This window comes from Bacteroides acidifaciens, from assembly GCF_903181435.1.
Taxonomy (GTDB): Bacteria; Bacteroidota; Bacteroidia; order Bacteroidales; family Bacteroidaceae; genus Bacteroides.
In genome coordinates, this window is sequence record NZ_CAEUHO010000001.1 from 2306862 (window position 1) to 2364532 (window position 57671).

Here is a 57671-nt window from a genome sequence, read left to right on the forward strand (position 1 = left end):
GTATTGTGTTGTTGCTGCTCAGTATTATTTTTCAAGGGTATTCCGCTATCTCCGTTTCGGAAGATAAGGGAAAGGTAAATCCTATTTTTCTGAATGCCGTGCAGATGTTCTTCGGCGGTCTACTTATATATATGATAGGGCTGGGCACGGAAGGTTATCATTCTTTTATCGGAAAACCAGGCGGTTTCTATATCAGTCTCGGTATTTTGGTGTTTATTTCTGTCTTTGCCTTTAGCTTTTGGTTTATTGCTTTGCAAAGCAAGGGTGCAAAGGTCAGCGATATAAATATGTGCCGATTGATTAATCCGATTCTTGGCGCAGTATTGAGTTGGATCATGCTTCCGGACGAGCATCCGACATTCAGCACGGTGGCTGGAATGATTATTATCGTCAGCTCCCTGATTATTTATTTCAAAGGAGCTGAGATAAAACAATGGTTTAAGAAGAAAACAGCTAAAGCAAACTAAATTATTGCGGAACCCGAGTTATAGCAGACCGAAATTGAATTATAGCAGACATTGAATGGACTGCAAGGTCAGCATTTCTTTAGGCACTGCTGCTTTTATTTCTTCTTTCAATACGCAGAGCAGGCTGTGACGCACGAAATCCCTGCTCGTAGTCAGTACAACCTGGCGCGTTGGACGTGGGATGGCAAATGGACGTACCAGTTTCCGTTGTTCTTCTGTCAACTGGGATACTGCCAGTTCGGGAATAAAAGTTATTCCCTTCCCGCTTTCTACCATGCGCATAAAGGTCTCCATGCTTCCCAGACGATACGCCATCTGACTCATTTTTACTGCTTCCATCTGACAGAAGCGGACAAGTTGGTCACGGAAGCAATGTCCCTCGTCCAGCAACCAAAGGCGTTCGCCGGTTATATCGGAAGTACGGATAACATCATGTTTGAAAGAGGGTTCTTTCTTAGACACGTAGGCGTAAAATTGTTCGTAGAACAGTGTTTCTTCCGTAAGGAAAGTATCTTCCAGTTTGCTGGCTATAATCCCTGCATCCAAATCTCCACTATGCAATGCTTGCTGAATATCCTGAGTTTTCATTTCCGTTACACGAATATCCAGTTCGGGATATTTCTCCATCAGTTGCGGAAAGAAGCGGGGAAGCAGATAAGGAGCAATGGTCGGTAATACCCCTAAACGGAATATACCGGATAGTGATTGCTTTTCTTCACTGATGATTTCTTTTACCTGGGCTGCTCGTGCTAGAATCACACGAGCCTGGTCTATCACTTTCTGTCCGATAGCTGTCGGACAAACAGGCTGTACAGTCCGGTCAAACAGTTTCACTCCTAGTTCATCTTCCAATTTCTGAATCATGGCACTCAATGTGGGTTGTGTCACCCGGCAATACTCGGCTGCACGGGCGAAGTGCCGGAACTGGTCAACAGCCAATATATATTCTAATTGTTGTATAGTCATCTATCAAATTGTTTGATGTTATAGATTGTCTCTATGCAAAGATAGAGATTTTCAGTTTGACAGCAAGCACTTTTCATCATCTATCAGCTATCTGATTGGCGAAAAACGCAAGGTTCTGTCTATCGCTTCACAAGCTGGAGACGAAGTGACTGTTTCGATGATGAGTGATTATCTGAAAGAACAAGACTGAATTAAAAACACTCTTCAAAAAGTTTCTGCATTTGAGGATATTTATCATCAGTATCTTCAGCCTCCATACGCAATTTTATCATCTCCTTTTTCATTTGTTTAATGATAGGAGCATATTCCTTCTCATCATACACATTACGATCCTCTTTCGGATCTTTCTGTAAATCATAAAAGTCCCACACGGGTGCAGTAGGAGTCTCCTGTCCATCCGTCATATCCAATGGTTCGCCATAATAGAAAATAAGTTTATAACGTTCATTACGAATTCCCATATGAGCAGGACGAATTGTATGATGTGTCCAATAACGATAATAAAAACTACGCCGCCAATCAGTGGGCGTTTCTCCGCAAAGATTGTCAACAAAACTGCGTCCTTGCATCTCCTTAGTAATCTTAACACCTGCAAATTGCGCTAAAGTCGGAGCAAAATCAACATTCAGTATCAAGTCTTTCACTCGTTTTCCCGCAGGGATTTTTCCCGGGTAACTAATTACAAATGGCATACGGGCTGCCTCTTCATAAAACATACGTTTATCAAAAAAACCATGTTCACCAAGAAAATATCCTTGATCAGAGACATATATGACAATCGTGTTGTCGGCTATTCCCATGTCATCCAATGCTTTCAAGAGCTTCCCTATATTATCATCAACTGTTGCACCGCAACGTAAATAGTCTTTAATATATTTTTGATATATCATTTTACGGGCTACTGTACGTTGCATTCCTTTCGTAGAAAACGGCAGCCCCGGATAACGGCACCACCATCTATCCGGATCGGCAGAAGCTTCTTCCCAACGTCTTCCGATTTCTTCCAAGTTCTGCCCGACAAACCCTCTCCCATTAGTTTCAGGTCCCCAGTCCATCAGATTTTCCGGTTCAGGGAAAACCACTCCATCATACAAATGTTCCATTCTGATTGGATAATCATACGGTTCATGGGTAGCTTTAAAATGACAACACATCAGAAATGGTTGTTTTCCCTCCCTGTTTTTCATCCAATCAATTGCCTTTTGCGTCACAATATCAGTCGAGAATCCCTGAATACATTCACCAAAATTACGATTACCGGGCCAAGGGTCAGAACTATTAATAAAGAGAGGATCACGATATACACCTTGATCATGAAAAATAGAATAATAATCAAATCCTTGTGGCTGAGACTTTAAATGCCATTTACCGACCAAGGCTGTCTGATATCCCTCCTGTTGCAATATTGTAGCAAATGTAGGTAACGAAGTATCCAACGAATCAGCTAGTGTATATACCCCATTCTTATGACTATATGCTCCTGTAAGAATGGAAGCGCGACTGGGAGATGAAATAGAATTGGTACAGAAACAATTATCCAACACTACTCCTTCGGAAGCCAAACGCCGAATATTCGGATTATAAACATAGTCAGATAATATACCACCATAAATTCCCCATGCTTGTGATGTATGGTCATCACTTAAGATAAAAAGAATATTAGGACGTTCATTACCTGTTATCTCTATATTCTTTTGTGCACACATTTTTTCATTTGAATAAGTAGCTAATATTCCAAACAAAGCTACTGAGAACATTCTGCTCATAGTATCATTCTAATAAATATTACTCTCGCTACAAAATGTCTGTAGCGAGAGTAAATCTTAAATAACCTTTATACCTTAGACAACCTTTTTACTGTATACCCAATCTGAAATCTCCCACTTGCAATGCACTGTTTGGATTCAATACCCATCCGGTAAATTCTACCTTCACGTATCGGTATTCAGATTCTTTAACAGGCAATAATTGTGCTGTTTCAATATTAGTGTGATCAAGGACAATTTTCTCTTCGATTACCTTATAATCAACATTGTCATTACTTCCCAACACACGGATATAACGTAAATGCACCCCAGTCACACCTGTATTTCCAAAGCGATTTTTCCATTCAATTACATTAAACGACTTCGGGTCTTTCATATCTACTACAAAATAAAGCAGATGATCTGTAGGAGTAGCACAGTCACCATAATCCTTACCCGGCTTTATCAGTGACAAGAAAGTCTCTCCTTTACCGTCAAGAATATCCTCCGGTTTTCCTGTTTCACCATCCGGAGCATAGTTAGTTCCTACTGTTTCGTAGAAAATTGAAGTATCTACCGTCCAACTATCCCGACAGTACCAAGGTACAGTTGTTATATTAAGTTCAGCTTTAACTCCGCTATTATCATTGGCAGCTATCTCGATAACTGCTGTGCCTTGAGCCAAGACCTTGAGTATACCCTCCTCTAACGAAACAACATCTTCTCCATCTTTTATACTATATGACAAGGTTTTATCAGTTGCTCCTTCCGGAAGTACGGAAACATTAGCATTCAGGTCATAAACAGCCCCCAATTCTAAAGTTAACCCATCGGTATCACCGGGAATCACAATATCAGTAACCTTAGCGGTTACAAAAATGTTACACGTTTTCTGCAACTGTATTACATTATACTTATCTACCATCCAAATGCTAAGTTCAGCTTCGCCACTGGCTACGCTAGTGATTACACCATCCATGTCTACAGTAAAAATCCTCTCGTTGCCAGAACGGAATCTGAAAGAGAACTCTTCTATATCACCTGCATTTTCAGGAATCCCATTAAATTGTAAAGTCGTAGAAGCACCGATTTCATCAAACACAATCACTCCCTCTTCATTCATTAATTCACAGTTGACAGTGAAATCTGTAAACGGATTTTCGGTAATATCCGTGTAAACTGTCTCTTCATCGTCACCACAAGCAACACATAAAGCCACAGTAGCAAATATGAAATATAATAATAGTTTCTTCATACTTTATTATTTTAGTTACATAGTTAATAACTATCTATTATTCAGGACAACGTACTCCCTCAATCCAATTGAACGACATATTAATATCCCATCCGTTACCCGTCCAGTCTTTAATAACTTTACCTCCACCTTCATTAAATTTCCAGTAAGCTACCATATCCGGATAGTTATCAGGAGAAACATAACACATATTATTCTGAAGTTCGTTCTGTGACAGCGCTTTCTTCCATACACGAGCTTCACTGATATATCCGTTCAACAGACGACTGTTCAACGACCCACCGATACAGAATCTGCGTTTATCGGAGTTTCCACACAGATTGATAGGGCCACGCGGAGCATCTACTTGACCGTCCAATTCACCATTTACATACAACTTAATTGTAGAGCCATCGTACACTACAGCAACATGATACCACTTGTTGGTTTCAAACTCCGTCTTACCTGTCACAGGATATCCGCCACCAGCCAATTGTATCTGGTTCGGCTTAATATTCACATCACCAAAGCGTAACAAGAAGTTTTCTTCCAAACCCATCACAGTACTGATATACGGGTCTCTTTCTGCAAACTTAGTAACCATCACACGCGCTTCCATGGTAACTTGTGGTACATTTTCCAATGAGGGTTCATTCACAAAACCAATAGGCATATTTTTACTCTGTGCTGCGCTGACAACCATCACTTGGTTTAGTACAAGGTAAATGGTACGTGATGATTCCAGTACGGGCATTCCCCCGGATACATCAGTAATAGTCAGAGGTACACAATATGTGGTTCCCGGCTCCAAATTAGATACTCTCAGCAAAGAAAAAATCAACTGTTCCGAGATATTCTCTCCCAATTTCAAGACCACCTTATCTGTAGAGAGCATAAAATCCTTTTCCGGAACTATTTTATATTCTTTCCCATACTGTTTGTTGTAGGCTTCCAATTTTTCCGGAGCAACTTTGATTCTAATGACCTGCTCCTCCATCACTTGGCATGATGCAGAAACGGTTAAACCAATTTCTGCAGGACCGTCTATCGTATACTTAAAAGTTGGTGAATTTTCCGTACCGGTAAAGTATAACGCATCTTCTAATGATTCAGCATTGGTGCATGCACCCAGTATGCTTATTAAAAATATTGCAAATAATAAATATTTCGTCTTCATATTTCTTACAGTTTAGACATTAGTTCTTTGCGGGATTCATTATCTGAATAGCCTCACGAAGATATTTGTATTCAACATCGGTATGATTATACTCAAATTCCATATGATAAGTCCCCACACCACCTTTGCGGCGCACTTCTCCATCTCGGGTGGGCTGCCAGCGAGCCATACCAAGCAAAGAAGGAATAGTTCCCAATTCAGGATCAGAATAATTAATACCTCCTGTAGACCAATAGCTTTCAAAATTTTCCGTAACAATAAATTTCTCAGGAGCAAGTGCCGGATTAACCTCATTAAATCTAGTTTGCAAAGATGAAGGTGCCCCTGTAGCATACGCCTGTGCAATAGCATAGTCGGCATACTGCCAGCCCTCTTCTGTGATATATTTCACGTGTCCGTCCACACAAATCAGTTTATCCTCTCCCAGGTTCTTGCGCATTTCTCTCAACAAAGCAGTCATATTATCTTTATTGTAGAACAAGTCACCTCCACTACATTCATGGTCAAAATCAACTCCATCATATCCATACTTAAAGATACTGTCAGCCACAGCCTTTGCCACAGCGGGAATATTTTCAGCCTTATTCTCAAAATTGCCAGGGAAGTTACTCATGTTATGTGAGAAAATAGTAAATGTCACACGAGTACCATACACTTCTTGCACATAGCGCAAATCATCAATTTGCTCTGGTGTCAAACTGTGCCATGTCCCCCAAATGGAAACCATATCCACACTATCAGGAATATTACGCAAATATTTAGATGGAGAAGTTCCGCTTGCTTTCCAGCCTCCAAACCAGCCAAAAGCCAGTTGATGGTCACTCTTCTTATAAGCTCTCAGATTTTCATAGTACTGATTATCCTTTTCTACAGGTACCTGAATAGGAATGTTTTCTATCTCTGTATCACAAGCTATAACAACCGTTGCCAATACGAAAAGGCCAAAGATTCTGTTTATTATTTTATTCATAATAATCAATTTAAATACTTGATGAATTATTTTTTATCCCACCATAATTTCACTTTTCCGTAGTCAGTACCATTCAGATATTCTGATACAGCTTTTTCCACTTCTACTGTATTAGTATCATATTCTGTTGACGGATACGGAATACGACGAGGTCCCGAAGCATCGACCTGTCCGCTACTCTTATTAAAATAAATAGTAAACCGCTTAGGATAACCGGTACGGCGGCACTCGCTCCAGGCTTCCTGTCCTTCAGGATACATAGCAAGCCACTTCTGGGTGATGATACGTTCAAGCTTTATTTCCGTATTGTCACTTTCATTCCAAGCGACAGTAATGGTTGACACAGGATTCATCACAGTACCTATTGTACCAGATGGCGCGGTAAATTTAACAGGTTTAAAATCGTCTCCCCTCGTCAAATAATCACTCATGGCAACTCCCCACTGTTCAAATGATTTTGCGATACCTGCCTCATACAATTCCTTCACCTCACCACCCATATTCCATCCACGAAGTTTTCCTTCCGCACGCAAGAAGTAGACTTCCGCTGCACACATCCATTGAACAGGTGACTCTGCTAAAATATTCGGAGCAGACAGTTTTGCATAATTGTCTTTATTTGATGCTATTTGGGGAGCCGATAAACGAGCACCATGATACTTGTCACCATTTACCTCATATTCTGATTCCTGAAAATATTTAGAAAGACGAGGATCGTTATAGCCTTTCAAAAATGATTCAATATCCGCTCCCATACGTACGTCACTATAATTACTCCAGCAAACTTTCAACGGATGAAATACAGAAAGACCGTTTGCTGATTGCAGCTGGGCATTGTCCGCATTCTCAAGAATCACACCAGCCGCAACAGCTTCTTCTGCTAAATGCTGGGCAGTCTTTCCATTTACCTCAAAGCCTTCTACATAACAGGTACGCATAGCCAGACGCAATTTCAGAGAATTAGCAAACTTCAGCCATTTGACAAAATCACCTCCGTATACCAAATCGTATTTAGCTAACGGTTTACTGCCTGGATAATTGGTTGTATACTGTTGAAGTTCTACGATAGCCTCGTCCAAATCTATGAAAAAGGATTTATAAATATCTTCCTGCGAATCATATGGAGTTTCCAAACCGCCATGTCCAAACTGTAAGTATGGCAAAGGACCGTATATATCTGTCACACGATGCATGGCTGTTACTTTCAGAATTTGTGCTACAGCATATGCTTCAGGAAACTTTTCCTGTCCATTGTCACGAATCTGTTTCCAAGCAGGCGTCACTTTAGTGAATGCTACATCAAAAGCCACATCATTCCATTTATCATAGCGTAAGTTATAACTACAAGCTGAAGAATTGCCCCATGTGCCAATAGGAGTCATATAATCGGAATGCATATCTCCGCAAAGATTTTGCGCACGTTGATACTCATTAGCATCCACATCACTGGTAGGTATCACATCCAACTGCATAGTAGGGAAAAAATTACCGATTTTCATCAGTCCTGTCAACATCTCTTCAGGAACTTCAGAAGGATTGGTATTCCATTCTTTATAATTATCAGTACATGAAACGCTAAATGTAACGATTCCCAATGCACATACAATATTTTTAATTTTACTTAGTTTTTTCATTGTATCATTCCTTTAGTTGATTAATATTGGAATTTTACACTAAATCCAATGCTGCGCACACTTGGTTGCATAAAATAGTCGAATCCTTGGTAATATGTACCAGTAGAAGCGGATAATTCCGGATCGAACGGTGCTTTGTTATGGAACATAAACAAGTTCTTTCCGATGAGAGACACAGTAAGGTTCTGTATTTGGTTATTAAACCATTTTGTAGGAAACGTATACCCTAAAGTTGCTTCCCTCAATCGTACATTAGTCATACTGTACACATAATTTGCCAGAACTCCAGTCATACCATTACCTACTACATTATAATAGTCTTGAGCCAGAAGACGACCGTTATTAATGTTTACTCCGCCATTATCACGTGCAATAGCCGAAGCCTTGGATGTTCCATAATAATCCATTTTTGCCTGTGTGGCAGAAACACCAACACCACCGATACGTGCGTCAATCAAGAATCCAAGATTAAGTCCTTTCCAACTAAAACTGTTGTTCCATCCCCAGTTAAAGCGAGGTGCCGTGCTACCAGCCTTCATCCAAGTATTCGGATCAGCTTCAATAGCTCCCGTAGTAGCATTTACTTTAATATTACCTTTATGGTCCGTTTTTAATCCAGTTACATAAATATCACCTAATGTACCTCCCTCTTTTACAATCATTTTATAGCTACCTTGCGGATTGAAAGGTTCAATTTCCGTAATATATATAGGTTCTCCAGTCAAAGGGTTTGTTGCACCGTCAGGAAGCAAATAATCCACTGTGTTACGGTTCATTGTAAAAGTCAAATTAGAGTTCCATTTCACCGGTCCCAAATCTGCGTTAATGCCTAAACGGGCCTCAATACCCCAGTTATTTACCTTACCACCATTCAGCGTGTAGTAACTGTAACCACTACTAGGCGGCATAGTATAATTAAAAAATTGATTAAACGTATTACTGTTATAGTAAGTCAAATCAAAATTGAGCAAATTACCAAACATACGCATATTCATACCGACTTCGAAAGATTTGGTTCGCTCCGGCTTCAGATCCGGATTGAGCAGACGGGCAGATGTACTCACTTTACCACCCTCTATTGAATAAGTAGGCATAGTAATGTGACGCATCGGCGGATTACCTACTTCACTGTAAGAAACTCTCATTTTCAAAAAAGAGATTCTTGCTTTTGATAAGTCAAATATTTCACTTACTACAGCAGAAAGACCTATCGAAGGATAGAAAAAACCAGTTTTTTCACTCTTTGTATTCGCCAATGAGGAATACCAGTCATTACGTCCCGTAATATCCAGATAAGCCATACTATTATATCCTAACTGGAAAGTGGCAAATACAGCTTGGTTGTCATCAATATATCCATTCTGAGTGGCTTTTGTATTAGAGCCGCTTTGAATAATGTTACCAAATGTAAAAAGGTTGGGCACAGAAGAAAGATGACCTTCATAACCTGTCAGTTCTTGAATCATATGATTGAAACTACCACCCACATTGGCAGTGATGTTCCATTTTTCCCAACACTTGTTTATTTGAGCCATAATGTCACCATACGTATTTTTGTAGGAAGTTTTCATATTCAGGTAGTTACCATATTCTGAAGCAAAAAGTTGGTCAGAAGACGCTGATATTTTACGTTCATATGTGTCGAAGCTATTATCCACACGCATACGCCCCACGATATTTAGCCAATCCAACACCTTATAGTTCAAGTTAGCGCTGAACATATAACGTGATTTATGATTACCCATATTTTCACGGTTAACAATCCAATAGGGATTCTGCATTGCCATTCCCTGATTACCATAAGGCCAATATTGCACATCATAATACTTCTCACTATTATAACGTTCGTACACCTTATACTTATTCATATCATCTCCGCGTGGAAACAGATACAATGGTACAAGAGGATTATGATACTGTCCTTGGGACATCATATTGTTGTCATTAGTAATAATATAAGAAGCACTCATGTCAAGCGTCAATTTATCCTCGATCAACTCCGTTGTATTACGTAAGGTAAAATTGTAGCGATTGTATGTATTATTAGGAATAATACCACGAGCATTGGTAGACGCTGCTGAGAAATATGTTTGATTACGGTTATTTCCGGCAGAGAGCGCTAAAGAGTTAGTTTCCGTAAATCCGGTCTGAAAGAAATCCTTAGGTTCCCATGATGTTGCTTTCGCAGCCCCCCAACTTGAGAATTCTCCTTCAGCAGAACCATAGGTATTTTGGAACTCAGGCATAACAAAGGGAGTCATGAATTGTGTATCATTAGAATAACTCACCCGTAATTTACCTTCCTCACCTTTTTTGGTAGTTATCAGCACTACACCATTCGCACCGGACGAACCATAAAGAGCCGCTGCAGCCGCACCAGTCAATACAGACATTGATTCAATATCATCCGGATTTATACTAGAAATTCCATCACTATCACCACCATCTGCATTTTCGTAGAAACTTTTATCCTGATTAGAACGCATGGATGCCATAGGAATACCATCAATTACGTATAAGGCATTGTTATCATTTGTTATAGATTTCAAACCACGCATAACAACACGGGTAGAACCACCAATACCGGATGCACTCTGATTTATAGTCACGCCGGCAATTTTACCAGCCAGGCTGTTCATGAAACTAGCATCCTTTACAGTAGTAAGATCTGCCGCTTTCATTTCCTGCACATTATAAGTAAGTGATTTTGTTTCACGTTTGATACCCAACGCTGTGACAACTACTTCATCAAGCACTGCATTATCTTCTTGAAGTATAATGTTCAACACTTCGTTTCCAGTCACCTTCACATTTTGAACAGTATACCCTACATACGATATTTCAAGCACATCGCCTTTCTTGGTCTGAAGAGAGAAATTTCCGTCAAAATCAGTAATCGTACCTACGGTGGCACCTTTCACTTTTACATTCACTCCGATAAGCGGTTCACCATTTGCATCCTTTACCGTACCTTTTACTTGCACAGTATTGTCATCCTTTACGGTTGCACTTACCGACTTTGTAGCAAGTATTATTTGTTTGTCCACTATCGAATAAGAGATATTTGTGCCTTGGAATATTTCATCCAGAATCTCCAAAATCTTACCGGATGTATTATGCACGGACACCATACGGTCTTTTTGAATCGCTTTGTTGTTATAGAGAAAAACATAATCCGAATTTTCCTCTATTTTGTTCAATACCTGTTCTACAGATACATTATTCATCGAAATAGCCGCCCGTATTCGCTGGGCATAGCCATTTTCGGCTGAGAGTTGCAATATCACTGCAAAAAGTAATGTTAGACTAATCCTCATAACTAAAGGAAGTTTTAGATTTAAAGCATATTTAAAGCATAATGCAATAAATGAATGATTTTTTTTCATACATTTGTAGCTGACTAAAGTTTATTACTAAAATGAACTATGGTTTGATTCCGGTTAGCGTTTGCGAGACCCTATGCCGTGAATCTAGAAATTGGGGGAAGACAGTCGTTGGTAGCGGCTCTCTTCCTTTTTTTGATTATCAGTATGTGTTATATCATAGGCTATTGGTGTTTTTCAAGTTATTACTAATATAAATCTACTATTATTTTCGTCTTCGTAAATGTATCGTCTTCCCGCTGTTCGGGAGTCAGGATTTTCCATTTCAAGTTTGCCGACTTAGCCAGATAATCCAATATCTGTGTCAGTGTTTCATTTCTGAAAGTGGCGCGATAAGTATACTCTTTACCCGCATTGTTATTAAATTCAATATCCACATTGAAATGACGTTCCAAACGCTTGATAATTTCCTCCAGCGAAGCATTCCGGAATATCAGTTTCCCGTCTTTCCAAGCAACTTTTCCATAAACGTCGACTTGATTTTTCACTGTTTGGCAGGTCTGTTTGTCATAAAGCAACTGTTCACCGGGAAGCAATGTGATTGTTTCCTGTCCTCCGGGAGTCACCACATTGACTTTGCCTTTCTCCAATACTGTTTCTATATAGCTATCATTGTCATAAGCTGCCACATTAAATTGTGTGCCATATACATATACACTCAACCCATTCGGCGTATTCACATAAAACGGACGTTCCGTATCTGCTTCTACCTGAAAATAAGCTTCGCCAGTCAACTCCACATTACGGTTGTTTTTTTTGAAAACAGTGGGATAACGTAACTTACTGCCCGAATTGAGCCAGACAACAGAATGATCCGGAAGTTCATATCGTACCACCGTCCCCATGGCAGATGTAACCTCTGCGTATTTCACCTCCGCTTCCGGTTCATTAAAATATAAATACCCCAAAGTCAAAGAAGCCAATAGCAATGGAAGAGTTAGGAACGCAGCATAACGCATCAACAAATTGTATGCTTCCGCCTTTCTTCTATTCCTTATTTTTATTTGTGCCTTCCGATAAGCAGTTGGCACATTGATAGCTTCCATTTCTTTTATATCATCTCCCAATGCCTGAGCCTTGCGAAGCAATGATTCCGGGTTTTGTTTCTCCATAATCTTTCTTTTCTGTTGCTATTACATTAATAATACAAATGTCATTCTAAAAAGGGACAGGAGAACCAAAACTTTTTTTTATTTTCCATTCAAACGATAATCGCAAAACTACCATTACCCATCCGGAAAACAAAAAAGGCATGAAAAGTGTAGCATTATCGACCATCTTATTATATATTTGCAGCAGAATGGAAAAACACAGAATCTCTAAATAATGAAAATATTTTCTTCCAAACATACCAAGGAACAAGCTTTCAAACAACTTTATGAGGAGTACTATGCCCCATTCTGCCTTTATGCGAAAAGATTTGTTGACGATAAAGACATACGTCAAGATATTGTCTCAGACGTGTTTACTTCATTATGGGATAAGTTGGATACCGATTCTTTTGACTTGCAATCGGACACAGCATTAGGATATATCAAGATGTGTGTGAAAAATAACTGTTTGAACTATCTGAAACATCAAGAGTATGAGTGGAGCTATGCTGAAACGATACAAAAGAAAGCTCCCATTTATGAAACAGAGCCGGATAGTGTATATACACTTGACGAATTATACAGAATGTTGTACGAGACATTGGATAAACTTCCGGAGAATTATCGTACAGTATTTATGAAAAGCTTCTTTGAAGGCAAAACGCATGTAGAAATTGCAGAAGAGATAAATCTCAGCGTGAAATCCATCAACCGCTACAAGCAAAAGACAATGGAACTTTTGCGAGAAGAACTTAAAGATTATTTGCCGTTGTTGCTTTTGTTATTCTATCGTGCATAGCGATTCTACCTTATCTCCACACCCTATCTATTACTTATTCATCTGAAAAGTATTAATAGAAAAGTTGCTATTGATTAATAGTAAACTTCCAATCCTTTATATATAAAGTTGTTTTCGATTAATCACAAACTATAAATGAAAGCTTTGTTTTTATAATCAAAGGTTGCATTTATAAAAATGAAGCTTTCATTTATATAATCAAAGCTTGCATTTATAGTTTATGATAAGTAAAAAGTAAGTTTGCAATTAATCCAAAACAAGTTTTCACTTAATGAAGAATAACTTTTGTATTAATGATTCAGGCGTAAAATAGCAGTAGATTGCCATACAACTACCATGAGAAATGATGATAACGAGCATGAGAAATACTCGTTTTTAGGAATAAATTATGGGAAAAGTATGAGAAATGCCTGTATCCGAAAACATTTCTCATTCACTATTTCATTATATTTCAACCCATTGGCTAATAATCATGAGAATATGAGAAATGAAAATGAAAAACTCTTCTAGTAGATCACATTATCGCCTGAAATATCGCCATTAGTGTTGTAAAACTCATAATAAATTATGCAACAGAACGATATCTTTAGAAAAAAAACTATCTTTGCTAGATAATTGTTCTAAAGAATAAAAAATAATAGAAGAAGATGGAAGCAGTGAAAGGAATCCCGTACGGCATGTCCAATTTTACGGATGTAATAGAGCAGAATCGTTATTATGTAGATAAAACGATGTACATTCCTATGTTGGAAGATCAAGCAAACTATTTGATTTTTATCCGTCCGCGCCGTTTCGGAAAGAGTTTGCTCTTAAGTATGCTGCGTGCCTACTACGACCTTTCATCAAAGGATAAATTTCAGCAACTATTCGGCAATCTTTGGATTGGGCAACAGCCCACTCCTTTGCAGGGAACTTATCAAATGCTCTATCTTGACTTCTCCAAAATAGGGGGAAATATAGACGAACTGCCGCAAAGGTTCGATGCTTATAGTGCAGTGCAACTTGACGGTTTCCTAAACCGATACCGGGAGTATTACACAGACGAATTTATATCCCGCTTCAGTTCTGCCGAAAAGGGCATTGACAAACTGCATATATTAGATGATGAGGCACGCCGTTTGGGTTATCCTCTATACCTTATTATTGATGAATACGACAACTTTACCAATGTTGTACTCAATGAACTGGGGAATAAAATTTATCATGACATCACTCATGCCAGTGGATTCTACCGGGATGCCTTCAAGAATTATAAAGGCATGTTCGACCGTATCTTTATGATAGGCGTAAGTCCCGTCACTTTGGACGATTTGACAAGCGGATTCAATATCGGATGGAATATCAGTACCAATCCGTTATTCAATCAGATGCTAGGTTTTTCGGAAGAAGATGTACGTACTATGTTCCGCTATTATCAGGAAGCCGGACAATTGGATGGCAACATCGAAGAAATGATTCTGGAGATGAAGCCGTGGTACGACAATTACTGCTTTGCAGAAGACAGTCTGGGACGAGACCCGAAAATGTTCAATTGTGATATGGTGCTTTATTATCTCCGTAACCGGAGCCAATTGGGTCATTCTCCCAAGCAAATGATAGACCCCAACACCCGCACGGATTACAGTAAAATGAAAAAGCTTATCCAACTCGACCGCCTTGATGGAGATCGTAAAGGGGTGCTCAGGCGCATTGTCGAAGAGGGACAAATACTGACTGAGTTGTTCAACTCCTTCTCTGCCAACCAAATCACGAAACCGGAAATATTCCCCAGTCTGCTTTTCTATTACGGAATGCTGACTATCATCGGTAAACGTGGTGACCGTACCCTGTTAGGTATTCCGAATAACAATGTCCGCAAACAGTATTATGAATATCTACTGGAAGAATATCAATCTAAAAATGAGATAAATTTCAATCACTTGAAAGACCTTTATGATGATATGGCTTTCGACGGTCGGTGGCAACCGGCATTGGAATTCATCGCCAAAGCATATAAAGAGAATTCTTCCGTACGTAGCAATATCGAAGGCGAGCGTAATATACAAGGCTTTCTCACTGCCTATCTTAGCATAAATTCCTATTACCTGACTGCACCGGAAATAGAGTTAAGCCACGGTTTCTGCGACATGTTCCTCATGCCCGATTTACAACGCTATCCCGAAGTGAATCATAGCTACATTCTTGAATTAAAATACCTGCCGAAAGATAAATTTGAAGCACAAGCTGCGGAACAATGGGAAGCGGCTGTCAATCAGATTCATAATTATACGGCAGATTCGAAAGTGCGCCAATTATGCCAACACACGCAACTCCATTGCATCGTTATGCAATTCTGCGGATGGGAATTGGTACGAATAGAAGAAGTATAACGACTACAATAGTTTTTCCGCCAAAGTGCGGCATTCGACACGGTTGATTTTACCATTCCCCGTTTGAGGAATTAAATCCACCATCCGAATGTATTTAGGACGATGATAAGGTGACAGTATCTCCTGCACCTTATTTTTCAGTTCTTCCATATCCAATTCACCTTCGAACAATAAACTCACCGCCTGCCCCAAACGAGGGTCCGGAACCGAAGTGATGACAAACGGCACAGGGATAAACGGACGAAGCAACTTCTCCACCTCTTCCGCCTGTATCTTGATTCCTCCACTATTAATGACATTATCTTTACGTCCCAAGATGATGAAACTTCCGTCGGGATAGATACGGGCAATATCATTAGTTTGCAAAATATCATCGCAGACCAAAGGGGCTTTAATGACTAACGTATTTTCGGGAGACAAGGACAGTTCGACTGAAGAAAAAGGATAATAATGGTCGGACGCAGAATTTCCGTTCAGGCGACGCAGGGCAATATGGGATAATGTTTCTGTCATGCCGTAAGTGGAATAGGCAGCTATCGGGAGAGACTTTATTTCTGCTTCCAAAGCCTCATCTACTGCTCCGCCACCTATAATCAGAATCTCCGTTTGCTTCAACTGTTCTTTTTCTTCGCGAGTATGAAGCGTATTATAAACCTGCAAAGGAACCATTGCCGCAAATTTCAGCGGTACGCTTATATCAGAGAGAGGATGACCGGAAGCAGGACGCACTATCAGATTCAACCCTGCGACCAGAGAACGCACCACTACCATCATGGCTCCGATATAGCGGAGATTCATACATAACAAAGCGGTATCTCCCGCTTGCAGATTCAGAAATTCGCAAGTCAGGCGTGCGCTTTGCATCATTTGGTCTTTGCGTGCAATCAGCTCTTTCGGCGCACCTGTGGAGCCCGAAGTATGAACGGTAATGACCGGAGAATCATTGAACCACTCGTTCAGGAAAAGATATAAATCCCATATCACAGAAGGATAGTTTTCCGCTCCTTCTGCTACAAAACGGGCTATATCATCAGAAGTATATTCTTTTCCTTCCAATAGCAAACGTTGCTGTTTTCGGTCGAATATCATCGGATATTATTAAATTGCGTCATTACAAAACCACAAGCAGTCTTTTCTTATTTCAAGGGGCATTTCTACGTTGTCCGTAAAAAGTTGCCCTGTTCCCAAGCCTTGAGGCAACGGATTGTTGAAAGTGGCACACCATTGGGCGATGGCATTCAGACCGATATTTGACTCCAGGGCAGAAGTAATCCACCAGCCGATATGCCGTTTTTCCGCTTCGGTAATCCATTCGTTTCCCCCGCATACTCCACCATGAAGAGAAGGTTTGAGAATTATATATTGCGGACGGATGGCTGAAAGTAACTTTTGTTTTTCTTCCAAAATGTTACATCCTATCAGTTCTTCATCCAAAGCTATCGGCAACGGAGATTCGGAAGTGAGACGTGCCATTTCTTCCCATTGTCCGGCACGGATAGGTTGTTCGATAGAATGTAAATCGAGTTCGGACAGGCGTTTCAGTTTATCCATTGCATCAGCCGGAGAGAAAGCGCCGTTGGCGTCTACACGCAGTTCAATTTCTTTAGAAGAAAAGTGGGCGCGGATATGGCGGAGCAATGCCAGTTCCTCTTCAAAGTTGATAGCACCAATCTTTAGTTTGATACAACGGAATCCGGTTTCCATTTTCTTTTCTATCTGGGAAAGCATCTTATCAAAATCTCCCATCCAGATAAGTCCGTTTATCGGAATCCCCGCTTCTCCGCGTGAGAAAGCCGTATCACATAACGCCCAACTTCCCGCAAAGAAATGGCGGATGGCTGTCTCCAAGCCAAACAGGATAGAGGGATAGTCAGATAAAGAATCGACATCCAGTATTCCCTGCCGTTCTTCCACACGGCGACAGGCTTTAGCCAATATATCCTCGTAATCGGGAAGGTCGTCACAGCTCAATGCAGGCAAAGGAGCGCACTCTCCTATCCCCACCCTGCCCGGAAAGTCGGGAGAAGTCAGATGAAGATACCAGACCTTTCGTGTCGTATATGTGCCTCGGGAAGTCCCTGCCGGTTGCTTGAAATGAAGCAACCGGGGGATAATTTCTATCTTGCAGTCCATTTATTAAAAGGGAACTTGTTATTAAAAGGAACTTGTTATTAAGAGAACTTGAGATTAAGGGAATTTGGGATACTGTTTGAAGTTGGGTTTGCGTTTTTCCAAAAACGCATTCTTTCCTTCCTGAGCTTCATCCGTCAGATAATAAAGCAGCGTCGCGTCACCTGCCAGTTCCTGAATACCTGCCTGACCGTCTAGTTCGGCATTCAGTCCGGCTTTAATCATGCGCAAAGCCAACGGGCTGAGCTGCATCATTTCTTCCGCCCATTGCACATATTCGTCTTCCAGTTGTTCTAGAGGGACTACTTTATTTACCAGTCCCATATCCAGCGCTTCCTGTGCATTGTATTTCCGGCAGAGGAACCAGATTTCACGCGCTTTCTTCTGGCCTACCACACGTGCCAGGTAAGATGCGCCGAACCCGGCGTCAAAGCTACCTACACGAGGTCCTGTCTGACCGAAGATAGCATTTTCGGAAGCGATGGACAAGTCGCACACCACATGAAGTACGTGCCCGCCACCGATGGCAAATCCGTTCACGGCAGCAATCACTGGTTTCGGGATACTGCGGATTTGTTTTTGCACGTCCAGCACACTCAGACGGGGAACGCCGTCTTTGCCGATATAACCGCCACGCCCTTTCACGTTCTGGTCACCGCCCGAACAGAAGGCTTTATCTCCGGCTCCGGTGATGACAATCACGTCAATATCCGCTTCTTCGCGGCAAATGCGCAATGCGTCACTCATTTCGGCAGTAGTAGTCGGGGTGAATGCATTCCGATAACGTTCACGGTTGATGGTGATACGGGCAATGCCATTATAGTAATCAAAGAGAATATCGTCGTATTCTCTGATGGTTGTCCACTCTCTTTGTGTTGACATAATCTATTTTTGTTTTAATTGGTGATAATAATTTTTCAGCATTCGTGCGTCTTTGTTCTTGTTGGTGAACACTTCCAATAAGACAGGGCGTTCCTTCGCTTCCGGTTGAGTGAAAATCTGCATGGTTTCAGCCAGTTCTTCGTCATTCTCCGCTTGCAGATAAAGGAATCCCCGTTCTTCCGCCCAACCTTTGGCAGACGTTTTATGAACGGCCGCGATAAATTTGTGCGAAGTGCCCGACATATCCAGTCCAGGCAAGGTATGGAAAATCTCCCCGCCACCGTTATTCAACAAAAGAATACGCAGGTTGGGACGGACATTCACATTCCACAACGCATTCATGTCGTAGAAGAAACTCAAATCCCCGATGGCTATAAAATTCAGCTTATCGGAAGCCGCCGCATAGCCGACAGCCGTAGAAAGCGAACCTTCAATGCCACTCGTCCCCCGGTTGCAGCAGACTTCAATCGTAGAGGGAATGGCATATAACTGGGCATAACGGACGACCGAACTATTCGCCAGATGCAAGGCGCATGATTCCGGCAAGGACTTTATCAATGCACCGACAGCCGCCATCTCCGAATAGGCAAATCCCGGTTCGGGGATGATTTTGCAATAATTCTCCCACACACGGGGGTATTCAGGAGTACGGTTGTCGAGCAGGCTAGCTATCTTTTCCAAGAATTCGAACGGGTCCATTTCAATCACGGTAGTCAATGCACCGTAGAGGTCGACCACTTCACCGTCCGGCGATACGTGCCAATGTTCTTTGGGCGGATGCTGGCGAAGGAACTTCTTCAATCGTTTGGAGACAACGTGCCCGCCATAAGTAATCAGCAGTTCGGGAGACATCTGGTCTATTTTCTCTTCGGGCATGGCATAGAGTGCCGCGTCGAAGTTCTTCACCGGGATACCGGGAACAGTCTGATTGCCGATATGCTCCGTCAGCCAGGCAAAGTGCTTATATAATAATTTGGTATATCTCTTTTCAAACAGATAGATAAGGTTCATCTGACCGACAATAATCATCCGTTTCTGATATTTGTTCATGCGGTCGATGAGGTCGTTGTAATCACGGTCGTAGACGTTCAAGCCTTGATAACGCGTGATGACACGTACTTCGGGCAGGACATCCGTCGTAAACTGGAACAACGGTTCGGAAATAGGGACATTGATATGAACCGGCCCCTTTCCGTGATGGTTCATCTCCAGCAGGGCTTCATTTATCAGGCGGTTGCAGTACCATTCATCTTCATCCGTGTGAATCTCCGGAAGATTGACCGACTTCTTGACCAGAGACTGGAATACACCCGGTTGCGGAAGTGTCTGCCCGTCCATTTGCCCTATCCAGGCTGCGGGGCGGTCGGCAGAAATGACAACCAGAGGAACATTCTGATAGAAGGCTTCTGCCACAGCCGGATGGAGATTCAATAATGCCGTTCCGGAAGTGCAGCAGATTGCGGCAGGCTTGCCACCATTCAACGTAAGCCCGATGGCGAAATACCCCGCACTCCTTTCGTCTGTCACTGCATAACAGGTAAAATCAGGATGGTTGGACAAGGTATGCACGATAGGTATGTTACGGCTGCCCGGACACAATACTATTTTAGTAATCCCGTGCGCCTGAAGCAACGCAACCAGTTGGAGTATGTTCTTCTTATCTGTGTACATGATGGTTAGTGGTTAGTGAATTAGTGATTAATAAGCTATCAGCCGTTTCATGGTCTGCAACTTCTTTTCCGTTTCCAGCCATTCGTCGTCCAGTTCCGAAGAAGCCAGTAATCCGCCTCCGGCATAAAGGGTCAGTTGTTCGTCCTCGATATGCATACAGCGCAGGTTCACATACAAATCCGTCCTTCCGTCGGGGTCGAGCCATCCGATAAAGCCGGAATAGTAACGGCGGTCGTAACCTTCGTTTTCCAATATGAATTGATAGGCTTCTTCCTTGGGAAGCCCGCATACGGCAGGCGTCGGGTGCAGAACTTTCAGAAGATTTCCCAAATCCTTATTATCTTTCAAGGAGAAATGAAAATCGGTTTTCAGATGCGACAATGCTCCGGCATAGGCAGGATAAGGCCCGTTCTCTGTAGAACGTATGCCTAATGAAAGAAGTTGCCGACGGATATAGGATGCTACATAATCCTGCTCTTTCCGGTTCTTCTCATCCCACACTTGCGGTAATTTGCCGTCCTGCAAAGGTTGCGTTCCGGCCAGTGCGACGGTGTTCCATCCATCTTTTTCTCCCGACAGGATGATTTCGGGCGTGCTACCTAGCCAGATACCCGTCTGAGGGGTATAGCATAGGTATATATAAGAATGGATATACCGTTTGCAAGCCGCACGGAACACTGATGAGGGAGAGAAATCCGGCATCTGACCGATAACGAGTTCGCGGGATAGCACTAATTTGTCAAAAGTCTCGTCGCGTAAGGCATTTATGAACGTGTGAAAGCACGCGGCATACTTATCCGTACAAGTATTCAGAAAAGTTTCCTGCCTTTGCGTTTGCCCGGCTTTCTCCTGTTCGCCGTCCGTATCCACGTCCGTCGGCAAAGGCTGTCCCGATTGGTCTGACTGTATCAGCACAATCGGGCATGTCTCGCTCACCCGAAACGGGGCGATGACAAATCCTCGCTGCCCGTTCAGGTCTTTGAGGTCATAGATTAAACGGACAGTTCCCCCGGTCTGTAAGAGGCGGGGGACTTTCTCTCCGGGAATACGGTAAACAGCAAACGGTTGCTTTTGCCGGATGAATGTATCAATAACTGTCAGATTACTTATTTCTTCGTCAATCATCTTTTTTTCATAACACTGTTGACTACCCGTACGGAAGACACCAGTTTGTTGGTTGAAGTAAAGACGTCTACATTCCATATGTGGGATGAACGTCCCTTATGTACAATGGTTGCTACTGCCCGCACGGTATCTCCTTCGTGGGCAGAAGAGATGTGGTTTCCGCTGACTTGCATTCCTACGACGATTTCGTCCGGCTGGCAAAGAATCATTGAACCCAGTCCGGCAACCGTCTCTGCCAACGCAAGGGTGGCTCCGCCATGCAGAATGCCGAAAGGCTGGCGCGTACGATGGTCTACGGGCATCGTAGCCTCCACCCGCTCTTCGTCAGCATAGGTATATTGGATTCCCAAGTTTCCCATTAATGCGTGACGTGCCTGCGCATTCAACTGGTCAAGAGGGATTTCCGCTGCACGGACTTCGGCAAGAATCGCTTTCTCGACGGCAAGCGCTACTCCGTCTTCTTCGTTCGAAGTTGTCACATAGTCGGCACAAGCCTTCACCGAATCCTGAGAATGTCCCATGGCTACACCCAGTCCGGCCAATTGAAGCATGGTTACGTCACACACGCCGTCGCCGATGGCAATAACTTCTTCCCGCTTCACGTCCAACATTTCGAGCAGGGCGCCTAACGTATTCGCCTTGTCAATGGCACAGGGAACTACTTCGAGGAAGTACGGCTCGGAACGGAATACATCCAATGCCCCGTTCAGGCGTCTCTTCCAGTGTTCTTCCAAGCCGACAAGCGCTTCTTCGTCATCGCTGACAAGCATACACTTACAAGGGGCGAAATCAATGGCGGAAGAGAATTCGTCTTCGTGAATGAGTTGCAGATTATTCAGCCGGGCTTCTCTCCGGATGTGTTCGTTTTCGGGAGAGTCCGTGATAATCGTATTATCGTGATACGTGAATAAGGCGAAGCCGTTCTTGCGGGCTTTCTTTTCGAGGTAAGGCAGCATTTCGGGATTGATGCGGCGTTCGAACAGTATTTCTCCATTCTGCGCATTTATAATCTGGCAACCGTTATAAGAGAGGATATAACCGCCATAGTTTCCAAGTTCGAGTGATTTGGCAAGCGGCAACAAGCCGTAAGTGGGTCGGCCGGAGGCTAGGACAACACGCACGCCCATCTGCTGGATTTTCAGCAAAGCAGCCCGCGTACGTTTACTAATTTCTTTCGCATCATTAAGCAATGTTCCGTCTACATCCAAGACCAATAATTTATACTTCATGGCTACACGATTTTGATTTAGATTACAAATATAAATCAAAATCGTGGGAATCTCACACCGACAGGAGAAAGAATATGTTTTTTCTTTAATAGTACAAGCTTATATCAAACTGACGTTATTTAATTAACTTTATAGTAATAAACCGAAAAAGCCGAGAATTGTCTACTGGAAACTCCTAATCCCTAAGCGAATCCTGCGCTTTCTTAAATTCGTAGGGTGTCATTCCTGTCTTTTTCTTGAAGAGGTTGTATAAAATCGGTGTACTGTTAAAGCCGGACTCATCCGCTATGGCACGTATTGTATAATTGGGATATTTCTTCATCAATTTGATTGCATAAGTAATACGCAATTCATTGATATACCCGTTAAAGTTAGTCCCCGTACATTCACGTATCATCCGGGCAAAACGTGCATTATTCAGATGCACTATCTGCGCCAGGTCTTCTCTTGACAGTTCCGGTGAGAGATATAACTGCTTTTGAAGGACTATCCGGTTCAATTCATGAAATATCTTCTTGTTCTCTTCCTCTTCACCGCTGACCTTATCCGTTTCATTCAGTTCTTCCTGTTCTTCAGACGAAATGACTTCCGGCTCTATTTCTGACGTGACAGCCAGTTGTTCGTATGCTTCCGACAACCGATTGTCGTCTTTCCTATTGGAGATTCTTTCGTTTATAAGCCGGGCAAGCATCCTGTTCTTATACTCGACTATATGATTGAAATGCCACAAACGCCATACAACAAACAGAGTCAGCACCACAATACATGCAAGGAAGCAGAGAGTTATATTTCTTATTCTCAATTGAAAAGCCTGTTCGGCGATATATTCTTCTTTTTCAGAGACACCATACATTGTATTTAATTCCAATGCGGCGTTGTTCCTATCGCGGGTATTGATGCTGTCCGTTATGGCTAAAATCGTTTCATGCACTTCCGCAACTTCTTTGTATTTATGCATACCCAAGTATGCTTTCACTTCATGTCGGAGAACAGTCAGATATTGTTCGTTCAAAGTATCTTGCTGAGACTTCATCAGTTCCTTAAACCCTCTGCAGTTATCTATGACTTTTTCATATTGCCCGAAAAGCATCAAATAAGGGACCGAATACATTTTTCCATCCGGAGTATGTGATTCTTTCTTTGACAAGTATTTCTGATAATATTGCTCCGCCTTATCATTTTTCTTCTTGGTGCAATAGATATAGGCCAATTGGGCATATAAATAGCTATATTGGCCGTCTACATAACCGTCGGGAATTTCAGGCAATGATTGAAGCTGCCCAATCAACTTCTCACGTTCAAAAGCAACTTGCAAAGCCTCATCAATTCGGGAATCAGTCATCAGAAAACTCATTTCTGCTCCATAATAACCTGAAAGCAACATCATTTCCCGCATCTCCTTTGAGCCACGCAGCAGTTCAATAGTCCGGTTGAAATAACCATACGCTTTATCTTTAAAAGATAATCTCCAGTTATTCTCTCCCATGCAGAAGAACAATCTGGCTTTGGCCTCTCTGTTATCTACCTCTTGCGCCTGCCTGATTCCTTCTAATGCATAATGCATACTTTCATTATATTTGCTCATCATTGACGAGAATTCAGCCAAATATACAGTCATTTTCAGCATGTGTTCCGGGTCTTTCTCGTATATGGAATCAAGCAAATATGCTTTTTTCGCATACATAAACGCAAGTTTGTTCATATACATATTACTATATGACAAACTACGCAATTCGTTTATCACCCGCAAAGAAATTGTTTCCTTGTTCTCCGCTTCGTCCAGTAATTGTAGAGCACGCTCAGAGTCAGAGATATAAATATCCCGGATATACTTTTCAGTATAGAGAGAATCATTATGTATAGTTTTATCAGCCCTCGAATATTGATTGTGTACAAATAAAAGCACTAAAATACATACCAAAAAACGCATAAAATCTTACCGTGTTTAATCATTTAGCATCAAAGGTATGTATTTTCTATATAAAGTGCAAGTAGGAATTTAATTAAAAAAGACCAGTCCCGAACCCGTATGTTCCCCATCTCCTGTGCGAATAAAACCGATAGTGGAGGGATGATCGATAAAACGTTGATTCACAACACAGAAAATTTATCTTAATAATTCTTTTTATTTTCTTATTTACTACAACAGGCACAGGAACTTTTAATTTTCCATTTGTTTTGTATCATACCATACCGGAATTATTCGGTTCATTTATTCCACTGGACAATGAACAATCGAAGGGCATAGACCATTTTGCTTATACATTGGGCGAATATGCCAATGGCGATGAGTGGAAAGAAACTAAGTTAGAATAATAATCATGATGTATAATTAAAATCAATTCGAGTATGTTAGAAAATGAAATTTGGGGAAATTCCGTTCAGAACTGGATAATTTCCATACTTATTATTGTCGCGGCGATTGTTATTGTGAAGTTAATCACGCTATTAAGCAAAAGAGTACTCAAACCCTTAACAGACCGGACCAAGAATCAACTGGATAATATTATCTTTTATTCTCTCGAACCGCCTGTCAAGTTTGCAATTATTCTACTGGGTATCTGGATAGCTATTCATCGGTTGGTATATCCGGACAGCTTTGTGAAAGTAGTGGATAACATTTACCGTATTCTGATTGTATTGGATATTACCTGGGTATTCGCCCGTTTATTCAGCGGTTTGCTTCAGGTTTACTGGGGACGTCGTTCAAACGGTCAGAATAATAAAATGCTGCCGATTATTAAAAGGACAATTCTGGTTGTTGTCTGGATTATCGGTCTTGTAATGGCATTGAGTAATGTAGGAGTGAATATCAGCGCATTATTAGGAACCCTGGGTATCGGTGGTATCGCATTTGCTTTGGCAGCACAAGACACGGTAAAGAATGTGTTCGGAGCCTTCACCCTTCTGACAGACAAGCCTTTCAATATCGGAGACACTATTCGTTTCGACAGTATCGAAGGAACAGTAATCGATATAGGTATCCGGAGTACAAGGATTATGAACAATGATAAACGTATCATCACTATCCCGAACTATAAGATTACCGACTCTTCTATCATCAATATCTCTTCCGAACCGATGCGACGGGTCGCTCTGAAGCTCGGACTGACGTATGACACAACTGCCGAAAAGATGAAAGAAGCTTTGGAGATTTTAAAAGCTCTTCCACAAAAAGTGGAAAATGTCTCTTCCGGTCCATCGGATGTGGTTGCCGTCTTTACGGAATATTCAGACTCTGCACTAGGCATCATGTATATCTACTATATTAAGAAGCAAGGGAATATATTAGAAGTGACTTCAAATATGAATATGGAGATTCTGGCTTCTTTCAATAAGGCGGGGCTTGAGTTTGCTTTTCCGACACAGACGGTTTACATACAAAAAGACGAACCGGAGGATAATGGCAAAATTTCAAAACCAGACTCATCAAAATCAGAAAAGTTCTGAATACTTTACGTATAGTAAAGACAGCTAGGATACTAATGATATAAAACCAATAAAGAGGATGCCCTACGGTGAACATCCTCTTTATTGGTTTTATATCATTAGTATCCACTAAAAAATCGCAAAACAAAACATAGATGCTCATTATCCAAAAGTGATATAAACATTTTTATTTATTAAGCCTCCCCCATTTCTCTTACATCGGAATTCAATTAAAATTCTGACACAACAAACTCTCCATCTAACCAAGCAATCATGTTCAACACCAATAAATTCCAATTCTGAAAACCTTTATTAAGAATCGGTTCGCCATTATCCGGGGAGTAATATTCATGTAACGCCCCAAAACGTTCATAATCGTTTCCCAACAGTAATACAGTTTTCTCCGCTAACTCTTTCGCCTCTTCTACAAATCCATAAGATATCAAACCTTTGAATACAAAATAGTTAACACATATCCATACCGGACCTAGCCAAGAAGAAGGATTACCACTGGCACGTATGTCATACATCTTTTCTAAAGGTGACAAAGTACGTACTCCGGCAGCAGCATTAAACAGACGGGGATTGCGGTATTGACGTTCTACAATCTCCTTTGCCTGCTCCGGGGTTGCTATTCCTGCCCACAAAGCCATGAATCCACTCCAGACACTCAGGCGCTGTATCAAACAGTCGTATGTACGGGGTTGACCTGTATGGTAGTGAAAACCGGACGTTTCCGGCTTTTCTACCGGAAGCAAGTTAAGGTCGACACTGTAATAAAAGCCATCTCGAGGATCCCAACAATGTTTCCGGATATTTTCTTTCAACCTTTCGGCCTCCTCTTCGAAACGCTTCTCAATATCCGGCATATTCAAACGTCCTGCCAGATACTCCATTGCCAGCAGCTCCTTATACATCAAAGCGTTCAGAAAAATGGAACCCGAACTTCCATGAGGACGGTAAAAAGTACTGGGATCATTATCCACGCCAATCATCTCGTCATTTTCCCAATAAAGTAGACCGGTAGCTTTATGCCGATGATAATTCAAGTACTTGCCTACGAATGTCTGCAAATTATAGAAACCTTCCCGCAACCATTCGGCATCTCCACCCATTTGTTTTACCACGAATGCGGCATGTTGTGCCAATACGGGCTTATGCATATTCGTCTTCCAAGGGTTAATCTTTTGCAGCACTTTCCATCGTTCTTCCGTATCTTCAAAGATACAAATGGGTATCCATCCGTCCCCTCCGCCATAATTCAGGAAATTGAGAATGCAACCTTTCTCATACTTCATCAGTTCTTCACAATCGGCTTTCGTACCGTGCTCAACCATAATCTGACGCAAAGCTATATCGCTCAACCATGAATCCCAATCCCACAACTGATTGGGATACTGTCCGCTACCCGGAACCAGAAACGGATATTTCAATGCTCCTATCGGTTCGCGATACATGCCTTTCTTATTCTTGTAAATATGTTGCCGGCATATCATCTTGTATTTCTTGATATTTTCCGCATTTCTTTCCGGCAGTTGCGCCATTAAAGAAATTCCTATCAAGCAGTTCAGGCATAAAAACAATATCTTTTTCATAAATGATATTTATTATTTAAGGGCTCCATATAGAGCTTCCGCTATCTTCTTCATTCCTTCATCATCAGGATGGGCAATGATGAAATCTTTAGTTATAATGTATGGCTTTCCGTGTATGTCATAAAGAGTGTCTCCGGCTTTCGGTCGCGAATCATACAGACAGTCTATCCAGTCAATCGGAATAAAAGTGAGCCCGTGTATACGCGCAGCGTTGATGATGGCACGTTCCTTTTCCTCATCTCTCCAGAAACAACCGGTGATGACTACTTTATTTGCTTTCAGCTTGCAATATTCCACCAACCGAAGGATACCTGATTTAAATGCTTCCTTATCTTGTACGTTTTCTCCCAGGCGAATGACAATCACATCCTTATCCGCCACATAATCACCAATCAGTGAATCGATGCTACAATTCAGGTTACGTTCCCAATAAGCAATGTTCAATGGAGTAACTATCGTGCCGGGACGGTCGTGAGAGAGCATCTTCTCCAATTAATGGCAATAGTCGTTTTCTTCTTTGGATGCCGCCATGCCCCATTCGGAAAACCATTCAATGTCCGCTTTATATTCGTGCCGGGTAATGGAATTTCCCAAACAAAGAACTTTCAGTGGATTACGAGAACTTTCATCTCCTGCAAAAAAAGAGGAAGAGGTTGCTTGAACCGCAGTATTTGCACAAAGCAACAGTCCAATAAGGAGAGATGTATAAATTTTATTCATAGTGCAACTAAATAATGTAATGATATAAATGCTAATCTGTCATCCAAAGTATAGATAGAAATCTGCATTGGATGACAGATTATGTAATATTATTGCTCGGATAAACCGCTTATCATAATTTCATAAATCCGGGTTTGGTATAACTGAATCCTTTCTTGTCCAACCATTGAATGTGCCATTGCAAACGACTGACAAAATCGGCCCAACTGCGTTGACTTCCCCATGATACTTCCGAAAAAGCCTGAAGAGAAGGAAATGTTTGTTGTCCGAACTTCCGTTCGTTAGGGATTCTTTCCGTCCACACGCAAGCCTGGAATCCTAATAAATTATTTTTTGCGATTCCGGGAAAATCCGGTTCAAAATCAAAATTGTACAGTGAATTCAGCAATTCATCCGTCGGGTCATAGATAAAGTAAAAACGTTTCCATTCCATAAATACAAGTGGAAAACCTTGTTGGGTAATAGCGCTTGCAGAGTCCGAACGCCAGTTACGCCAAAAGGTATAGGTCATATCCAAAGGTTTGGCCGCATCGAATGCATCGTCCCACCCCATTACTTTCTTACCTTTACTTTTCACATAATCCACCATTATTTTCATGAAGTGGGTTTGCAAATCCACCACATTCGTGTATCCCTTTTCTTTCATCAGGCGTTGACATGATGCACATTGTTTCCAGCACTCTTTTTCCACTTCATCTCCTCCTATATGAAAGTAAGGAGAAGGAAAAAGAGCTATCACTTCGTCGAGCATCGACTTGACAAGCGTGTAAGTCGACTCTTTGGAGACACAGATTGGATCGGAGAATTCTTCTCCCCAACCGATTCCCCCTTTGCACGACAGCTCGGGATATACCCTGATAGCAGCCGAGAAATGCCCTGGCATATCTATTTCAGGAATAATATCAATTCCTCTGTCGGAAGCATATCGAATAAGTTCTTTTATCTCTTCCTGCGTGTAGTAACCGCCGTATTGGTTGCCTTTTACAAAACGTGAATCCAGTTCGTAATCCCGATCGGTTTGGGATTTATCTATACACTCCTTATCGAACCGGTCGAATTCACGCCAGCCACCTTTCACCGCCAATTCAGGGTGAGTTTTCATTTCAATGCGCCATCCCTCATCATCCGTCAAATGAATCTGAAATTTGTTTATTTTATAAAACGACAGGCAATCAACCAGTTTTTTCAGATAATCCATCGTAAACATATGGCGGGCTACGTCTAAATGAAAGCCGCGCCAAGCATATTGTGGAGCATCTTGCACTGTCGCCAAAGGAAGTTGCTTGATTCCTCCCTGAACTGTGGCTTGTTCCAACGCTTGCCTTACTGTCTGCACACCCCATAGCAGTCCGGCATCGGTAGCATAATAAATACATATCTTGTCTGTCTCCATTGCCAGACGATATCCTTCTTCTGGCAACTCCGCATCCTTGGATATTTGGATAAATGCACGCTCATTGGCAGTCTCGCTGACAACAAAAGACAGGTCTTTCAATGTCTGCACCAAGAGTTGCCGGATGGCAACTGGCAACTCTTGGCTGATTGTCATCTGTTTGGGAAGCGTCAAGGCCCCCTCTTTATAATCTATTTTTTCCGGTAGCGGCATGAAAGACAGACGGCGTAATTGTGTTTGCACAGAGCCACTGTCCGCTTCATTGTCCTTACATGACAAAGAGACAAAAAAACAAGCCAATAGAAGAAACAAAATACTGGTTCTTTTCATACTGTAATTATTCATTTTTTGTTTACTATTTTGTTATACATTACCACCATCCGGGCAACTGCCTTAGGTTGGGGTTGATATCAATTTCGGTTTGTGGCACAGGCAACCAATAGCTGACAAATCGCCGTGTGATATAAGGCATTCTTTTGTAAAAAGCCTTCGGGTTATTGGCGTCATCACTCTTTAAGGTACCGGCAAAGTTCATTCCATAGAAGTCACCGGAAAGCAATTCCTTTTTCTTCCATCTGCGTATATCGTGGAAACGGTATGCACTCTCACAGTTCAATTCCACACGACGTTCGAGAAGAATGGCTTCTCTCATGCTTTTTTGGTCTGACGGAATCGCCACGTCACCCTCTTCCAAACCATAGCCCGGTATACCAGCACGTTCTCTGACCAGATTGACATATTTCAACACTTCCTTTCTATTTGCAACGTAGTCTATTTCGTTCAGACATTCTGCATAACCCAAATAGAAATCAGCCAGTCGATAGATAATTGCCAACCGCTTGGGATAAGCATTATTTCTTGGGTCGGCATCGGGATGTGACTTTTTACGAACTAGATACCCATTTTGCGGAGCATCGTGAGACGGACCGCCATCCTTGCCGTTGTGATAGAAATCGGTCGCCCTGTTCGCTTTGCGGAACCAGCAATCGTTAAACAACACCGATACGTAGAATCGAGCCTCCCGATTGCAATACATATTGTATGTGCCCGCCAACGTAACCTTGTTCTGTTCCTGATTCTCATTGCCCTGCACCTCTTTCCATCGGGTAGGCCTTTCCTCATCCTCTGTAGAAAATCCTCTTTCCGTATATCCGGAAGCTGGATTAATTTTGGGTGAACCATCTGGATTATATCCCAAAATAGGGCGTAGTCCATTGCTCATGAAGAAGTCATCGACAAGTCCCTGAGTGACACCGAGTGCACCCGACCCACCATAACCTCGGGGAGTAGCGGCGAAATCCCATGACCAGTAGCCGCTACCTACGCGACCAAATAAAATTTCTTTATTGCCTTGGTCATAAGCACGCATCATTACGTTCTGATAAGAGAGAAACGGATCAATCGTTCCGTCACTCAGTCGTTCGTAGTACAACTCATGTCCTGCTTTATCTGCTTCTTTCAACAACTCTTCATAAGCTTCTTTGGCCTTGACCCACTTTTTAGGATCTACCACTGGATTGAATATATTTTCGCCACGTGCATTCTGATATCCTCTGAAATCAGGATTTCCATTCACCAACGGACTGGCTGCGAACTGAAGAAGCTTGGCTCTTGCAGCTAAACTGGCAATAGAGGTGATTCTTCCATATTTTTTCGTATCGATATAGCTGGGAGGAAGAATCCTTGCCACCTCTTTATATTCATTGTCAATCCAATCCACTACCCTGTCAAACGGCTCCTGCATCACAAAGAAATCACTACCCGAACTACTCGGATCTACGGTACCTGTATATAAAGGAATCGCCCCATAAAATTTTAATAACTGGTCATGGAAAAAGGCAATCAGAAACCTGCATTCCGCTTTCATATATTCTACCTCTTCCTCAGTCAGAAGCTGTTCGGGTAACGGTTTTACATTTTCGATAAACAAATAAGCTGCACGTATTTTTTTCGGTAACCGATTCCAATAGTCCATAATCCAATGACTCGATGGTGTCCAGTTACCTTTTTCATACGAAATGATGTTTACTCCGAATCCTTCCCACTGCACAGAGGGATTCAAGTCGTCACCCATAGCATCGATATCACGGTCTTGATCGCAGTTGGGGTCAGGAAGTCCTGTATAGATGCCGGCGAGCCATTCTTCCACTCTCAATTTGTCGTTAAACACCATTTCCAGTGTCAACTGATTATCCGGTTCCTTATCAAGGTAGTCGGCACAAGATGAGCAAGGCAACATACATAAGATGAGGAACAAATATTGATAAATATATTTCATAGTTCTCTTTTTAAAAGTTTATTTCTATACCTGCTGAATAGGTCTTCATTATCGGATAGCTGTTACCGTTCACTTGTGCATTGTCCACTTCCGGATCCCAAAGCTTGAATTTGGAGAAGGTGAGCAGATTCGTTCCACGTAAGAAGAAACGGATGTTGTTGGAGGATATTTTTCTGTTCACAATCTTGGGCAGGCTATAGCCGATTTCCAGGTTTTTCATTCTCAGGAAACTCATATTGCGCAACCACCATGTAGATTCTTGCAGATTGTTCTTATTAGGACCGGCAGAAGCACGGGGATAGAATACATCCTGACGCGGATTTTCCACTGTCCATCGGTCGTCTATGTTGGTAAAATAGTTACCCAAAGCACCGTTTCCCGAACCCGGCAAGAAGAAATCGCTGCGTCCGATAATGGTGAACGTTCTTCCTGTGCCTTGGAACATACATCCGAAATCAAAATTCTTGTAACGTCCTGACAGACCGAAACTATAGACAATCTCAGGATCTTTCGTACCTCCGATAGCAGTTTTATCCAACTCAGTAATTTTACCATCGCGGTTTAAATCCTTATACTTAATATCTCCCGGACGTACGGTTTCAAAGGTGTGTTCGGGGATTCCTTCTTTCAATATACCGTTTTTCACATCAATAAAGTCGTCTTCCGTAAACAATCCTTCCGCCTGCAATCCGAATAATTGATTGACCGGATGTCCCGTATGCGCACGAGGAGTGCCCACTACCGTATATGCTTCGTCATACTCCTTAATCTTGTTTTTGGCATAAGTGAATGTTCCCATGAACGAAAGAAACAGGTCTTTCCCGAACTGCTTGTTGAAGTTGAGCGATACGTCTATACCATTGTTGTCCACTCTTCCGAAGTTTGCCCACGGTGCAATGTTGAATCCCGCAGATGTAGGAATAGACTTCCGCTTCATGAATATATCCTTTCTCCTTTCGTTGAAGAAGTCTGCCTGGAATTCAATCATTCCCTGCAGGAATCCCAACTCTATACCGGCATTCATTTTGTCCACCGTCTCCCATGTCAATGAGGGAATTCCAAACTCTCCTTCATAACGTGAACCTCTCATGATTTCTTTATTTGGTCCCCAAGCATATCCGTCATCACCATTATATTCAATCGTACTTAAATAAGCAAAACGTCTTCCGTCCAGACGATCGTTTCCTACCCTACCGTAAGAGCCCCGTAATTTCAACCGTGACACAACATTCTGACGTTTCATAAATGCTTCCTCAGAAACAACCCATCCGATGGCTACCGACGGAAAGAATCCAAAGCGCTTTCCTTTGGCAAAGTTCTCGGAGCCGTTGTATCCGAAATTAAATTCTGCAATATACTTGCCATCGTAGATATAAGACGCTCTACCGGCAATCCCCTGATTTCGATAAGGAAGCGTATCTCCATTGTCATAATTGCGCTGGTTGTACAAGAACATGGCATCTACCGAATGTTTCCCGAATATGCGGGAATAAGAGATATTGCCTTCCAGATAGGTGCTCCTGTCCCCCCACTCCGCTTCTTTGGCATGACCTAGGAACTCTTGTCCGTAGACAGATACGTCAAGCAGCAGGTTACCGTCATAATCTCTACCGGTAGCCGGTGCGTAATAGGTAGGACTCATATTTCTTTTCACTGTGCTGACCGCATATCGGTCGAAAGAGAAGACTCCTTTCACTTTCAGTCCCGGTGTGATAAACTTTAGATCCTGCTCGATAGAAAACAATGTTTCTATCCGGCTGGAACTATTGCGCTGATAGCCCGTCTGCGTAGCAAGCGCCCATGGGTTCTCACGTTCGGTTCTTTTAGGAATTTCACCGGAAGAATATTGAGTAGGGTGAACAAACGGTGGTGTTTCAAAAGCTTTGTAAAAAATATCTGTGATACTATGATTCGGAGCTTTCCGATCTTGCATATATCCACCGATGTTGAAACGTAATAAAGTAGTAGTGGTCAAATCCATATCTACATTCGAACGGACATTGTATCGCTGCACTTTAATAGAAGGATCCCACTCTTGCTTCTTGTCACGTACCAATATACCTGATTCATCGTAATAGGCAGCAACAAATGAATATCGTAGGCGCTCTGTTCCTCCTGAAATATCAAGCGTAGCACGCATGTTGGAAGCATGATTTTTGGAGATAGCATCCAGCCAGTTCACATCCGGATATAAATCTGGGTCTGTATTCAATAGAGTATTTTCTATTCTGTCTGTATAGAGGGCTATCTGACCGTTTTCGGTCCGTATATCATCCAACAGTTGCATATAGTCGGCCGCACCAATATATTTGGGCAGTTTAGTCGGCTGCGTGATAGCATATTCCGTACGAAAATTCACAGTGGGTTTTCCGATTTTTCCTCGTTTAGTATTAATCAGAATCACACCGTTTGCCCCTCTTACTCCGTATACGGCACTGGCTGCTGCGTCTTTCAGGACAGAGAATGATTCGATTTCCTGTATATCAATGTTATCCAACGAACGTTCGATTCCATCCACCAACACCAACGGGTCACCACCCGCTTTTTGGAAAGTGCTGATACCCCGAATCCAAAAAGTGGAGTTGTCGTACCCCGGTTCGCCCGAACGCTGTACACCAATCACACCGGCAATGTTACCTGCCAAATTGTTGCTCATCGAACGAGAGGTACTTACACTCAGTTTGGCAGGTTCGATCGTAGAAATGGAACCAACAACCGATTCTTTCTTCTGAGTCCCATATCCTACTACCACAACCTCATCCAATTGACCGACCTCTTCCAACATCACAATGTTGATAATCTTCCGATTTTCCACCTTCTCTTCTTTCGGTACAAAACCTATATAACTGAATTTCAGCATGGCGTACTTGTCATTCACCTTAATGGTATAGTTTCCGTCTGTATTGGTTACCGTCCCTTCCGTAGGACCGTCTCCAGCTATTGTTACAGACACACCGATTAATGGTTCGCCATGAATGTCCGTCACATTTCCTTTGATATAGACAGCAGTATTCTTTTGCTGTCCACCGATGGCTTTTGCCGGAGGTGTTTTCGTTTCATTCTTGACGATAATGATTTGTTTATCTACAATTTTGTACGACAAAGGTGTACGTGCCAGAATTTCATCAAGGATGACTATGATTTTTTTGGTCGCGGTACGCACGGTCACCCTCTTCTCTATTTCCGGCTTGATGTTATTGTTGAATACAAGAACATAATCACTGTTCTTCTCAATCTCATTGAAAACACTTTTGATGGTTGTATTTTCCATTCTGCCGATAGGTGTTTTCAGTTCTTGTGCATAAGCGTTTGGACCAACTAGCATCAGCATACACCAGAATGCCATAGACAGCATCAGCTTGATGGCTCCCGATGATTTTGTCGGGTGAGAGTAGAGACTCTCTTTTATACGACTTTGTTGCATAAAATATTGTTTAATGATTCATTTAATCTATCGTGGCAAGGATGTGCACTGTTTGTACGAATACATACGCACACATCCTTATTATATATATAATACCTATTTGATTACCCCAAGATCCTCAATAATCAGTTTGGCACTTTCATTTCCTGCGGTCACATCTATTGTAAATCTATAAGTGCGACCTTCGTTGCGTTTGAAATACTCCTTGTCATATACCTGTATGTCGCCACTTGGCATAATCCAACATGTATTCGTAGCATCACTTCCCATAGTCAGCCGATCTCCTGTGAATTCCCATCCCCAGCCTCTTTGAGCCAAGAACTTAAAGTCAAACTCATCAGGATTTACAATATTCAATGTTGTTCCGGCAGTTACCGTTAACTGATATTTCTTAGGTTCAATCTGAGCCATACATAAAGTTCCCGGCCACCAGTCCCATCCTGCTACATTTTCGTAGATTGGTTTTCCTACTCCATATCCTACAATCCATATCGTTCCACCTATACCATCATCCGGCAATGTAGCATACTGCCCGTCTTTCAAAGCTTCTACTCTAAAATACTTCATTTTCCGATCTTCCTTTTGGAAATTATATTGAGCAGCCGTAATCCTGTATTCTCCATCAACCGCCAAAAACTTAAAGGTATTGTCATCTATCTTTTCAAAGAAATCAGGATCAATATAATAGTCTTGCACATCACTGATACCTGCCACCTTAATAGTTTGATTTTGTGTAAGTATCTTCTCCACTTGATAAAAACCGTCTGTATTTTCTACCATCTCCACACCATCAAAAACGGGAACCCGAGGTGTTACTTCGCCATCTTTTTCTATAGTCAACAAGGCATTGTCAATTCCCGCTGTCACATCAACAATGAATTTATAAGTACTTCCTTCTTCGAAGGTCTGCCCCTCTTTCAGTGTCACAATTCCGTCTTCATTCATTTCGATAAGGTCACCATCCACAGAAATCTGCTTATACACGCCTTCCATATCCCACAGTTTGAAGAACCGGAAAGAAACGCCTTGAGTATTCAATGTAATTCCGGCAGTTGTAGACAACTGGAACTTATTTGTTTCGATTTGAGACATGCACAACGCTTTTGCATCCAAACTCCAGTCTGTTCCGGAAGCATTTTCAAAGGATGGTTTTCCGATTCCAGTACCAATCACCCAAATTGCTCCCGTACCATTTTCATGTAAGGCTGCAGGAGAATCACCGTCCAATGCTTTCACACCGAAATATTTATTTGTTTCGTCTGCAATAAGCTGATAACGTCCGCCGACAGGCAAAAATTCCAGCAAACCGTCAGGAAGTCTTCTGAAGAAATCCGGATCTATCCAGTATTCCTCGTCAGAAAGTCCCTTAGTCGACAGATACTGACCTTGTGTCAAATCCAACACAATGCCAAGTGTACCGTCCGGCATAGCTTCCATATCTTCTCCGTTAATCTGCGGTCCTGCTTGTTGGGGAGCGATTGCCCATGAATAGGTATCAAATGAAACGGTATATTTTCCGGCAGTTCCGTTAGAAATCGGTATATAACTGATTTCCTCATATTCCTCTATCAACCCTACAGTTTCGCCTCTCCAACCGAAATTCAGAACATTTCCGTTTGTTCCTACTTTCGGTGTTTTGATGTAAGCATTCATTTTCAACGGAAATTCCTCGCTGATTTCATAATAATTGGTTGCAGTCTTTTCCATCTTATATTCCCGTCCATTTTCTTGCACCAAGGTTAGATAAGGAAAATCTCTATGTGTCAAATTGATTTCACGTTTCACCTCAGTAGTGACTTGCTGAACGTTTCTAAGAACATATTTCAATGTTGCCTTTCTATCAGTCATATTTGCTTCAAAAGGTACATAGATTTTTCCCGAATAACTGCCATGAGCAACAACGGGAATCATTGTTTCCGAAACTTGCTCTTCTCCATATAAAAGTTGTGCCCTGAATGAAGATAAAGCTACTTCACTGTCTGTAGCAGTAAAAGTAAACGATAGACTGTCGCCAAAACACGCATCGGACACTTCTCCTTCGATTTCTATACTTGGAATACCCATTGAAGGCTCATCATCTTTACATGAATGAAAAACGAACATTCCTGATATGGCACATACCATTAATAAGTGTTTATTCATAATTTTTTGTTGTTTATTGTAGTTTTAGCCAATAGCATGATACTACAGTTTTAATTTCTAATAATTAATATTTGTTGATTGCTCCACTTTCAGTGGATTTTTAAATTCACTATTCCATAGGCATTGTTTTTCTGATTGAGGGTTAACATTTTAATTGATTTATTTCATATCTAGATATATCTTGTTGTCTTCTTGTCGATAGTGCATGGACGAAAGAATAGAGATTGTGTACATGACATTGTTTACATCCTGTGAGAGGTATATCTTGCCGGTACACATCGTCTCCCGTAACTTATCAGCATTTTCAATGTCAAATGTTATGTTGTAATATCGTTCAACCTGTTTCAGAATATCAAGCATCGGCATGTCTTTAAACAAAAAATACCCATCCTTCCAACTGATATAGCAAGATACATCCACTTGTTCTTTTCGAATCTCATTATCTTTATACATCAGCCTTTCCCCAGGAATCATACGAATTTCCCGATGGTTGCCGAAAGTGGCTCCTACGCTCCCCTCTGCCAGTACAACCGATTGCGGAATGTCGGGATAGGTAGAAATATTAAATTTGGTGCCATACACCCTAACATCCATGTTAGAAGAATGCACAATAAACGGCTTATGCAGATCTTTTGCCACTTCAATGTAAATCTCACCGTTCACGTTTATTTCTCTGCTGTCACCTTTGAACTTTACCGGAAATTCAAGTTCTGTTCCTGAATTAACCCATATTTTTGTTCCGTCAGAGAGTGTCACATATGAGCGTTTTCCATAGGGGACGATTAATTTGTTCGGTTGTTTACTTGTATTTGCCAGTTTCAAGCATTGTTCTTTCTCATCATTAATAATCAAATTGCCTTGTGGATTTACTAAAATATTCAGATTGTTCTTGAAAGAAGAAGTTCCTTCACTTGTATGCAGCACAACATCCTTACACGTTTCCTGACGACCTACAATTAGACTGTCGTTTTGTAAATCTACCTGAGAGCGGATGATTTCATAAAATAGAGAGAATCCAGCAATTAATAACAGGCAAGCTGCTGCAGAACATATTCGTAGAACACGTAACCTTTTTCTATATAATATATCACGAACGGAATGTTGAATAGATGCAAGAAGTTGGTCACATTCAGCTTTCTCCAGCTTGTCACCTTTAGCTTTCATACTACCGAGAATACGGATAGCTTTTTGAAATTCAGGGTACAATTCGGGATTGTTCTCTATATATTCTTCCCAATATTGTTTAAGTGATGTATCTTCCGTCAGTTTCCAAACAATAAAATCGGGGTCATCTAAAAAATCAACATAAGTTAAAATCTTTTTTTCTTTTTCCATCGTCTTTAGTAAAATTATGGGCTTTACTAAAAAGACGATGTTCCTATTTTTTTCTCATCTGCTTGGATGGGAAACAAGAACGATATTAACCTTTATTAATATTTTGGTTCATAAATATCATGAATAATGCAAAAGCGGCAGGATCTTGTTTTCTCAGTTTGTTCATCACCTTAGACATGAAGTTGTAGCAAGCAGGAAGAGTTATCTGCAGATTTTCTGCTATTTCCTCATATTCACATCCCTGCATGAAACGTAGATAAATAAGTTCTCTCTCCCTGTCTGTTAGAATACTTAGCATCCGGTTGATTCTTTTCTCAAGCTTTGTTTGCTCTTCTGCATTAATAAGTTTGTCTTCAATGGTTACCTCCAGTGCAAAATGCATGTCATTTGCAGTTACCGTGTCAATATCCACAAATTCATGATGTGATTTGCTCATATCCAACAGACGGTTTCTCAGAGCTTTGAACAAATATGATTTGATATTACTTATGTCTCTCAGTTGTTTATTCGACGCAAATATTTTACAAAAAACATCGTGAATGGCATCAATTGCCAACTGCTTGTCGTATCCCAAGTTTCGAGCGTATAGATATAGAGCATCCACATTATCTTTATACAATGTGTCTATGTCTTTTTCTGAGTGTTCCATCACTTGTCGGCAATCTAATACTAATAGTTGAAAAATACAAAATTCATTAAAATTGTCGGTATATCCAAACTTTTACGCTTATTTAGCAAGAAAAGAGACTGAATCTTCAATAGAGACAGTCTCTGCTTGTATCAACGAAATATATCCTTGGGTCATTCGGCTATAAAACGTTCCTGTTGTACATCCCGGCTATTCGTTCCTACCATTATTTCAAATTCTCCGGGGTCATAAACATATTGCAACTCGGAATTGTAATATTTCAGATCGTTTTCTGTAATGGTGAAAGTTATTTCCTGACTTTCTCCTTTTTGGAGGAATATGCGTCGATAATTTTTCAATTCTTTTATCGGTCGTGATATGTCAGCATATATGTCGCGCAAGTAAAGTTGTACTGTTTCATAACCGTCATAATCGCCGGTATTAGTGACTGTGACGGATGCTGTCAATTCGCCGCTCTTAAATAAAATATTCGAACTTAACCGCAACTTGCCATATACAAAGTTTGTATAGCTCAGCCCATACCCGAAAGGATAAAGCGGTTCGTTGCTCTCATCTATATAATTACCAGAATAGCGGTCGAATATACAACTGTCGGGATCCGGACGCCCCGTATTCAAGTGATTATAAAATAAAGGCAGTTGTCCTACTGACCGAGGAAAAGTAGTTGTCAACTTACCGCTTGGATTTACCTTACCGAATAAAACATCAGCTACAGCATCTCCCGTTTCGCTTCCGCCAAACCATACATTCAGAATAGACGGGATGTGTGTATCTTCCCAGTTCAATACCAAAGGACGACCTGTAAACAGCAGTAAAACTATCGGTTTCCCCGTTTTTACTAAAGCTTTTAGCAAGTCTTGTTGCGCTTCAGGAATTTCAAGTTTTGTACGGGAAGCCGATTCGCCGCTCATTTCCGCACATTCACCTAAAGCGGCAACAATCACGTCGGCACGGGCGGCTGTCTGCAAAGCTTCGTCCAACAGTCGTCCATTGTCACCACGGACCAACGGACGAATACCTACAGCTCCCTTTTCGAGTGCCGCATCATAATAAATATTGCTTCCCTTAGCATACAAGATTTCGGCTTCATTACCGACTGCCAAACGTAAACTTTCCAATAAAGTACGATGTCCGGAAGGTGTACATGTCATGCTCCACATTCCGCACATATTATTACGCGCATCTGCCATAGGACCAATCAAAGCTATTTTTCCTTTACAGCGAAGAGGAAGAAGCTTCTCATCGTTTTTCAATAGAACAAATGTTTCTGTCGCGATTTTACGTGCTTCAACACGGTGCCGTGCCGTATATGTATCCTGTTGCGCACGTAACGTATCGCAATATTTGTATGGGTTTTCAAATAGTCCTAATTTATATTTTGCTTCCAGTACACGGCGACAAGCGGTATTTATTTGTTCTTCTGTCACTTTTCCTTCTTCCAACGATCCTTCCAAAGTATTTAAGAAGCCACAGGACACCATATCCATATCAGTTCCCGCCTGCAAGGCGCGAACTGCAGATTCTTTCAAAGGCGCTATACCATGGTATGACATTTCCGCAATCGAGTTATAATCAGTAACAAGCAATCCGCGGAAGCCCCATTCATTTCGAAGAAGAGTCGTCAACAACCATTTATTGGCCGTAGCAGGGATACCATCCACAATATTGAAAGAACTCATCACACTGCCAACCCCGGCTTCCACCGCCGCCCGATAGGGAGGAAGATATTCATTATACATACGCAAGCGGCTCATGTCAACCGTATTATAATCACGTCCCGATTCAGAAGCGCCATACAAGGCAAAGTGTTTCACACAAGACAGAATTTCATCTTCTTTTTTCATGTTTTCCCCTTGATAGCCCCGTATATATGCTTTTGCAAAAAGAGAACCTAAATACGGGTCTTCTCCATTCCCCTCTGCTATGCGCCCCCAACGCGCATCGCGGCAGATATCAACCATTGGACTGAATGTCCAGCAAATACCATTGGCACTAGCTTCTACTGCAGAAATACGTGCCATACGCTCAATTGCCAATGTGTCCCAACTACAAGAAAGTGCCAATGGTATCGGAAAGATTGTCTCATAACCGTGAACCACATCCGCTCCGACCAGCAAGGGAATTTTCAAACGGCTTTCTTCTACTGCAATGCGTTGGAGTTCGCAGATTTTCTTGATTCCCTTTACGTTAAAGAAACCACCAATCTCCTGTTTTCGTATCATCTCGCTCAGTTCGCCATTTTTGACGGTTCCCGTCACCAAATCACCACCTGACGGCAAGTTCAGTTGCCCAAGCTTTTCACGTAAAGTCATCCGGTTCATCAAATCAGCGACAAAAAGTTGCATTTCAGCCTCTTCGTTGTTCTTCGGAACAGCACAGGAGAAAAGGCAAGAACCTATTAAAACGTATATTATCAGTTGTTTTATTTTCATTATGATTTTTATTTAAAAGACCAAGATTATCTTAATGAAGCGGCTTTTACGCCAGTGTCAGTCATCTTAACGGGCAGAATGCTTCCGTCCTGACTGAAATACATCCGGTCAATGCAAGTCACCCGATGATTTCCATCGGTATCTTCCAAAGGACGACGGTGGTAGACAATATACCATTCATCTTTACCCGGTCCTTTGATAACCGAGTGATGTCCGGCACCTGTAGCTATGTTTTTATCCTGTTTCAATATTTGTCCCATTCTTTTAAAAGGACCAAACGGTGAATCCGCAATGGCATATGCTACACAATAATCGGGACCGGTCCAATCGCCTTCCGACCACATGAAGTAATATTTTCCATTTCGTTTCAGCATAAACGGTCCTTCTACATAATTTTCAGGAGTCACTTCCTTGTACATACTGCCATCTTCGAAAGGCACTATACTAATTAGGTCAGCTCCCATTTTCACCATATTACAATGTCCCCAGCCACCATAATACATATAATATTGCCCGTCATCGTCTTTAAAGACAAACTGGTCAATCGGTTGGGCGCCATTGACTATTTTATCAATCAGCGGCTTGCCTAATACATCTTTGAATGGTCCTGCCGGAGTATCAGCAACTGCAACACCAATCCCACCGATCTCTTCATTACTTTGTATGTTGTTTGCTCCAAAATAGAAATAGTACTTGCCGTTTGCCTCGATGACGGCAGGTGCCCATAACGCGTTTTTTAGCCAACTAATATTTTCGACAGAAAGGACTTTAAGATGCTTTTCCCAACTGACAAGGTCTTCAGATGAAAAAGCATCCATATATAATTGCTCTTTGAATGGAAGCGAAGAGGTTGGATAAATCCAGTATTTATTATCAAACACAGCTCCTTCGGGATCGGCATACCAGCCTTGGAAAACGGGATTCCCACTTGTCTTTTCAGTTTTTTCCCGTATAGAATACTGATGGTAAGGTTCCGACATAGCATGTAGCGTCTCAGGAATCCATACCCGATAACGTCCTGTAGTTGCCCAGTCATTGCCGGATGAAGCAAAATCGCAAAAACGAATCATCCGGACAGCCTTATTTTCCGGATTCTCCAAGTCAGTGCCCAAAATCATGGGAACTTCCATTGTTATCCATGCGAATGAGCTTTCAAAGGTGTTTTTGAGTGTTGCTTGGACAAGTCCTTCCCGGTCACACTGAATAACGGCACATTCATCCACATCACCGTCATTAAAACGACTGTCTCTGGCAAATACAAGCGGTCCGTGCGTCACAGCCTGCGAATGTTCATGATGTACTACACGGGGTTCCAAATCAAAGTCAATGGTAATCCGGTCGCCTTTCATCCATTTTCGATAAAGTGAAAGATAGCTGCCTTTATGGAAATATCTCTGCTGCTCACCATTCACCAAAATACGGAAATTTCTGCCTGCCCACGAAGGAATACGGATTTCAAATCCAAAGGTCGTTTCTTTTTGAGGATTGATTGTCAACTCGATTTTCCCATCCAAAGGATATTGGGTTTGCATATTGAGTGCTATCTTGTTTTTGTTTAAAGCGACAACAGCATCCGAATTCAAATATAAATTCACATATATTTGATCGTCTTTTACTTGGTAGGCAATGTCCGGAATCAACGCAAATCCTCTCGGCCCGTTAGCATTGCAACAATTTATATGCATTCCGCACTGTTCTTCACCCGGTTGCCTCCGTCCTTCTAACGGACTATATTTCGAAATCTGCGAACCATCTCTCTTCATGGACGCCATTAATGCATTATACATCGTGCGTTCGAACTCGTCCATATACATCGGATTGGCAGTTTCCCGCCACAAACGTGCACAAAGTTGCATCCAAGTAAAAGTAACACAAGTCTCCATTGTGTGATAAGCAGGTATTGTCTGTTTCTTTTTTCCTTCATACCAACATTCAAAAGCTGCACCGGAGCCTGCAATGTTTATCTCTTCCCGAAGGATATTGTCAACTGTTTTTTTAGCTGCTTCCAAATAAAGCGGTTCGTTCAGCACCTTTCCTAATTCTACCAGTCCTTCATAACATGACATCATTTCATAGGCTTTTTGTCCGTTTTCAAAGGACCACCATTGATTAGGGAACGCCGAACGGTGAGATACGGGAATATCTTGAAGTGCCTTGGTGATTAGCCGCGAACTTCCTGCCTGCTCAATGCCCTCAATAATAGTCTTTGCAAAATCCAGGTATCTCTGATTATCTGTTTCCTTATATAAATAGACGACAGGCTCTAATATGGAACAACTTGCCATGCCGTAATAAAATCCGCTTGCTGCAATATTGACATTCCTTTCTTCCAGTTCTTTTATCAAATGGTCGATCAGCCGTTCCACTGCTTTTAATGCTTTCTCATCTTTGGTCAGTCGATAATATGCTAACAAAGCAAGAGATGAATACTTACGTCCCCAAATATCCCAATTGGTCAATCTGTCTTCCTGTTTATAGTTACCGATGTAACCATCCGGTTGCTGTGTTTCCATAAAATCCGATGCAGCATCTTTAATTATCCTAAATAATTCCGGATCGGCAGTGTATCGGTAGGAAGCAATAGCTCCAAGCATCCACTTGCCGAAAAATTCTGATTGCCACCATCCGCCTTCTGTCATCTGCCGGAAAGGATGTATCAATTCTGATACGTTCTGTGCCTTTACCCGCTTTTCGATACAGGTATTGATTCGTTCTCCAATAAATCCATCGATTTTAATTTGCTCGATTCCGGATTGTGAAAAGGCATACGTCGGTAACAATATACCTAAGGCTAACATCCATTTAATCACTTTCATTGTATATCTAATTTTAATAGTGTATTTCCATTCTAAAAAGAAAAGACTGAGACTCGCTCTTTTTCTATCCTATTATTGCTATAAAAAAAGTTAATTCCTTCACTATTTTAATTTTGTTACGATATTCGGATGTCCGTAACTTGAAAAGAAGTGATATTAAACCCGACCACATTGAAGTCACCACAGTCAAGACTGTGGACAACCTGATAATCGAACTGAACGACCACAGCAAAGCCATTCTTGAAAAATACAAGGATGTTCATTTCGAGAACCACATGACATTGCCCGTCATCAGCAATCAGAAGATGAACGATACGCATTGTTAAGCACCCATGCCGGAAGAAAGACTTTCATCTGTAATGCGTTGGCACTCGGAATTCCGGCACCGGTGGTTATGAAATGGACTGGACACAGCGACTATAAAGCTATAAAACCTTATATTGACATAGCGGATGACATTAAGGCAAATGCCATGAACAAGTTCAACCAACTATAAAAGTATCAATCAGTTTCATAGATTATCCGCTATTTGAATTATATTTGCAACAACAATAGACATCGAAACATGGAAAACAACAAAGAACATCATATAGAAAGAACGGACTTTGACGCATTTGTTCATGCTGTCGGTTCGGAAATAGAACAGGCGCAAGTCAGGCTGATTACCGCAGCCAATGCGCAAATGCTGTTCCATTACTGGAAAATAGGCAACTATATCCTGTATCATCAGAACTTACAAGGCTGGGGAAGCAAAATCATCAAGCAACTAGCAAAGGCTATCCGATTCAATTATCCTGAAAAGAAAGGCTATTCGGAACGTAACCTTACTTATATGTGCCAATTCGCACGGTCATATCCGCTGAACGTGCTACGAAGTTTCATTGATACGGATGTAAGGCTATCTGTTCCAAGCATACAGAATGTCACAGATGAAGTCTTGAAACTAAACAACGGACAATTTACGCAAGAACTTACTGCGCAAATACAATCCACTGATAGTCAGTTGTTAGAATTTACGCAAGAACCTCTTGCGCAAATTCAGAATGTTGCCAAAACTGTATCTGCCATTTACCGGATAACGATTGAGGATATAGAAAAATTATTTTTGGCATCCCCTGTTGCCAGAATAAATTGGGCAAGTCATGTAATCATGCTCAATAATTCGCTTCCATTAGGTGTAAAATATTGGTACATGAAGCAATCGGTAGAAATGGGCTGGAGCAGCAATGTTCTTAAAATACAAATTGAAACCAATCTGTATACCAGACAAATTAATAACAACAAAGTAAATAACTTTACTGCCACGCTTCCGGCACCCCAAAGCGACCTTGCCAATTACCTGTTGAAAGACCCGTACATCTTTGACTTGACTGGAACTAAGGAAAAGGCAGACGAAAGGGACATAGAAGAACAACTGGTTAAGCACGTCACCCGTTACTTGCTGGAAATGGGCAATGGCTTTGCTTTCGTTGCTCGACAGAAGCATTTTCAAATTGGTAACAGCGATTTCTATGCAGACTTGATTTTGTATTCCATTCCCTTACACGCATACATTGTAGTAGAATTAAAGGCTACTCCATTCAAACCGGAGTATGCAGGACAACTGAACTTCTACATCAATGTGGTGGATGACAAACTGAGGGGAGAGAATGACAACAAGACTATCGGGTTGTTGCTGTGCAAAGGAAAAGACGAAGTTGTAGCGCAATACGCATTGACAGGCTACGACCAGCCGATAGGTATCAGCGATTACCAACTGAGCAAGGTTATACCTGAGAATTTAAAATCAGTTCTGCCAAGTATAGAAGAAGTAGAGGAAGAACTGACTTCCTTTCTTGATAAAGATAAGAACCCATAAACCAAGCGTATATGGCAGGAGAAATACAGAATACACCGGAGGGACAGCATGAATATTTTGACATGAAGTCTCTTTCGTCCATTCATGAAACCTGTGTCGGAGAACAGTTCGAAGCCATTACCATATCGGACCTTTATGCCAATATAAACCTGCACCCCTGCAAAAACAAACTAAAAATCAAGGCAAGGGAAAAGATACGAGTGTGTTATCTGATATTCCTAATGAGCCACGAAAAGGTGTACTTTAAGGCAGACACAAGGGGATAAAAAAGTCCCACAAATCATTGAATTTGTGGGACTTGTCTGCTTACTGTCCGGTATTGTCCGGTTAGTTCAGCGGAGAGACAGGGTTATGAACCGACTCCCCAATATCCTTGAAATTCAATTTCTTATCATCATGTCAAAGCCTTAGGGGGTACAACTTAGGTTACAAGAATAACGCTTTTCTGTCACCTTTTGGCTGTTCGTTGTCTGCCTAAAACTACGGTTCAAAGATACGGCTTTCTTTTGATAAATGCAAATCATTGAAAATAAATATTCTGCGGTTAGTGCAAGGTGCAAGCTATATATAGATATATACTTGCACCTTGCACTAAAAATGCTCAAAATATTCTAGTCTTGATATTATTATCTTAAATTTGTATCCAAATATATCATAATTAAAGAGAAAAGCCTTATGAATAAATTACATATTATTACTAATAGAATATCTACAGCAATAACTCAACAACCAAGTTTGAAAAAAAATATCATTAAGGATTTTAAGTTTCTATTTTATCGTCACAATAGAGTTATATTGTTTTTAGTAAAGCATTTTCCTAACAATTCATTCTTTCGCTGGATAATAAAACTTAACACCGAAATTTGTTTATATTACTATTTTAAAAAGATATTACCTTTACCTCATTATCAAACAATATTAGATGAAGAATATAACATTATTTGCAAAACATTGGATAGCTTGAAAATTATCATTCCAATAGATGGAATTAATGATGTTTCAGGATGGAGTATTGTAAATGCAGACTATGCATCATGGTTTGGTATGGATAAACGAATTTCTATTACATCGGGAACTTGTTATTTTGCGCATGTCTTTTGCAGATGTTTGCAGCCTTTTATAATAGAGCAACAAACTAATTCCAATTTATGGAATATAATTAGATGGAGAATGCATCGACAATTTAGAAGAACGACAATTGGACTACTTACTAATAATCATGCAAAAGCATTTAGCTTTTTTAATCTAATCCCTGAAGACGAGTCTCTGTTATCAGGAATTGAAATATTTATAATTCTTCATGAAATGGGACATGCTTATATTGATAGTATAGAAGAACTCGTATGGCCTTTCAGCAAAAAACCTTCTCCTAATATTAGAAATAAAATGAAAAATGATGAAGAAATTGTGGCTGATATTTTTGCAGTACACGTATTGTATCATATTTACCTAACAGATAAAAATCAGATGTTATTACTTTTTGCACCTATTTTCTTTTTTCTTATTTATTCTTGGTTAGAAGAGGCAAATTTGATTCCGACTCCTAATAACCATCCTATAAATAGTAATAGATGTTCCTATCTAATGGAAGAAGTTCAATATTTACATCCGGAAAACGAGTATCAAATATATATAGACCTATTAAATAAGGTCTGGATAAAAAACAAGAAAAAGATATGTCGACAAGTCAATAATATACATGGAAATTACAATAAATACACTGATATATTGGAAAATGTGAGCAAGCGCATGAAAAATATATTAGACTCAATTAGTGATAAAGATTTGTAAAATGATTCAAGATGAGTTCAAGTTTTACAAACCTTGTAAGTTACTGCAACCTTACGTCAGGTATTATTGGGTATTCAAGAGCAATCGACCGCTGGATGCCTTTACTTATCCTATCGGTTGCCCTCAAATCATCTTCCATAAGCAAGCACCACTATATATTCCCGAATTGAATGCTGCACAAGACAAACTTACCATCAGCGGACAAGTTAATTTTTCATCCCATTTGTATGCAGACGGCAATACAGAAATGATAGTGGTTGTATTCCACCCTCACGCTATGAGTATGTTTATGAACATACCGACTTCACTCTTTTATAATCAAGAAGTGTCCGGTTACAGCCTTGAAAACAAAAGTTTGAATGAACTGGCTACACGAATATTTGACTGTGAGAATAATTCTATTTGCATAAGCTATATAGAAAAATGGCTGTTGTCACAAATTGCCGATAATTTAGCTGATACCACATACAGAATTAAAAGAATAGATGCCGCCATACAGCGAATATATATCACTCCGCAAATCTCTGTAAACGAATTATCTTCCATTGCCTGCCTGAGCAAAAAGCAGTTCGAGCGGTTGTTTCATTCCTTTGTAGGCATCAATCCCAAAGAATATACCCGTATCGTCCGCTTCCAAAAGGCTTTGGCGCAGATGCAGCATCAAGCGGGCAAAGAAATCAATCAGGCACAAATAGCATACGCCAGCGGTTATGCTGACCAGTCACACTTTATCCGGGAGTTCAAGAAGTTCTGCGGATATACGCCCATATCTTTACTGAAAGTATCAAATCCTTATTCCGATTTGTTCACCAATCCCGTGTAAATGTCCCGTTTGTTCTATCCGGGTTCAAACGCTTCTCCTACTTTTGCCGTCTGATTCATTAAATGAAAATAGCATTAAGTATGAAAGAAGTAAATCCCCAAGAAACCAGCCGGGCATACGCCTTTGAAATGTGGATGAACGCACCTATGCCAATGGTGACGTTCTTTAAGACACTCAATGTGTCACGCCTTGTGAAAATCAGCCGGAAATCGGGCATGAAGTTTAATATGTTGATGTGCTGGTGTATCGGCAAAGCCGCAAGAAACGTGAAAGAATTTTATCTGCTGCCCGTTGGCGGTAAACTGATGCAGTACGATACCATTGCAGTAAACACCATTGTCGCCAACAGAGAGGGCGAGGTAAGTTCGTGTGATATTCCTTTCTGCGATGATTTATCTTTGTTTAATCGACACTATCTGCGACTTACCAAACAAGTGGCTGAAAGTTGCGTCAATCACGACTTGACGGAAAGCATGGTTATCGGAACTTCCGCATTGGCACAATATGAAATAGACGGGGTTGTCGGGATGTATAGCGGCATTTTTAATAATCCGTTTCTTATTTGGGGCAAATACAAACGCCGCCTGCTGAAAACGACGCTTACCGTTTCTTTCCAGTTCCACCACACGCAAATGGACGGGGCGCACGCTTCCCGATTTTTAGACGGGGTTCAGAGAGCAATTGACAATTTGCAGTATAAGTAAGTTTGCTATAAATGATATACACAGGTTACGATTTTGCAGCTTATTTCAAAAATGACTATTTATGGTAACTGATTTCGTAACAGATTGAGTAACTTTGCTCTCAATAATAGAAACAGCAATGGAAACAGACATAGAAACCAAATATTGCCAAAGTTGTGGTATGCCATTAGATATTGAGGATATTACAGAATATGGAACAAATTCTGATGGTACACTCAATCAGGAATTTTGTTCTTGTTGCTTGAACTCCGGCAAATATCTTTTTAATTTCTCAATGGAATACCTCATTTACCTTTGGGGACTTTTCCCCGATTCTTATAATCAAATTGCTGGTACGAATTACAAAAGCGAGGAATTGAGAAATGTGTTATCCGACAGGTTACCCAATCTAAAGCGGTGGAAGCAAAAGATAAACACTGCCCATATACACTATGACCTTATAATGAATGTTCAAGAATATATTAACAGGCATTTATTTGAGGACTTAAATTGTGACAATTTATCTCATGTAGCTTGTATGTCTATGTATCACTTCCGGAGAGTATTCAAAGATGTTGTTGGAGAGAATGTCGGTGATTATATTCAGCGGTTAAGGTTAGAATATATTGCTTTCAAACTTATTTCAACGAATACAAGGGTATCGGAACTACTTGAACAGATAAATTTTCAAAACAAACATACTTTATCAAGGGCATTTAAGAAGCATTTTCAGATGTCTATTCCTGCTTTCAGAAAAGCATATTCAAATGTTGCTTATGAAAACAAGATTATAAAACAACTGGAGTATTCAATAAAGAGGATTAAAGAAATTAAAGTTGCATATTTGAAATTTGAGCGAACACATAGAAATAAGCAAGCATATTCTACTTTATGGAAGCAAATAATGGAATTTGCCAAGAAATACAATCTGACAGATAAAGGCTTCAAATACGTTAGTATCAGTTTGGATAGCCTTGATATTACGGAAATAGATAAATGCCGATTTTTGATTGGTATAACTGTTCCCTATTCAATGGAAATTCCTAAAGGTTTCAGTGTTCTAAACATACAAACAGGTCTATATTCGGTATTCAATATAAAAGGAAGATACCATGAATTAAATAGAATTTATCGGGATATTTACCTTGATTGGTTACCTAATAGCAAGTATAGTTTAAGAGAACAAATGACTTTTGAAATATATACCAATACTCCCGATAAAGCAAGCATGGAAGAATTGGTAACGGAAATCTATTTACCTATTGAAGTAAAACAAAAGATAAAATGAAAGACGAAATAATTCAATTTTTAAAAGAGAACATCATTGGTAAAACATTGCTTACTGGTGCAGTCTATAAATTAGAGAACGGAAATTTAGAAGGCGCATATAACGACAAAATGACATTCTCAAATTTAGTGACAACGGGAAACGGTTTCAAGTTCGACATGACAACTATTACCCAAGAATTGGTTTACAATTTGGATGATAAAGGAGCAAGAACCACCATAGCCAAAGATTATACAGGAACGAGTGTGTTTTGTTATGAATTGGCAATGCGAAAAAGCACAAAGCAAATCACAGGTTATATGCGCTGTGTTTCAACAACAGTTCAAGATTCCACAATGGAAGCCGTAGTTTGTGGAATATTTGATGTGACTTTTGACGGGATAGAGCTAAAATGGCAAGAAAATCAGTTGTTATATAGAGATAATCCCATAGGAGAAGATAAATATAAACCTGTCGCTTTCAATTCTAAAGTTCGTTTTTATCTTGATAACGGGAAAGTCGTATTTGAATATTTGCCAACGCTTTGGGATATATCCCCTGACACATTGGAAAAAAGGTTGTCTAAAGATGATTATCCTCCTTATATATCAAAAGAACAGTGACTGAATGAAAAAGAAGTAAAATCGAATAATAGCATAATGAAATAAGCTACTTATACGATGAAAAAGGTAGTAGATAAGATATTAGAGCAAGTAGAGGTTGATATTTCAGAAATCGACCTCTACGGCTATGATATTATCGAAACCTCTCTTTCAATGGTACATAAACTGCAAACAGTTCTTGATGATTTGAGAACTAAAATACAAACCTATATATTTCCAACCAAAGAGGATGAAATCTTATTTTTCAAGACACAGAAACCGGAATTACTTGGTCGGTTGCTATTCTTCTATAAAATATATAAGATTGAAACACAATGTCCTAATGGTAGCGATGAAGTAATTAGAAATTATATCAATCGGGAACTGGATAATCTAACCTATTTCTTCAATCGCAATTTGGACTTTTATCAATACTACCGTTCACACTCCACTGTGTATGATGAATATTATTTTGTTCGTGGAAAGGCAGATTTGCGGTTATGTACCGATAGCGCACAGTTTGACAAAGACCCTAATTTCTCAACTGGATATGACTATAAAGTGGCAAAGATTATCGCCAATGAAATGCTGCGCATTTATCTGAATAAGCGATTGGTGAAACTGGTAACGAATAATCAGATAGAAGATAATCTACAAAGATGTTTCAAATACCCGTTCCGCTTCACAGGCAAAAAGTCATATCTTATCGAACTGGGATATTCTCTTGTATCTTCAGGCGACATAAACAATGGCAACGTGGAGATAAAAGAAATGATGAATTTCCTTAGCACGATATTCCACATTGATTTAGGGGATTATTACGCTTCATATATAGCCATGAAAGAGAGAAAAGACCGGACGGCATATCTTCATCATCTGATAGATAATCTTGTTAAGCGGATGAATGAGGATGATATGAAATAATCTCCAGTATTCCAGTATGTAAGAAGTACCATGTTCTCCCCAACATGGTACTTTCTTTTTATGGTGAAATCTACTTTGAAAAATGACATTTTGGGGAACTTTTACGCCAATATTCCCCTAAAAATAGCTTGAAGAAAAGTAATACCATGATAGATATAACCATGACTTTTAGGTTATTTCTTCTCCCGAACTTTGCGGCAAATCAATAAGTTAGCAATATGGAGATTATAACATTTGAGTCAAAAGCCTATAAGGAACTTGACAACAAGATTACCGCCATAGCAGACTACATTTTCAATCACTTGGACGAAAACAAGACTGATGAAGATGAAATTTGGGTGGATAGTTACGAAGTCTGCACGTTCCTGAAAATCAGTGACCGTACTTTACAACGCCTACGGGCGGCAGGAATGATTTCTTACTCCGACATCAAGGGGCATTACTTTTACAAGATTAAGGAAGTAAAGCGAATGTTGGAAGAACGCCTGATTAAGCGTGATAAGGAGTGTATAAATGAACTGATAACCAATCATCAGAAATATGTTAAGGAAAGAAGAAATTCTAAGCAGAACAAATAACGGTCTGCTTGTTTTCAAACATTACTTACCCGGTGACTGGCGTATTGGCAGGCACTTTTTTAATCCTCTTTATCAGGATAAGAAAGCATCCTGCAATATCTACTTTGACCGCCATAGCGGTATGTACAAGATGAAAGACTTCGGTAATGACAGTTACAGCGGCGACTGTTTCTTCCTCGTGGGGCAGTTAAAGGGGCTGGACTGCAACCGGGCGGCTGACTTCGTGGAAATACTGGAAACCATCGACCGGGATTTAGGCTTGGGGCTGGCTTCCGGCACTCCGGTTTCCATTCCCCCGGCAACCGTCTGCCGGGCAGTGCCGGACAAACCCGAAGAAACACCCGAAAAGCCCGTCAAGCCCTACCAGTTCCGGGAACAGAAATTGCCGCTTGCCGAATTAGTGTACTGGCAACAGTACGGCATCACGCCCGAACTGCTGGAACATTACAAGGTCTGTTCGCTCCGGGAGTACAACAGCGAAACGGCAGAGGGGAAACCGTACACCTACACTTCATCGGTGGCAGAACCCATGTACGGCTACAAGGGCAAGCAGCACATCAAACTGTACCGTCCGTTCTCCACACCCCGCTTCCTCTACGGCGGCAGCTTCGGCGAAAACTACTGTTTCGGACTGGAACAACTGCCCGCCAAAGGCGATACGCTCTTTATCACGGGTGGCGAGAAAGACGTACTTTCACTGGCGGCGCATGGTTTTCACGCTATCTGCTTCAACAGCGAAACGGTGACGATACCACCCACGCTGGTTTATAGGCTGACATTCCGCTTCAAACACATCGTCCTGCTCTTTGACATGGACAAGACGGGCAGGGAAAGCTCACGCAAGCAGGAAAAACTATTGGAAGAATTTGGCGTGAAACGCCTGCTGCTCCCGCTTCCGGGAACGAAAGAGGAAAAGGACATATCCGACTACTTCAAAGCCGGGAACACCCGTGAAGATTTCCTGAAACTGTTTATCGAATTTTTAGACAACCTGTATAGCGACACACTAATTATGCTTAAATCGTGCGAGATAGATTTCAACAACCCGCCCGCCAAAGCGCAAGAGATTATTTCGGCGGGTGACGTTCCGTTAGGAACACAAGGCAACCTGTTCGGCATCACCGGGGGCGAGGGAACGGGAAAGAGCAATTATGTAGCCGCAATCGTGGCGGGCTGCATCTGCCCGGCTGGTGCGGAAGTAGATACGCTGGGCATACAGATAACCGCCAACGGCAGGCACAAGGCGGTCTTGCTTTACGATACCGAGCAATCGGAAGTGCAACTGTTCAAGAATGTAAGCAACCTGCTGGCACGTGCCAAACAGCCGGACAAACCCGATGAACTGAAAGCGTTTTGTCTTACCGGTATGTCACGCAAGGAACGCCTGAACGCCATTGTGCAGAGCATGGATAAGTTCTACTACCAGTACGGCGGCATCCAGTTGGTCGTCATTGACGGCATCGCAGACCTTGTAAAGAGTGCCAACGATGAAGCGGAAAGCGTGGCGGTGATAGATGAACTTTATCGGTTGGCGGGCATCTACAACACCTGTATTCTTTGTGTGCTGCACTTCGTCCCGAACGGTTTGAAACTGCGGGGACATTTGGGTAGCGAGTTGCAGCGCAAGGCGGCTACTATCCTTTCGATAGAGAAAGACGAAGAACCTACCCAGTCAGTGGTAAAAGCACTGAAAGTAAGGGACGGAAGCCCGCTGGACGTTCCTCTGATGCTCTTTGCATGGGACAAAAAAGCCGGGATGCACGTTTACAAGGGTGAGAAACCCCGTGAGGAAAAAGAGAAGCGCAAGGAAAGGGAACTGGTAGGCGTTGCCCGTGACATTTTCGGGCGACAGACACATATCACCTATATAGACCTTTGCGAACAATTACAGCAGGTCTTGGATGTCAAGGAACGCACCGCAAAGAGTTATATCCGCTTTATGCGTGAACGGGAGATTATCATTAAAGACCCGGTGAACCAAAGCTATTTTATGATAGGTCTTATTTAATCCGGTAGCCTTATGTATATAGATAAAGAAAACTTCGTGGCTTGGATGGAGCGTATCATGGATAGGCTCGATATGCAGGACAAAAAGATAGACCGTCTGTTAAGCGGTCACAATTACCTGAACGGCGAAAAACTCCTTGATAATCAGGATTTGTGCTTTATGCTGAAAGTGAGTACCAAAACCTTGCAACGTTACCGGAAGAAAGGAATACTGCCTTACTTGACGTTAGACGGAAAATATTTCTATCGTGCAAGCGACATACACAAGTTAATCCGTGAACGTACGGATTGAGTGATAATCAATATCATATATTTTCTTCTTTAAATCCTGTCTTGTTATGATAATAAGGCAGGATTTCTATTATTTGCAAGGTTATTTCGGTGATTTTCGCTACTTTTGCAAAAGTAACATAAGAGAATAACGGCGGTTGAACAGTTTTGGCTGTAATATCGTCATTATAATAACATATTCGTTCGCCGAATATCTCAAAGTAGAAAACTGGCACTTTTCAAAATGAAACGAGATTTCAGCGCAATGTCTATGCTATGCTTTGTCATAGCGTGGGCTTGCCTGTCCCGTTTCAAAGGTATTGCCAGTACCTCTACTTTGGAGCAGTGTAAGTTCACGCTTCTTTTTTTGAGGTAGCAGCGGACAGTTTGAAAAAAGATTATCAACTGTTTAATACCTGATAGGATGAAACAAATTAAAGCGCATATCGCCGTATCTCTTGACGGACATACAGCCACCTTAGACAAGGAACTGGATTGGTTACCCGATGAAGTAAAAACTATCGTTGGCAAATACTATTTGGATGCTGATTGCCTGCTTATGGGGGCGAACACCTACAACTACATCTTTGAACACTGGGGCGGGTGGCCGCACAAAAGCAAACGGTCTTTTGTGGTGTCGCACTACGACACCAACGTAACACCGGATTGCGGTGTGGAGTTCCTGACCGAAGAACCGCTGCAAAGGATTTATGAACTGAAACAGGAAACCGACATACTGGTGGTAGGTGGCGGCAAGCTGCTTACTTCATTGATTAAAGTCGGATTGCTGGACAGCCTGACTATCTACACCGTCCCGGTTATGGCGGGCAAAGGCATCGGCTTTATCGGGGAAACATCCGGCTCGCTGTGGAAACTTTCGGAAAGCAGGGTGCTGGATAACGGGGTGGTCTGTTCGACCTACCTGTTTGGCGGGAACGTATAAAAAATGCGCCCGGTTCCCGCCGGGCGCAACCACTAAAATTTCAATTATTATAAGTTGCAAAACCTATCACAATGAAATTTCAGCGGCAAAGATAGGCTATTTCTTCGGTTTCGCTTTCTTTTCGGGAAATGAAAAACCGACATTGAACTGTTCGTCCAGCACAAGCGAAGCATCGAAAGCCTTGCCGTTCTTGCCCTTGAACCTCTTGATTAGCCCGGTCTTGCGTTTCGTCACCAGTTCGACAATCTGCTTGTCGGAAAGCTGCTTGTCGCACTTGTTGCGGAATATGGTAAGCGTGCAATCCACGTTGGAACACTTCGCCACTTTCGGGTAGAACAGGATGCGCCCGTTGCCGCATTTCGGGCAGGGACAGGTTTCACCAGTAGCGACAGATAGCTGCACCGATAGCAGTTCTGCCGTGATTTGGGCGGCGTACACCTCGATACCCTTTCGGAACGTGTCGGCATCCATGCTGCCCGCTTCTATCTTGGAAAGGGCGGTTTCCCACATACCCGTCATTTCGACATCGGCAATCTTCTTGTCCCTGACTATCTTGTAAACGGCAAGCCCCTTGTCGGTAGGCACAAGGTTCTTCTTCTCACGCACGATGTACTGGCGGGCGAACAGCGTTTCGATAATCGCCGCACGGGTGGCGGGCGTGCCTATCCCGGCATCTTTCAGGCTGGCTTTCAGCTCGGCATCCTCCAGTTCCTTTCCGGCGTTCTCCATTGCCGCCAACAGGCTGCTTTCCGTGTGCAGCGGTTTCGGCTTGGTCTGCTTCTCCAACAGTTCCACGTTGGAAATTGGCAGGCTTTCGCCCTCTTGAAGCGGCGGCAGGCT

The 57671-nt window shown here is 41.4% G+C and carries 42 protein-coding genes and 4 pseudogenes (2 of these 46 cut by a window edge); 18 read left to right on the forward strand and 28 right to left on the reverse strand.

Annotated elements, in window-relative coordinates:
* On the forward strand, positions 1–467 hold the 3' portion of the coding sequence (locus tag CLIN57ABFB40_RS09740; RefSeq protein WP_175629886.1) for a DMT family transporter. The gene continues 457 nt to the left of window position 1, outside the view; 467 of the gene's 924 nt are visible here — the last part of the coding sequence; the start codon falls outside the window, past its left edge; the stop codon is at positions 465–467.
* A 39-nt stretch (positions 468–506) separates the two neighbouring features.
* Here CLIN57ABFB40_RS09740 and CLIN57ABFB40_RS09745 read toward each other — a convergent pair whose 3' ends face one another.
* Positions 507–1433, reverse strand: coding sequence for a hydrogen peroxide-inducible genes activator (locus CLIN57ABFB40_RS09745; protein ID WP_175629887.1), 927 nt, complete (start codon positions 1431–1433; stop codon positions 507–509).
* 79 nt (positions 1434–1512) lie between these two features.
* On the opposite strand from CLIN57ABFB40_RS09745, the pseudogene CLIN57ABFB40_RS09750 reads away from it, so the two are divergent.
* A pseudogene (locus CLIN57ABFB40_RS09750) lies at positions 1513–1623 on the forward strand (DNA starvation/stationary phase protection protein); the annotation flags it as partial.
* 1 nt (position 1624) lies between these two features.
* Here the strand turns inward: CLIN57ABFB40_RS09750 and CLIN57ABFB40_RS09755 are convergent.
* From CLIN57ABFB40_RS09755 to CLIN57ABFB40_RS09785, 7 genes are all read right to left on the reverse strand, one after another.
* Complete coding sequence (locus tag CLIN57ABFB40_RS09755) at positions 1625–3139, reverse strand: sulfatase (RefSeq protein ID WP_254871759.1); 1515 nt, start codon at positions 3137–3139, stop codon at positions 1625–1627.
* Positions 3140–3287: 148 nt separating this feature from the next.
* Positions 3288–4433, reverse strand: coding sequence for a discoidin domain-containing protein (locus CLIN57ABFB40_RS09760; RefSeq protein ID WP_175629888.1), 1146 nt, complete (start codon positions 4431–4433; stop codon positions 3288–3290).
* Positions 4434–4470: 37 nt separating this feature from the next.
* Complete coding sequence (locus CLIN57ABFB40_RS09765) at positions 4471–5589, reverse strand: DUF1735 and LamG domain-containing protein (protein WP_175629889.1); 1119 nt, start codon at positions 5587–5589, stop codon at positions 4471–4473.
* Positions 5590–5608: 19 nt separating this feature from the next.
* Positions 5609–6559 carry a glycoside hydrolase family 18 gene (locus CLIN57ABFB40_RS09770; protein WP_175629890.1) on the reverse strand — a complete coding sequence of 317 codons (951 nt, stop codon included), beginning with the start codon at positions 6557–6559 and terminating at the stop codon, positions 5609–5611.
* Between the two features lie 26 nt (positions 6560–6585).
* Positions 6586–8193, reverse strand: a complete 1608-nt coding sequence (locus CLIN57ABFB40_RS09775; protein ID WP_175629891.1) for a RagB/SusD family nutrient uptake outer membrane protein — start codon at positions 8191–8193, stop codon at positions 6586–6588.
* A gap of 20 nt (positions 8194–8213) precedes the next feature.
* A complete protein-coding gene (locus CLIN57ABFB40_RS09780) occupies positions 8214–11510 on the reverse strand; it encodes a TonB-dependent receptor (RefSeq protein WP_175629892.1) in 3297 nt (1098 codons plus the stop codon).
* A 254-nt stretch (positions 11511–11764) separates the two neighbouring features.
* Positions 11765–12688 (reverse strand): FecR family protein, encoded by a 924-nt coding sequence (locus CLIN57ABFB40_RS09785; protein ID WP_175629893.1) that lies wholly within the window; start codon positions 12686–12688, stop codon positions 11765–11767.
* A gap of 214 nt (positions 12689–12902) precedes the next feature.
* On the opposite strand from CLIN57ABFB40_RS09785, the gene CLIN57ABFB40_RS09790 reads away from it, so the two are divergent.
* Positions 12903–13466, forward strand: a complete 564-nt coding sequence (locus CLIN57ABFB40_RS09790; protein WP_175629894.1) for an RNA polymerase sigma-70 factor — start codon at positions 12903–12905, stop codon at positions 13464–13466.
* A gap of 647 nt (positions 13467–14113) precedes the next feature.
* Positions 14114–15835: an ATP-binding protein gene (locus tag CLIN57ABFB40_RS09795; RefSeq protein ID WP_175629895.1), complete on the forward strand. Its 1722-nt coding sequence runs from the start codon at positions 14114–14116 to the stop codon at positions 15833–15835.
* A 3-nt stretch (positions 15836–15838) separates the two neighbouring features.
* On the opposite strand, the gene CLIN57ABFB40_RS09800 is transcribed toward CLIN57ABFB40_RS09795, so the two are convergent.
* From CLIN57ABFB40_RS09800 to CLIN57ABFB40_RS09830, 7 genes are all read right to left on the reverse strand, one after another.
* Positions 15839–16924, reverse strand: coding sequence for an AMP-binding protein (locus tag CLIN57ABFB40_RS09800; RefSeq protein WP_175629896.1), 1086 nt, complete (start codon positions 16922–16924; stop codon positions 15839–15841).
* Positions 16925–16933: 9 nt separating this feature from the next.
* Positions 16934–17968, reverse strand: a complete 1035-nt coding sequence (locus CLIN57ABFB40_RS09805) for an o-succinylbenzoate synthase (protein ID WP_175629897.1) — start codon at positions 17966–17968, stop codon at positions 16934–16936.
* A 54-nt stretch (positions 17969–18022) separates the two neighbouring features.
* Positions 18023–18847 carry a 1,4-dihydroxy-2-naphthoyl-CoA synthase gene (gene menB / locus CLIN57ABFB40_RS09810; protein WP_024986206.1) on the reverse strand — a complete coding sequence of 275 codons (825 nt, stop codon included), beginning with the start codon at positions 18845–18847 and terminating at the stop codon, positions 18023–18025.
* Positions 18848–18850: 3 nt separating this feature from the next.
* Positions 18851–20518: a 2-succinyl-5-enolpyruvyl-6-hydroxy-3-cyclohexene-1-carboxylic-acid synthase gene (menD, locus tag CLIN57ABFB40_RS09815; protein WP_175629898.1), complete on the reverse strand. Its 1668-nt coding sequence runs from the start codon at positions 20516–20518 to the stop codon at positions 18851–18853.
* Between the two features lie 27 nt (positions 20519–20545).
* Positions 20546–21643, reverse strand: a complete 1098-nt coding sequence (locus CLIN57ABFB40_RS09820) for an isochorismate synthase (RefSeq protein ID WP_175629899.1) — start codon at positions 21641–21643, stop codon at positions 20546–20548.
* On the reverse strand, positions 21640–22872 hold the full coding sequence (locus tag CLIN57ABFB40_RS09825; RefSeq protein ID WP_175629900.1) for a Cof-type HAD-IIB family hydrolase: 1233 nt from the start codon (positions 22870–22872) through the stop codon (positions 21640–21642). The genes CLIN57ABFB40_RS09820 and CLIN57ABFB40_RS09825 overlap by 4 nt, the downstream gene beginning before the upstream one ends.
* A gap of 175 nt (positions 22873–23047) precedes the next feature.
* Positions 23048–24802: a helix-turn-helix domain-containing protein gene (locus tag CLIN57ABFB40_RS09830; protein WP_175629901.1), complete on the reverse strand. Its 1755-nt coding sequence runs from the start codon at positions 24800–24802 to the stop codon at positions 23048–23050.
* Between the two features lie 419 nt (positions 24803–25221).
* Between CLIN57ABFB40_RS09830 and CLIN57ABFB40_RS09835 the strand changes: the two genes are divergently transcribed.
* Positions 25222–26322: a mechanosensitive ion channel family protein gene (locus tag CLIN57ABFB40_RS09835; protein WP_175629902.1), complete on the forward strand. Its 1101-nt coding sequence runs from the start codon at positions 25222–25224 to the stop codon at positions 26320–26322.
* 209 nt (positions 26323–26531) lie between these two features.
* Here CLIN57ABFB40_RS09835 and CLIN57ABFB40_RS09840 read toward each other — a convergent pair whose 3' ends face one another.
* From CLIN57ABFB40_RS09840 to CLIN57ABFB40_RS20600, 12 genes and pseudogenes are all read right to left on the reverse strand, one after another.
* The gene (locus tag CLIN57ABFB40_RS09840; RefSeq protein WP_175629903.1) at positions 26532–27896 is read right to left on the reverse strand and encodes an MGH1-like glycoside hydrolase domain-containing protein; all 1365 of its coding nucleotides are present in this window, start codon (positions 27894–27896) and stop codon (positions 26532–26534) included.
* 12 nt (positions 27897–27908) lie between these two features.
* Positions 27909–28388: a hypothetical protein gene (locus CLIN57ABFB40_RS09845; RefSeq protein WP_254871730.1), complete on the reverse strand. Its 480-nt coding sequence runs from the start codon at positions 28386–28388 to the stop codon at positions 27909–27911.
* Positions 28389–28616, reverse strand: a complete 228-nt coding sequence (locus CLIN57ABFB40_RS20250; protein WP_254871731.1) for a hypothetical protein — start codon at positions 28614–28616, stop codon at positions 28389–28391.
* 112 nt (positions 28617–28728) lie between these two features.
* Positions 28729–30339, reverse strand: a complete 1611-nt coding sequence (locus tag CLIN57ABFB40_RS09850) for a beta-N-acetylhexosaminidase (RefSeq protein ID WP_254871732.1) — start codon at positions 30337–30339, stop codon at positions 28729–28731.
* Between the two features lie 40 nt (positions 30340–30379).
* Positions 30380–32287, reverse strand: coding sequence for a RagB/SusD family nutrient uptake outer membrane protein (locus CLIN57ABFB40_RS09855; RefSeq protein WP_175629905.1), 1908 nt, complete (start codon positions 32285–32287; stop codon positions 30380–30382).
* A gap of 10 nt (positions 32288–32297) precedes the next feature.
* Positions 32298–35711, reverse strand: a complete 3414-nt coding sequence (locus CLIN57ABFB40_RS09860) for a SusC/RagA family TonB-linked outer membrane protein (protein ID WP_175629906.1) — start codon at positions 35709–35711, stop codon at positions 32298–32300.
* 96 nt (positions 35712–35807) lie between these two features.
* Positions 35808–37853, reverse strand: a complete 2046-nt coding sequence (locus tag CLIN57ABFB40_RS09865) for a DUF5125 domain-containing protein (RefSeq protein ID WP_175629907.1) — start codon at positions 37851–37853, stop codon at positions 35808–35810.
* Between the two features lie 159 nt (positions 37854–38012).
* On the reverse strand, positions 38013–39188 hold the full coding sequence (locus CLIN57ABFB40_RS09870; protein ID WP_175629908.1) for a FecR family protein: 1176 nt from the start codon (positions 39186–39188) through the stop codon (positions 38013–38015).
* An 85-nt stretch (positions 39189–39273) separates the two neighbouring features.
* A complete protein-coding gene (locus CLIN57ABFB40_RS09875; protein WP_175629909.1) occupies positions 39274–39837 on the reverse strand; it encodes an RNA polymerase sigma factor in 564 nt (187 codons plus the stop codon).
* A 152-nt stretch (positions 39838–39989) separates the two neighbouring features.
* Entirely contained in the window at positions 39990–42269 is a 2280-nt protein-coding gene (gene bglX, locus CLIN57ABFB40_RS09880; RefSeq protein WP_175629910.1) for a beta-glucosidase BglX, read from the reverse strand.
* A 26-nt stretch (positions 42270–42295) separates the two neighbouring features.
* Positions 42296–43249, reverse strand: coding sequence for a glycoside hydrolase family 43 protein (locus CLIN57ABFB40_RS20595; protein ID WP_175630365.1), 954 nt, complete (start codon positions 43247–43249; stop codon positions 42296–42298).
* A gap of 348 nt (positions 43250–43597) precedes the next feature.
* Positions 43598–45085 (reverse strand): annotated as a pseudogene (locus CLIN57ABFB40_RS20600) (beta-L-arabinofuranosidase domain-containing protein); the annotation flags it as partial.
* Positions 45086–45165: 80 nt separating this feature from the next.
* Here CLIN57ABFB40_RS20600 and CLIN57ABFB40_RS09895 point away from each other — a divergent pair.
* The 13 genes and pseudogenes from CLIN57ABFB40_RS09895 to CLIN57ABFB40_RS09955 form a co-directional block, all read left to right on the forward strand.
* A pseudogene (locus CLIN57ABFB40_RS09895) lies at positions 45166–45581 on the forward strand (site-specific integrase); the annotation flags it as partial.
* A 69-nt stretch (positions 45582–45650) separates the two neighbouring features.
* Positions 45651–46943 carry a YhcG family protein gene (locus CLIN57ABFB40_RS09900; RefSeq protein WP_175629911.1) on the forward strand — a complete coding sequence of 431 codons (1293 nt, stop codon included), beginning with the start codon at positions 45651–45653 and terminating at the stop codon, positions 46941–46943.
* Positions 46944–46963: 20 nt separating this feature from the next.
* Positions 46964–47176 (forward strand): annotated as a pseudogene (locus tag CLIN57ABFB40_RS09905) (hypothetical protein); the annotation flags it as partial.
* A gap of 442 nt (positions 47177–47618) precedes the next feature.
* Positions 47619–48734: a hypothetical protein gene (locus CLIN57ABFB40_RS09910; protein ID WP_008664991.1), complete on the forward strand. Its 1116-nt coding sequence runs from the start codon at positions 47619–47621 to the stop codon at positions 48732–48734.
* Between the two features lies 1 nt (position 48735).
* Positions 48736–49557 carry a helix-turn-helix domain-containing protein gene (locus CLIN57ABFB40_RS09915; protein WP_175629912.1) on the forward strand — a complete coding sequence of 274 codons (822 nt, stop codon included), beginning with the start codon at positions 48736–48738 and terminating at the stop codon, positions 49555–49557.
* Positions 49558–49637: 80 nt separating this feature from the next.
* Complete coding sequence (locus CLIN57ABFB40_RS09920; protein WP_175629913.1) at positions 49638–50261, forward strand: CatA-like O-acetyltransferase, family 2; 624 nt, start codon at positions 49638–49640, stop codon at positions 50259–50261.
* Positions 50262–50379: 118 nt separating this feature from the next.
* On the forward strand, positions 50380–51528 hold the full coding sequence (locus tag CLIN57ABFB40_RS09925; protein WP_175629914.1) for a GyrI-like domain-containing protein: 1149 nt from the start codon (positions 50380–50382) through the stop codon (positions 51526–51528).
* Positions 51525–52130 (forward strand): hypothetical protein, encoded by a 606-nt coding sequence (locus CLIN57ABFB40_RS09930; RefSeq protein ID WP_175629915.1) that lies wholly within the window; start codon positions 51525–51527, stop codon positions 52128–52130. Before CLIN57ABFB40_RS09925 ends, CLIN57ABFB40_RS09930 begins: the two co-directional genes overlap by 4 nt.
* A 57-nt stretch (positions 52131–52187) precedes the next feature.
* Positions 52188–53033 carry an RteC domain-containing protein gene (locus CLIN57ABFB40_RS09935; RefSeq protein ID WP_175629916.1) on the forward strand — a complete coding sequence of 282 codons (846 nt, stop codon included), beginning with the start codon at positions 52188–52190 and terminating at the stop codon, positions 53031–53033.
* A gap of 218 nt (positions 53034–53251) precedes the next feature.
* Positions 53252–53611 (forward strand): helix-turn-helix domain-containing protein, encoded by a 360-nt coding sequence (locus CLIN57ABFB40_RS09940; protein WP_004325475.1) that lies wholly within the window; start codon positions 53252–53254, stop codon positions 53609–53611.
* Positions 53574–55619, forward strand: coding sequence for a bifunctional DNA primase/helicase (locus CLIN57ABFB40_RS09945; protein WP_175629917.1), 2046 nt, complete (start codon positions 53574–53576; stop codon positions 55617–55619). The genes CLIN57ABFB40_RS09940 and CLIN57ABFB40_RS09945 overlap by 38 nt, the downstream gene beginning before the upstream one ends.
* A gap of 12 nt (positions 55620–55631) precedes the next feature.
* Complete coding sequence (locus CLIN57ABFB40_RS09950) at positions 55632–55910, forward strand: helix-turn-helix domain-containing protein (protein ID WP_004325472.1); 279 nt, start codon at positions 55632–55634, stop codon at positions 55908–55910.
* 402 nt (positions 55911–56312) lie between these two features.
* Positions 56313–56831 carry a dihydrofolate reductase family protein gene (locus tag CLIN57ABFB40_RS09955; protein ID WP_117833959.1) on the forward strand — a complete coding sequence of 173 codons (519 nt, stop codon included), beginning with the start codon at positions 56313–56315 and terminating at the stop codon, positions 56829–56831.
* A 96-nt stretch (positions 56832–56927) separates the two neighbouring features.
* Here the strand turns inward: CLIN57ABFB40_RS09955 and CLIN57ABFB40_RS09960 are convergent, their stop codons facing one another.
* Positions 56928–57671 carry the 3' end of a type IA DNA topoisomerase gene (locus tag CLIN57ABFB40_RS09960; RefSeq protein ID WP_175629918.1) on the reverse strand. 1344 nt of this gene lie beyond the right edge of the window, so only the last 744 of its 2088 coding nucleotides appear in the window; its start codon lies beyond the right edge, outside the window; the stop codon is at positions 56928–56930.

Bases quoted from the DNA above. Each gene is read 5' to 3' on its own strand.
- CLIN57ABFB40_RS09745 (WP_175629887.1), bottom strand. From the start codon at position 1,433: ATGACTATACAACAATTAGAATATATATTGGCTGTTGACCAGTTCCGG.
- CLIN57ABFB40_RS09755 (WP_254871759.1), bottom strand. From the start codon at position 3,139: ATGTGTGCACAAAAGAATATAGAGATAACAGGTAATGAACGTCCTAAT.
- CLIN57ABFB40_RS09760 (WP_175629888.1), bottom strand. From the start codon at position 4,433: ATGAAGAAACTATTATTATATTTCATATTTGCTACTGTGGCTTTATGT.
- CLIN57ABFB40_RS09765 (WP_175629889.1), bottom strand. From the start codon at position 5,589: ATGAAGACGAAATATTTATTATTTGCAATATTTTTAATAAGCATACTG.
- CLIN57ABFB40_RS09770 (WP_175629890.1), bottom strand. From the start codon at position 6,559: ATGAATAAAATAATAAACAGAATCTTTGGCCTTTTCGTATTGGCAACG.
- CLIN57ABFB40_RS09775 (WP_175629891.1), bottom strand. From the start codon at position 8,193: ATGAAAAAACTAAGTAAAATTAAAAATATTGTATGTGCATTGGGAATC.
- CLIN57ABFB40_RS09780 (WP_175629892.1), bottom strand. From the start codon at position 11,510: ATGAGGATTAGTCTAACATTACTTTTTGCAGTGATATTGCAACTCTCA.
- CLIN57ABFB40_RS09785 (WP_175629893.1), bottom strand. From the start codon at position 12,688: ATGGAGAAACAAAACCCGGAATCATTGCTTCGCAAGGCTCAGGCATTG.
- CLIN57ABFB40_RS09790 (WP_175629894.1), top strand. From the start codon at position 12,903: ATGAAAATATTTTCTTCCAAACATACCAAGGAACAAGCTTTCAAACAA.
- CLIN57ABFB40_RS09795 (WP_175629895.1), top strand. From the start codon at position 14,114: ATGGAAGCAGTGAAAGGAATCCCGTACGGCATGTCCAATTTTACGGAT.
- CLIN57ABFB40_RS09800 (WP_175629896.1), bottom strand. From the start codon at position 16,924: ATGATATTCGACCGAAAACAGCAACGTTTGCTATTGGAAGGAAAAGAA.
- CLIN57ABFB40_RS09805 (WP_175629897.1), bottom strand. From the start codon at position 17,968: ATGGACTGCAAGATAGAAATTATCCCCCGGTTGCTTCATTTCAAGCAA.
- menB (WP_024986206.1), bottom strand. From the start codon at position 18,847: ATGTCAACACAAAGAGAGTGGACAACCATCAGAGAATACGACGATATT.
- menD (WP_175629898.1), bottom strand. From the start codon at position 20,518: ATGTACACAGATAAGAAGAACATACTCCAACTGGTTGCGTTGCTTCAG.
- CLIN57ABFB40_RS09820 (WP_175629899.1), bottom strand. From the start codon at position 21,643: ATGATTGACGAAGAAATAAGTAATCTGACAGTTATTGATACATTCATC.
- CLIN57ABFB40_RS09825 (WP_175629900.1), bottom strand. From the start codon at position 22,872: ATGAAGTATAAATTATTGGTCTTGGATGTAGACGGAACATTGCTTAAT.
- CLIN57ABFB40_RS09830 (WP_175629901.1), bottom strand. From the start codon at position 24,802: ATGCGTTTTTTGGTATGTATTTTAGTGCTTTTATTTGTACACAATCAA.
- CLIN57ABFB40_RS09835 (WP_175629902.1), top strand. From the start codon at position 25,222: ATGTTAGAAAATGAAATTTGGGGAAATTCCGTTCAGAACTGGATAATT.
- CLIN57ABFB40_RS09840 (WP_175629903.1), bottom strand. From the start codon at position 27,896: ATGAAAAAGATATTGTTTTTATGCCTGAACTGCTTGATAGGAATTTCT.
- CLIN57ABFB40_RS20250 (WP_254871731.1), bottom strand. From the start codon at position 28,616: ATGAATAAAATTTATACATCTCTCCTTATTGGACTGTTGCTTTGTGCA.
- CLIN57ABFB40_RS09850 (WP_254871732.1), bottom strand. From the start codon at position 30,339: ATGAAAAGAACCAGTATTTTGTTTCTTCTATTGGCTTGTTTTTTTGTC.
- CLIN57ABFB40_RS09855 (WP_175629905.1), bottom strand. From the start codon at position 32,287: ATGAAATATATTTATCAATATTTGTTCCTCATCTTATGTATGTTGCCT.
- CLIN57ABFB40_RS09860 (WP_175629906.1), bottom strand. From the start codon at position 35,711: ATGCAACAAAGTCGTATAAAAGAGAGTCTCTACTCTCACCCGACAAAA.
- CLIN57ABFB40_RS09865 (WP_175629907.1), bottom strand. From the start codon at position 37,853: ATGAATAAACACTTATTAATGGTATGTGCCATATCAGGAATGTTCGTT.
- CLIN57ABFB40_RS09870 (WP_175629908.1), bottom strand. From the start codon at position 39,188: ATGGAAAAAGAAAAAAAGATTTTAACTTATGTTGATTTTTTAGATGAC.
- CLIN57ABFB40_RS09875 (WP_175629909.1), bottom strand. From the start codon at position 39,837: ATGGAACACTCAGAAAAAGACATAGACACATTGTATAAAGATAATGTG.
- bglX (WP_175629910.1), bottom strand. From the start codon at position 42,269: ATGAAAATAAAACAACTGATAATATACGTTTTAATAGGTTCTTGCCTT.
- CLIN57ABFB40_RS20595 (WP_175630365.1), bottom strand. From the start codon at position 43,249: ATGTCGGAACCTTACCATCAGTATTCTATACGGGAAAAAACTGAAAAG.
- CLIN57ABFB40_RS09900 (WP_175629911.1), top strand. From the start codon at position 45,651: ATGGAAAACAACAAAGAACATCATATAGAAAGAACGGACTTTGACGCA.
- CLIN57ABFB40_RS09910 (WP_008664991.1), top strand. From the start codon at position 47,619: ATGAATAAATTACATATTATTACTAATAGAATATCTACAGCAATAACT.
- CLIN57ABFB40_RS09915 (WP_175629912.1), top strand. From the start codon at position 48,736: ATGATTCAAGATGAGTTCAAGTTTTACAAACCTTGTAAGTTACTGCAA.
- CLIN57ABFB40_RS09920 (WP_175629913.1), top strand. From the start codon at position 49,638: ATGAAAGAAGTAAATCCCCAAGAAACCAGCCGGGCATACGCCTTTGAA.
- CLIN57ABFB40_RS09925 (WP_175629914.1), top strand. From the start codon at position 50,380: ATGGAAACAGACATAGAAACCAAATATTGCCAAAGTTGTGGTATGCCA.
- CLIN57ABFB40_RS09930 (WP_175629915.1), top strand. From the start codon at position 51,525: ATGAAAGACGAAATAATTCAATTTTTAAAAGAGAACATCATTGGTAAA.
- CLIN57ABFB40_RS09935 (WP_175629916.1), top strand. From the start codon at position 52,188: ATGAAAAAGGTAGTAGATAAGATATTAGAGCAAGTAGAGGTTGATATT.
- CLIN57ABFB40_RS09940 (WP_004325475.1), top strand. From the start codon at position 53,252: ATGGAGATTATAACATTTGAGTCAAAAGCCTATAAGGAACTTGACAAC.
- CLIN57ABFB40_RS09945 (WP_175629917.1), top strand. From the start codon at position 53,574: ATGTTAAGGAAAGAAGAAATTCTAAGCAGAACAAATAACGGTCTGCTT.
- CLIN57ABFB40_RS09950 (WP_004325472.1), top strand. From the start codon at position 55,632: ATGTATATAGATAAAGAAAACTTCGTGGCTTGGATGGAGCGTATCATG.
- CLIN57ABFB40_RS09955 (WP_117833959.1), top strand. From the start codon at position 56,313: ATGAAACAAATTAAAGCGCATATCGCCGTATCTCTTGACGGACATACA.